This window comes from Streptomyces sp. T028, from assembly GCF_048159505.1.
GTDB lineage: Bacteria > Actinomycetota > Actinomycetes > Streptomycetales > Streptomycetaceae > Streptomyces.
In genome coordinates, this window is sequence record NZ_JBLRVZ010000049.1 from 1 (window position 1) to 54,604 (window position 54,604).

At 70.9% G+C, this 54,604-nt stretch carries 59 protein-coding genes (1 of these 59 cut by a window edge); 24 read left to right on the forward strand and 35 right to left on the reverse strand.

Translation table 11 applies throughout. The annotated features are described in order from the left end of the window. Positions 1-434 precede the first annotated feature (434 nt). Positions 435-1,577, forward strand: coding sequence for a GDSL-type esterase/lipase family protein (locus ACLZN2_RS38750; protein WP_416984293.1), 1,143 nt, complete (start codon positions 435-437; stop codon positions 1,575-1,577). Between the two features lie 44 nt (positions 1,578-1,621). Here ACLZN2_RS38750 and ACLZN2_RS38755 read toward each other — a convergent pair whose 3' ends face one another. The 3 genes from ACLZN2_RS38755 to ACLZN2_RS38765 are packed head-to-tail and all read right to left on the reverse strand — an operon-like array spanning position 1,622 to position 3,138. Next, complete coding sequence (locus ACLZN2_RS38755) at positions 1,622-2,287, reverse strand: dihydrofolate reductase family protein (RefSeq protein WP_416984294.1); 666 nt, start codon at positions 2,285-2,287, stop codon at positions 1,622-1,624. After that, entirely contained in the window at positions 2,287-2,793 is a 507-nt protein-coding gene (locus ACLZN2_RS38760; protein WP_416984295.1) for an SRPBCC family protein, read from the reverse strand. Before ACLZN2_RS38760 ends, ACLZN2_RS38755 begins: the two co-directional genes overlap by 1 nt. A gap of 3 nt (positions 2,794-2,796) precedes the next feature. Next, positions 2,797-3,138, reverse strand: a complete 342-nt coding sequence (locus ACLZN2_RS38765) for an ArsR/SmtB family transcription factor (protein WP_416984296.1) — start codon at positions 3,136-3,138, stop codon at positions 2,797-2,799. 134 nt (positions 3,139-3,272) lie between these two features. Between ACLZN2_RS38765 and ACLZN2_RS38770 the strand changes: the two genes are divergently transcribed. After that, complete coding sequence (locus ACLZN2_RS38770; protein ID WP_416984297.1) at positions 3,273-3,599, forward strand: hypothetical protein; 327 nt, start codon at positions 3,273-3,275, stop codon at positions 3,597-3,599. Positions 3,600-3,649: 50 nt separating this feature from the next. On the opposite strand, the gene ACLZN2_RS38775 is transcribed toward ACLZN2_RS38770, so the two are convergent. Next, positions 3,650-4,735: a hypothetical protein gene (locus ACLZN2_RS38775; RefSeq protein ID WP_416984298.1), complete on the reverse strand. Its 1,086-nt coding sequence runs from the start codon at positions 4,733-4,735 to the stop codon at positions 3,650-3,652. 222 nt (positions 4,736-4,957) lie between these two features. On the opposite strand from ACLZN2_RS38775, the gene ACLZN2_RS38780 reads away from it, so the two are divergent. From ACLZN2_RS38780 to ACLZN2_RS38790, 3 genes are read left to right on the forward strand one after another with little or no spacing between them, the layout of a single operon-like run. Continuing rightward, complete coding sequence (locus tag ACLZN2_RS38780) at positions 4,958-6,121, forward strand: sugar ABC transporter substrate-binding protein (RefSeq protein WP_416984299.1); 1,164 nt, start codon at positions 4,958-4,960, stop codon at positions 6,119-6,121. Positions 6,122-6,160: 39 nt separating this feature from the next. Further along, a complete protein-coding gene (locus ACLZN2_RS38785) occupies positions 6,161-6,940 on the forward strand; it encodes an ATP-binding cassette domain-containing protein (RefSeq protein WP_416984300.1) in 780 nt (259 codons plus the stop codon). Continuing rightward, positions 6,931-8,229, forward strand: coding sequence for a sugar ABC transporter permease (locus tag ACLZN2_RS38790; RefSeq protein WP_416984409.1), 1,299 nt, complete (start codon positions 6,931-6,933; stop codon positions 8,227-8,229). Before ACLZN2_RS38785 ends, ACLZN2_RS38790 begins: the two co-directional genes overlap by 10 nt. A gap of 3 nt (positions 8,230-8,232) precedes the next feature. Here ACLZN2_RS38790 and ACLZN2_RS38795 read toward each other — a convergent pair whose 3' ends face one another. Further along, on the reverse strand, positions 8,233-8,622 hold the full coding sequence (locus ACLZN2_RS38795) for a luciferase family protein (protein ID WP_416984301.1): 390 nt from the start codon (positions 8,620-8,622) through the stop codon (positions 8,233-8,235). Positions 8,623-8,823: 201 nt separating this feature from the next. Between ACLZN2_RS38795 and ACLZN2_RS38800 the strand changes: the two genes are divergently transcribed. From ACLZN2_RS38800 to ACLZN2_RS38810, 3 genes are all read left to right on the forward strand, one after another. Then, on the forward strand, positions 8,824-9,276 hold the full coding sequence (locus tag ACLZN2_RS38800) for a hypothetical protein (protein ID WP_416984302.1): 453 nt from the start codon (positions 8,824-8,826) through the stop codon (positions 9,274-9,276). A 151-nt stretch (positions 9,277-9,427) separates the two neighbouring features. Further along, positions 9,428-9,928 (forward strand): DUF6232 family protein, encoded by a 501-nt coding sequence (locus tag ACLZN2_RS38805; protein WP_416984303.1) that lies wholly within the window; start codon positions 9,428-9,430, stop codon positions 9,926-9,928. Further along, positions 9,925-10,266 carry a hypothetical protein gene (locus ACLZN2_RS38810; RefSeq protein WP_416984304.1) on the forward strand — a complete coding sequence of 114 codons (342 nt, stop codon included), beginning with the start codon at positions 9,925-9,927 and terminating at the stop codon, positions 10,264-10,266. The genes ACLZN2_RS38805 and ACLZN2_RS38810 overlap by 4 nt, the downstream gene beginning before the upstream one ends. A 52-nt stretch (positions 10,267-10,318) precedes the next feature. On the opposite strand, the gene ACLZN2_RS38815 is transcribed toward ACLZN2_RS38810, so the two are convergent. Together ACLZN2_RS38815 and ACLZN2_RS38820 are read right to left on the reverse strand one after the other, a co-directional pair. Next, entirely contained in the window at positions 10,319-11,071 is a 753-nt protein-coding gene (locus tag ACLZN2_RS38815) for a TIGR03943 family putative permease subunit (RefSeq protein ID WP_416984305.1), read from the reverse strand. Further along, positions 11,068-12,120 carry a permease gene (locus ACLZN2_RS38820; RefSeq protein ID WP_416984306.1) on the reverse strand — a complete coding sequence of 351 codons (1,053 nt, stop codon included), beginning with the start codon at positions 12,118-12,120 and terminating at the stop codon, positions 11,068-11,070. Before ACLZN2_RS38820 ends, ACLZN2_RS38815 begins: the two co-directional genes overlap by 4 nt. A gap of 276 nt (positions 12,121-12,396) precedes the next feature. Between ACLZN2_RS38820 and ACLZN2_RS38825 the strand changes: the two genes are divergently transcribed. Then, complete coding sequence (locus ACLZN2_RS38825; RefSeq protein WP_416984410.1) at positions 12,397-14,250, forward strand: NAD-binding protein; 1,854 nt, start codon at positions 12,397-12,399, stop codon at positions 14,248-14,250. Between the two features lie 309 nt (positions 14,251-14,559). Here ACLZN2_RS38825 and ACLZN2_RS38830 read toward each other — a convergent pair whose 3' ends face one another. Then, positions 14,560-16,374, reverse strand: a complete 1,815-nt coding sequence (locus ACLZN2_RS38830; protein WP_416984307.1) for a S9 family peptidase — start codon at positions 16,372-16,374, stop codon at positions 14,560-14,562. A gap of 183 nt (positions 16,375-16,557) precedes the next feature. On the opposite strand from ACLZN2_RS38830, the gene ACLZN2_RS38835 reads away from it, so the two are divergent. Beyond that, the gene (locus ACLZN2_RS38835; protein WP_416984308.1) at positions 16,558-17,367 is read left to right on the forward strand and encodes an SURF1 family protein; all 810 of its coding nucleotides are present in this window, start codon (positions 16,558-16,560) and stop codon (positions 17,365-17,367) included. Here ACLZN2_RS38835 and ACLZN2_RS38840 read toward each other — a convergent pair. The 4 genes from ACLZN2_RS38840 to ACLZN2_RS38855 form a co-directional block, all read right to left on the reverse strand. Beyond that, the gene (locus tag ACLZN2_RS38840) at positions 17,337-18,485 is read right to left on the reverse strand and encodes a hypothetical protein (protein WP_416984309.1); all 1,149 of its coding nucleotides are present in this window, start codon (positions 18,483-18,485) and stop codon (positions 17,337-17,339) included. The genes ACLZN2_RS38835 and ACLZN2_RS38840 overlap by 31 nt on opposite strands. Beyond that, entirely contained in the window at positions 18,482-19,075 is a 594-nt protein-coding gene (locus tag ACLZN2_RS38845; RefSeq protein ID WP_416984411.1) for a SigE family RNA polymerase sigma factor, read from the reverse strand. The genes ACLZN2_RS38840 and ACLZN2_RS38845 overlap by 4 nt, the downstream gene beginning before the upstream one ends. Positions 19,076-19,477: 402 nt before the next feature. Then, positions 19,478-20,548: an aspartate-semialdehyde dehydrogenase gene (locus tag ACLZN2_RS38850; protein ID WP_416984310.1), complete on the reverse strand. Its 1,071-nt coding sequence runs from the start codon at positions 20,546-20,548 to the stop codon at positions 19,478-19,480. Next, positions 20,548-21,825 (reverse strand): aspartate kinase, encoded by a 1,278-nt coding sequence (locus ACLZN2_RS38855; protein ID WP_416984311.1) that lies wholly within the window; start codon positions 21,823-21,825, stop codon positions 20,548-20,550. Before ACLZN2_RS38855 ends, ACLZN2_RS38850 begins: the two co-directional genes overlap by 1 nt. Positions 21,826-22,032: 207 nt before the next feature. Between ACLZN2_RS38855 and ACLZN2_RS38860 the strand changes: the two genes are divergently transcribed. Further along, a complete protein-coding gene (locus ACLZN2_RS38860) occupies positions 22,033-22,707 on the forward strand; it encodes a response regulator transcription factor (protein ID WP_416984312.1) in 675 nt (224 codons plus the stop codon). Continuing rightward, positions 22,704-24,056: a sensor histidine kinase gene (locus ACLZN2_RS38865; RefSeq protein ID WP_416984313.1), complete on the forward strand. Its 1,353-nt coding sequence runs from the start codon at positions 22,704-22,706 to the stop codon at positions 24,054-24,056. Before ACLZN2_RS38860 ends, ACLZN2_RS38865 begins: the two co-directional genes overlap by 4 nt. Here the strand turns inward: ACLZN2_RS38865 and ACLZN2_RS38870 are convergent, their stop codons facing one another. From ACLZN2_RS38870 to ACLZN2_RS38890, 5 genes are all read right to left on the reverse strand, one after another. Further along, entirely contained in the window at positions 24,057-24,554 is a 498-nt protein-coding gene (locus tag ACLZN2_RS38870; RefSeq protein WP_416984314.1) for an SgcJ/EcaC family oxidoreductase, read from the reverse strand. Between the two features lie 138 nt (positions 24,555-24,692). Continuing rightward, positions 24,693-24,875, reverse strand: a complete 183-nt coding sequence (locus tag ACLZN2_RS38875; protein WP_416984315.1) for a hypothetical protein — start codon at positions 24,873-24,875, stop codon at positions 24,693-24,695. A 151-nt stretch (positions 24,876-25,026) separates the two neighbouring features. Beyond that, positions 25,027-25,692 (reverse strand): DUF5063 domain-containing protein, encoded by a 666-nt coding sequence (locus ACLZN2_RS38880; RefSeq protein WP_416984316.1) that lies wholly within the window; start codon positions 25,690-25,692, stop codon positions 25,027-25,029. Beyond that, positions 25,685-26,284: a recombination mediator RecR gene (gene recR / locus ACLZN2_RS38885; RefSeq protein ID WP_133910782.1), complete on the reverse strand. Its 600-nt coding sequence runs from the start codon at positions 26,282-26,284 to the stop codon at positions 25,685-25,687. The genes ACLZN2_RS38880 and recR overlap by 8 nt, the downstream gene beginning before the upstream one ends. A 60-nt stretch (positions 26,285-26,344) precedes the next feature. After that, entirely contained in the window at positions 26,345-26,689 is a 345-nt protein-coding gene (locus tag ACLZN2_RS38890) for a YbaB/EbfC family nucleoid-associated protein (protein ID WP_359001575.1), read from the reverse strand. A gap of 231 nt (positions 26,690-26,920) precedes the next feature. Here ACLZN2_RS38890 and ACLZN2_RS38895 point away from each other — a divergent pair, with 231 nt between their 5' ends. Beyond that, on the forward strand, positions 26,921-27,667 hold the full coding sequence (locus ACLZN2_RS38895; protein ID WP_416984317.1) for an SLATT domain-containing protein: 747 nt from the start codon (positions 26,921-26,923) through the stop codon (positions 27,665-27,667). 129 nt (positions 27,668-27,796) lie between these two features. Here the strand turns inward: ACLZN2_RS38895 and ACLZN2_RS38900 are convergent, their stop codons facing one another. Then, entirely contained in the window at positions 27,797-29,326 is a 1,530-nt protein-coding gene (locus ACLZN2_RS38900; RefSeq protein ID WP_416984318.1) for a substrate-binding domain-containing protein, read from the reverse strand. A gap of 98 nt (positions 29,327-29,424) precedes the next feature. After that, the gene (locus ACLZN2_RS38905) at positions 29,425-31,254 is read right to left on the reverse strand and encodes a protein kinase domain-containing protein (protein ID WP_416984319.1); all 1,830 of its coding nucleotides are present in this window, start codon (positions 31,252-31,254) and stop codon (positions 29,425-29,427) included. Between the two features lie 203 nt (positions 31,255-31,457). Between ACLZN2_RS38905 and ACLZN2_RS38910 the strand changes: the two genes are divergently transcribed. The 4 genes from ACLZN2_RS38910 (at position 31,458) to ACLZN2_RS38925 (ending at position 36,740) form a co-directional block, all read left to right on the forward strand. Next, the gene (locus tag ACLZN2_RS38910; RefSeq protein WP_416984320.1) at positions 31,458-32,813 is read left to right on the forward strand and encodes an aspartate aminotransferase family protein; all 1,356 of its coding nucleotides are present in this window, start codon (positions 31,458-31,460) and stop codon (positions 32,811-32,813) included. Positions 32,814-32,949: 136 nt separating this feature from the next. Then, positions 32,950-33,654, forward strand: a complete 705-nt coding sequence (locus ACLZN2_RS38915) for a GntR family transcriptional regulator (protein ID WP_416984412.1) — start codon at positions 32,950-32,952, stop codon at positions 33,652-33,654. Then, complete coding sequence (locus ACLZN2_RS38920; RefSeq protein ID WP_416984321.1) at positions 33,651-36,071, forward strand: glycosyltransferase; 2,421 nt, start codon at positions 33,651-33,653, stop codon at positions 36,069-36,071. The genes ACLZN2_RS38915 and ACLZN2_RS38920 overlap by 4 nt, the downstream gene beginning before the upstream one ends. An 18-nt stretch (positions 36,072-36,089) precedes the next feature. Then, entirely contained in the window at positions 36,090-36,740 is a 651-nt protein-coding gene (locus ACLZN2_RS38925; RefSeq protein ID WP_416984322.1) for a hypothetical protein, read from the forward strand. A gap of 27 nt (positions 36,741-36,767) precedes the next feature. Here ACLZN2_RS38925 and ACLZN2_RS38930 read toward each other — a convergent pair whose 3' ends face one another. From ACLZN2_RS38930 to ACLZN2_RS38945, 4 genes are all read right to left on the reverse strand, one after another. Beyond that, on the reverse strand, positions 36,768-37,061 hold the full coding sequence (locus ACLZN2_RS38930) for a hypothetical protein (RefSeq protein ID WP_416984323.1): 294 nt from the start codon (positions 37,059-37,061) through the stop codon (positions 36,768-36,770). 101 nt (positions 37,062-37,162) lie between these two features. After that, positions 37,163-37,615, reverse strand: coding sequence for a hypothetical protein (locus ACLZN2_RS38935; protein WP_416984324.1), 453 nt, complete (start codon positions 37,613-37,615; stop codon positions 37,163-37,165). Next, positions 37,612-37,878, reverse strand: coding sequence for a hypothetical protein (locus ACLZN2_RS38940; protein ID WP_256251843.1), 267 nt, complete (start codon positions 37,876-37,878; stop codon positions 37,612-37,614). The genes ACLZN2_RS38935 and ACLZN2_RS38940 overlap by 4 nt, the downstream gene beginning before the upstream one ends. 115 nt (positions 37,879-37,993) lie before the next feature. Beyond that, entirely contained in the window at positions 37,994-38,695 is a 702-nt protein-coding gene (locus ACLZN2_RS38945) for a hypothetical protein (protein WP_416984325.1), read from the reverse strand. A 174-nt stretch (positions 38,696-38,869) separates the two neighbouring features. Here ACLZN2_RS38945 and ACLZN2_RS38950 point away from each other — a divergent pair, with 174 nt between their 5' ends. Beyond that, a complete protein-coding gene (locus tag ACLZN2_RS38950; protein WP_416984326.1) occupies positions 38,870-38,968 on the forward strand; it encodes a DUF397 domain-containing protein in 99 nt (32 codons plus the stop codon). Here ACLZN2_RS38950 and ACLZN2_RS38955 read toward each other — a convergent pair. Further along, on the reverse strand, positions 38,962-40,692 hold the full coding sequence (locus ACLZN2_RS38955; protein ID WP_416984327.1) for an SGNH/GDSL hydrolase family protein: 1,731 nt from the start codon (positions 40,690-40,692) through the stop codon (positions 38,962-38,964). The two genes, ACLZN2_RS38950 and ACLZN2_RS38955, sit on opposite strands and share 7 nt — an antisense overlap. 244 nt (positions 40,693-40,936) lie before the next feature. On the opposite strand from ACLZN2_RS38955, the gene ACLZN2_RS38960 reads away from it, so the two are divergent. Continuing rightward, positions 40,937-41,236, forward strand: a complete 300-nt coding sequence (locus tag ACLZN2_RS38960; protein ID WP_416984328.1) for an SCO4225 family membrane protein — start codon at positions 40,937-40,939, stop codon at positions 41,234-41,236. Between the two features lie 443 nt (positions 41,237-41,679). Here ACLZN2_RS38960 and ACLZN2_RS38965 read toward each other — a convergent pair whose 3' ends face one another. The 7 genes from ACLZN2_RS38965 to ACLZN2_RS38995 all read right to left on the reverse strand — a co-directional run bounded on the left by ACLZN2_RS38965 (position 41,680) and on the right by ACLZN2_RS38995 (position 46,064). Then, the gene (locus ACLZN2_RS38965; RefSeq protein ID WP_416984329.1) at positions 41,680-42,150 is read right to left on the reverse strand and encodes a hypothetical protein; all 471 of its coding nucleotides are present in this window, start codon (positions 42,148-42,150) and stop codon (positions 41,680-41,682) included. Continuing rightward, positions 42,147-42,446: a hypothetical protein gene (locus ACLZN2_RS38970; protein WP_416984330.1), complete on the reverse strand. Its 300-nt coding sequence runs from the start codon at positions 42,444-42,446 to the stop codon at positions 42,147-42,149. The genes ACLZN2_RS38965 and ACLZN2_RS38970 overlap by 4 nt, the downstream gene beginning before the upstream one ends. Positions 42,447-42,782: 336 nt before the next feature. Beyond that, entirely contained in the window at positions 42,783-43,052 is a 270-nt protein-coding gene (locus ACLZN2_RS38975) for a hypothetical protein (protein WP_416984331.1), read from the reverse strand. Further along, the gene (locus ACLZN2_RS38980; protein WP_416984332.1) at positions 43,052-43,429 is read right to left on the reverse strand and encodes a hypothetical protein; all 378 of its coding nucleotides are present in this window, start codon (positions 43,427-43,429) and stop codon (positions 43,052-43,054) included. The genes ACLZN2_RS38975 and ACLZN2_RS38980 overlap by 1 nt, the downstream gene beginning before the upstream one ends. Positions 43,430-43,617: 188 nt before the next feature. Further along, positions 43,618-43,806, reverse strand: a complete 189-nt coding sequence (locus tag ACLZN2_RS38985; protein WP_416984333.1) for a DUF397 domain-containing protein — start codon at positions 43,804-43,806, stop codon at positions 43,618-43,620. 13 nt (positions 43,807-43,819) lie between these two features. Continuing rightward, positions 43,820-44,680 carry a helix-turn-helix domain-containing protein gene (locus ACLZN2_RS38990; RefSeq protein WP_416984334.1) on the reverse strand — a complete coding sequence of 287 codons (861 nt, stop codon included), beginning with the start codon at positions 44,678-44,680 and terminating at the stop codon, positions 43,820-43,822. Between the two features lie 100 nt (positions 44,681-44,780). Continuing rightward, a complete protein-coding gene (locus ACLZN2_RS38995) occupies positions 44,781-46,064 on the reverse strand; it encodes an adenylosuccinate synthase (RefSeq protein WP_416984335.1) in 1,284 nt (427 codons plus the stop codon). A gap of 224 nt (positions 46,065-46,288) precedes the next feature. Here ACLZN2_RS38995 and ACLZN2_RS39000 point away from each other — a divergent pair, with 224 nt between their 5' ends. Then, complete coding sequence (locus tag ACLZN2_RS39000) at positions 46,289-47,140, forward strand: diacylglycerol kinase (protein ID WP_416984336.1); 852 nt, start codon at positions 46,289-46,291, stop codon at positions 47,138-47,140. Between the two features lie 11 nt (positions 47,141-47,151). Here ACLZN2_RS39000 and eutC read toward each other — a convergent pair whose 3' ends face one another. Both eutC and ACLZN2_RS39010 read right to left on the reverse strand, forming a co-directional pair. After that, positions 47,152-47,910, reverse strand: a complete 759-nt coding sequence (gene eutC, locus ACLZN2_RS39005) for an ethanolamine ammonia-lyase subunit EutC (protein WP_416984337.1) — start codon at positions 47,908-47,910, stop codon at positions 47,152-47,154. Further along, complete coding sequence (locus tag ACLZN2_RS39010) at positions 47,907-49,301, reverse strand: ethanolamine ammonia-lyase subunit EutB (RefSeq protein WP_416984338.1); 1,395 nt, start codon at positions 49,299-49,301, stop codon at positions 47,907-47,909. The genes eutC and ACLZN2_RS39010 overlap by 4 nt, the downstream gene beginning before the upstream one ends. A 150-nt stretch (positions 49,302-49,451) precedes the next feature. Between ACLZN2_RS39010 and ACLZN2_RS39015 the strand changes: the two genes are divergently transcribed. Further along, positions 49,452-50,960 carry an APC family permease gene (locus tag ACLZN2_RS39015; protein ID WP_416984339.1) on the forward strand — a complete coding sequence of 503 codons (1,509 nt, stop codon included), beginning with the start codon at positions 49,452-49,454 and terminating at the stop codon, positions 50,958-50,960. A gap of 145 nt (positions 50,961-51,105) precedes the next feature. Here the strand turns inward: ACLZN2_RS39015 and ACLZN2_RS39020 are convergent, their stop codons facing one another. Beyond that, on the reverse strand, positions 51,106-51,594 hold the full coding sequence (locus ACLZN2_RS39020; protein ID WP_416984340.1) for a GbsR/MarR family transcriptional regulator: 489 nt from the start codon (positions 51,592-51,594) through the stop codon (positions 51,106-51,108). Between the two features lie 81 nt (positions 51,595-51,675). Here ACLZN2_RS39020 and ACLZN2_RS39025 point away from each other — a divergent pair, with 81 nt between their 5' ends. The 3 genes from ACLZN2_RS39025 to ACLZN2_RS39035 all read left to right on the forward strand — a co-directional run bounded on the left by ACLZN2_RS39025 (position 51,676) and on the right by ACLZN2_RS39035 (position 54,467). Continuing rightward, positions 51,676-52,584: an ATP-binding cassette domain-containing protein gene (locus ACLZN2_RS39025; RefSeq protein ID WP_416984341.1), complete on the forward strand. Its 909-nt coding sequence runs from the start codon at positions 51,676-51,678 to the stop codon at positions 52,582-52,584. Further along, positions 52,581-54,149 (forward strand): ABC transporter permease, encoded by a 1,569-nt coding sequence (locus ACLZN2_RS39030; RefSeq protein ID WP_416984342.1) that lies wholly within the window; start codon positions 52,581-52,583, stop codon positions 54,147-54,149. Before ACLZN2_RS39025 ends, ACLZN2_RS39030 begins: the two co-directional genes overlap by 4 nt. 66 nt (positions 54,150-54,215) lie before the next feature. Beyond that, a complete protein-coding gene (locus tag ACLZN2_RS39035) occupies positions 54,216-54,467 on the forward strand; it encodes a hypothetical protein (RefSeq protein WP_416984343.1) in 252 nt (83 codons plus the stop codon). Here the strand turns inward: ACLZN2_RS39035 and ACLZN2_RS39040 are convergent. After that, on the reverse strand, positions 54,457-54,604 hold the 3' end of the coding sequence (locus tag ACLZN2_RS39040) for a cytochrome P450 (protein WP_416984344.1). The gene runs 1,070 nt beyond the window's last position; the window shows 148 of its 1,218 coding nt (coding positions 1,071-1,218); its start codon lies beyond the right edge, outside the window; the stop codon is at positions 54,457-54,459. The genes ACLZN2_RS39035 and ACLZN2_RS39040 overlap by 11 nt on opposite strands.

Consider the following 54,604-nt stretch of genomic DNA (forward strand, 5'->3'; position numbering starts at 1 on the left):
GCCACAGTCGTAGCCGCCTGGTCAGGCCACGACCAGCCCGACAGCCCCACCCGAAAGCCCGAAACGGGCATCACGTCACGTACTGCCCTCTGAGACCCGAGAGCGGCGGCGATGAACTCGCCATTGGTGGTGCAACGTCGAGGAGTAAACCCGCACATGGGGTCTCTGACGTGGCAACAAATATGCAACGCTCAGCAAGCGGACTACTCCGGCAAACGGCTTACCATCTTGACGAAGCGTCACCCTGCCGCCTTTAAAGGGGCGCACGGCAGCAGCCCAGGCCGCCTACTGCGCGCCGCTGCACCGCAGCCCTTTCACGGCATCCATTTCCGGGCTTCACCGGCGGGCGAAGAGCTCCCCTGAGAATGAAGAGAGACAACACCTAACCGATGAGCGTCATTCAGCGGTTTCTCCACTCGTACGGTGCCGAGTCCATGACGGCACACAAGGTTCCCCGGATCGCCGCCGCCGCGTTGGCCGTCGTGCTGAGCACGCCCGGCGTGGCCGCCGCCGCCGACTCCGCGGGCGACGAGGACACCACGTACTACATCTCGCTCGGTGACTCGCTGGCGTCCGGCTACCAGCCGGACGTCGACAAGGACACCTCCGTCGCCTACACCGACCAGCTCTACCAGCAGCTCAAGCAGCGTGAGCCCGGGCTCGAGCACATACGCCTCGGCTGCACCGGAGAGACCACCGAGTCGCTACTCAAGGGCGGCAAGTGCGAGTACTCCGGCGCCAAGTCCCAGCTGGACGCCGCGCTGAAGGCCATGGCCGAGCACAACGGCAAGGTCGCTTACGTGACCATCGACATCGGTGCCAACGACATACGGGCCTGCGTCGCCGCGACCGGTTCTGTCGACGAGGACTGTCTGAAGAAGGCCGGTCAGTCCATCGCCGGCAACCTGGCCCAGATCACGGGCGCACTGAGCAAGGCGGGCACGCAGGGCACCCAGTACGCGGGCGCGACGTACTACAACCCGGTCCTGGCGGCATGGCTGCTCGGTGATGCCGGGCAGAAGAGCGCCAAGGAGTCGGCTCCCCTTGTCAAGGCCGCGAACACGGCCATCTCGCAGGTGTACGCCACCACCGGCTTCAAGGCGGCGGATGTCGCCGGAGCCTTCTCCTCGGACGACTTCGACCAGCTCGTCACCTTGCCCGTCTTCGGCGAGGTGCCCGCGAACGTGGCCAAGATCTGCCAGCTGACCTGGACCTGCACGAAGCAGGATCCCCACCCGAACCCGGCCGGCCACAAGGTGATCGCAGGTGCCTTCGCGGCGGTCCTGCCGGCGAGCAGCACACAGCCGGGGGACAGCGCCAGCCCCGAGCCGACCGCCTCCGCTTCGCCGACCGCCTCGGCCGGCTCCGGCGAGGAGAGCGACGAGGCGAGCGACGAGGCGACGTCCGGCAGCAGCCAGGGCACCGGCGCGAACCAGCCGAAGGCGGACGGCGATCTGGCGGAGACCGGCTCGTCGAGCAGCACGCCCGTCATCGCGGGCACCGCTCTGGCAGCCATTGCCCTCGGTGCCACCGCGCTCTTCGTCGTACGTAAGCGCCGTACCACCGATCAGGTCTAGCCGGTCCAGCCGGCAGCAGCGAGTCGTTTGGAGTGGTGGCGCGGCTACCGGCGGTGCACGGCGTAGGTCAGGTGCGTCACCCGCCGCGTCGGCTCCGAACGGACCGGCTCCAGCGCGACCCTGGACGCGTCCACGCCGTCGAACAGGCGGGTGCCGGAGCCGAAAAGCACCGGTGCCAGCGTGATCGAGAACGCGTCGACCAGGCCGGCGTTCAGGTGCTCCAGGATCGTCGCGCCGCCGCCGGCGATGCGGACGTCCCGGTCGCCGGCGGCCTCGCGGGCCTGGTCGAGGGCGTGCTCGATGCCGTCGTTGACGAAGTGGAACGTGGTGCCGCCGGGCCGCTCCCACGGCTCACGCCTGGTGTGTGTCACGACGAAGACCGGGGTGTGGAAGGGCGCCTCCTGCGGCCATGCCGGCTCGCCGAGGTCGAACATGCGCTTGCCCATGACGCTCGCGCCGGTGCGCTCGAACGTCTCCCGCGCGATGTCGTTGTCGCGGCCCTCCTCGCCGCCCTCGCCGAGCTTCAGGTTCTCCCGGATGAACCGCAGCGGGAACAGCCACTGCTGCAGCTCCGTCCACTGGGCCAGCCAGCGCTGGACCCGCGGGTCGTCCTGGTTGTCGGGCGCGAAGAAGTCGTCGACGGGCACGGACTCGGGCGCGACGAAGCCGTCCAGCGACATCGTCACGCTGAAGAACACCTTCCCGGCCATCAGCTCTCCGCCCCCTTCCGCGCGAGGTCGGTGACGTAGGCCGCCAGGCTGCTCAGGGTCTGCCGGCCTCCCTCGATCGCGTGGTACTTCTCGACCGCCAAGTCGCGCAGTTCCCTGGTGGGGAACACCGTGCGCATCACGATCCGGGTCGCCGCGCCGTCCGGCGTGAAGGTCAGGACCGACTCGAAGGCGTTCGGGTCGTCGCGGGACTCGCCGTGCAGCAGCGCGATCCGCTCCGGCGGGGCGATCCGCAGCCAGCGGATCCACTCGGAGTAGTCGGTTCCGTCCGGCCCGTGCAGTACGAAGACCCACTCCCCGCCCTCGCGGAACTCGAAGGACCGCGTGGTGGTGGTGAACCCGTCCGGACCCCACCACCGCGACAGGTGCCGGACCTCGGTGAACGCCTCGAACACCAGCTCCCGCGGGGCGTCGATGACCCGGGAGATCACGATCTCCCGGTCGGCCGTCGCCGGCTCCGCCCACGTTTCGCGCCTTGCCGCTGCCATCGCTCAGTCCTCCTGCCGTGTCTGCTTGAGGTCCTGCACGTAGGTGTCCAGCCGGTCGAAACTCTCGTTCCAGAACCGCTCGAATCCGCCGACCCATTCGTGTATCGGCCGCAGCCCGCGGGCGTCCAGACCGTAGAGGCGCTGTTTGCCCGCCTCGCGGACCCGCACCAGCCCCACCTCCCGGAGCACCCGCAAGTGCTTGGACGCCCGTGGCTGGCTCATCCCCAGCTCCTGGGCCAGGTCGGTCACCGGCCGCTCACCTGCCCGCAGCAGCGCCAGGATGTCCCGGCGCTGCGGCTCGGCGATCGCGTTGAACGCGTCCGACGTCGTCGCTGCTCGTGCCATGGGAGCCATCATATTCCCATATCGGAATACATCAAGCTCGGTGCGGCCCGGGACGGTGGCTCTCGCCATGCGTTCCGGGCGCACCCTGGATATGTTGAGGAGCGGAGACAACATGCCACAACGCGTCGGAACGGATGGCGACGATCATGTCCGCATCGACTGTTCCCCCATCGGATGCGCGGCCCCTTCAGCAGGATGCCTCGGGCGCGGACGCGAAATCGGCCGGTGAGGCCGCCGCGCACGCTGTCACGAGCCACAGCGTGACGCTCGACGTTTTCGGCACGCGCATCGAACTGCTCCCTCCCGAGCAACTCGCCTTTCTCGCGGGCGTCGGCGTACTCGCCGCGTGCGAGATCCTCGAATGGCCGGTGGCGATGGTCCTCGCGGTCGGCCACCAGCTCGCCCACAGTCATCACGGCCGGATGCTGCGCGAGTTCGGTGAGGCCCTGGAAGAAGCCTGAGACCGCCGACTTCCGTCGCCTCCCGCCGCTCCCCGCCGCCTTCCGTCGCCTCAGCGGGGGGCCGCGTCCGGTTCGTCCGTTGCCGAGGGGTGGATGTATCTGCCTCGGGTGAACGGGGTGAACCAGTCGTCGAAGGCCACGGGGGCGACGTCGAGGGTCATGTCGTCGTAGTGCCGGTCGTGGTCCGGGTCCTCGTACAGGTGGTCGGCCAGCGTGTCGAGGGCGGCCGACACGTCGTCGTCGAGGAGGTCGTGCAGTTCCAGGATCATGGTCGTCTGGCCCAGGAGGAGTCTCAGGGCGAGTTCCTCGGCCACGCAGCCGAGCCGCTGGAAGCTTCCGTCGGTGAAGCGGGTGGTCAGGGCTATGACGGTGACCAGGAAGCGGCGGGCGAAGTGGGCGTCGTATTCGAGGGCGTACCGGTCCGGGAGGCGCTCCAGGTGCCACAGGGGGCCTTCGCACTCCGCGACGGTGGCGTCCTCCTGGGTCAGGACGTGGACGTCCTCGAAGAGCTCGTCCACGAGGACGTCGGTCGCGTGGACGAGCGCGCCGGCGGCGAGTCTGGCGCTCTCCGCGGGCACGGCGAAGCCGTCCTCGTCCTCGAAGACGCCGAACACGGCCGGGGCGAGGGAACGCAGTTCGTCCGCCAGCTCCAGCATCCGGCTCCGTACGGCCGCGGATCTCCGCTCGGCGTCGTCGCCCGCGTCGGTGACGTCGTCCGTCGGGCCCTCGGTGTGGCGGGCCTTGCGGGCGACGGGGTCGTCGGGCGGTGCGTCGGGGCCGTCGGCGGCTTCGAGGCTCGCCATGGCGAGGTCCTGGTGGAGTTCGACCTCGCAGCGATCGATCTCCCAGTCGGCCAACAGCTCGGTGCGTTCCAGGAGTTCGTCGACGAGCACGCGCACCGAGTCCTCGGCGAACTCCAGGGCCGGAGCGTCCACGACGACCTTCAGAAGGGCTCCGCCGGGGTGGACGGCCACGATGGTGTCGAGGATGTCCACCTCCAGTCCGTCAGGCCCTTCGACGGCCTTCACGGAGTCGAATCCGTCCTCGATGAGCGCCACCGCACCGGCGCGCTGAAGGGGGTCCATCTCCGGAGTGCCCTCCGGGATGCAGGTGTCCACGGTCACTACGTACGTCACGCGTCAGAGCCTTACAAAAGGAACCGCCTCGCGCGAGAGTGCGGACGCATCCGTGCAGTGAATTCGATCTGTCCGAGGTGAGGGGCGCCACCCCGAATACGTCCATGGCCGCGCCCGTGCCGTTGAACGCGGAACCGGCAGCTTGGCTACGCTTGACACCATGTACCCATTAAGGGCGATACGCGCATATTCGGGCACGAGTCCAAGAGGTCGGGGTTGAGGATGCCGGGGCGAGCCTCCCTGGCTCGCGCCTCCCTCGCGCGCGCCTCCTTGGCTCGCGTCTCCCTGGCCCGCGCCTCCCTCGCGCGCGCATCCCTGGCCGTCACCGTCGCCGTCGCCCTGACCCTCGTCGGGGCCTGCGGCGGGGGCGGAGGCAGCGGCGGGAACGGCAACGACGGCGACATCACCGTCGGGCTCCTGCTCCCGGGCGGTGGCGCCTCCCGGTTCGGGCAGTTCGACCGGCCCCTGATCGAGAAGAAGTTCAAGGAGCTGTGTCCGTCCTGCCCCGCCGTCAGGGTCGCCGCCACGCCCGATCCGGCGGTCCAGCGGCAGCAGCTGGAAGCCATGATCACCCGAGGGGTGGACGTGCTGATCGTGGCCGCCGTCGACCCCAAGCTGCTGCGGCCGTCGATCGTGGCCGCGGACCGGGCAGGCATCCCGGTGGTCGCCTACGACCGCCTCGCGCAGGGCCCGATCTCCGGTTACGTCACCTTCGACGGCGCCGAGGTCGGCCGGCTCCAGGGCGAGGGGCTGCTGGAGGCGATGGGCGCGGAGGCGGACGGCGGGCAGATCGTCATGATGAACGGAGCCACGACCGACCCGAACGCCGACTGGTTCAAGCAGGGCGCCCTCTCCGTCCTCAAGGGCAAGGTGAAGATCGGAAAGTCGTACGACACGGTCGGCTGGCGTCCGGAGAACGCCTTCGTCAACATGCGCGGCGCGATCGCCGACCTGGGTGCGGACGGCATCAACGGCGTCCTGGCCGCCAACGACAGTCTCGCCGGCGCCGTGATCTCCGCCCTCAACGCCACCGAGGTCAGGCCGCTGCCGCCGGTCACCGGGCAGGACGCCGACCTGGTGGCCGTACGGCGCATCGTCAAGGGCGACCAGTACATGACGGTGTACAAGCCCTACAAGTCCGCGGCCGACGCCGCCGTGGAGATGGCCGTGGCCCTGGGGCGCGGCGAGCCGGTCGAGTCCGTCGCCACCGCCACCGTGGACAACGCCACCACGAAGGACATCCCGGCGGTCCTGCTGCCGTCGGTGTCGGTGACCGTCGGCACCATCGAGGACACTCTGATAAAGGATGGTTTGTACACAGTCGAGCAGATCTGTACCCCTGAGCTCCGGGCCGCCTGCGCCAGGGCGGGACTCACCGGCGGGTGACCTTTCGGGCGCTTCCTCACAGGCGGAAGGAGGTGGGCAGTGCCGGTTCAGCCCCTGCTGGCGTTGCGCGGCGTCTCCAAGCGGTTCGCCGCCGTCCAGGCGCTGGTGGACGTCGAGCTGGAGATCGGGGTCGGGGAGGTGGTCGCGCTGATGGGCGACAACGCCGCCGGGAAGTCCACCCTGGTCAAGGTGATCTCGGGGGCCGGTCCCGCCGACAAGGGCGTCATCGAGTGGCAGGGCAGCGCCATCACCATCAGACGTCCCCAGGACGCCCAGCTCCTGGGGATCGCGACCGTCTACCAGGACCTCGCGATGTGCGACAACCTGGACGTCGTGGGCAATCTCTTCCTCGGCCGGGAGATCCACCGGCTGGGCATCCTGGACGAGGTCGAGATGGAGCGCCGCACCCGCGATCTGCTGCACACCCTGTCCATCCGCATCCCCGACGTACGGGTGCCGGTCGCCGCGCTGTCCGGCGGTCAGCGGCAGGTCGTCGCGATCACCCGTTCGCTCCTCGGCGCGCCCCGGCTGCTCCTGCTCGACGAGCCCACCGCCTCCCTGGGCGTCGAGCAGACCGGCCAGCTCCTCGACCTCATAGAGGAACTGCGCGAACGGGGCCTCGGAGTCCTGCTGATCAGCCACAACATGGGTGACATCAAGGCCGTCGCCGACCGGGTCGCCGTCCTGCGCCTCGGACGCAACAACGGCGTCTTCGACGTGGACACCGCCTCCCAGGAGCAGATCATCTCCTCCATCACCGGCGCGGCCGACAACGCCGCCGCACACCGCCCGACCCGCACCGAGGAGGCCTGGCCGTGAGGGAGCCCACCCCGGGAGGCGGCGGCGACACGTCGAACGGCGGCGCTTCGAGCGGCGGCCCATCCGACGGCCACGACAGCCACGACGGCCACGGCCGGTACGCCGCCCAGCTCACGGCGTACGCCCGGGCCGTACGCCACCGGCTGCGCGAGCGCGACCTCGGCCCCGCCCCCGTCCTCCTCGCCCTCGCGCTGACCTGGATCGTGTTCCAGGCGCTCGACCCCAACTTCCTCTCGCCGCGCAATCTGTCCATCCTCAGCGTGGACATCGTCGGGACGGGCATGGTCGCCGTCGGCATCGTCTTCGTGCTGCTGATCGGCGAGATCGATCTGTCGGTGGGCTCGCTCGCGGGCCTCGCCGGAGCCGTGTTCGCGGCGCTGAACGTGACCCTCGGGATGCCGGAGTGGCTCGCCGTGATCGTCGCGGTGGTCTGCGGTACGGCCGCCGGGGCCCTGCACGGGTTCTCCTTCGCCAGGATCGGCGTACCGGCGTTCGTCGTCACCCTCGCGGGCCTGCTGGCCTGGAACGGCCTGATGCTCTACCTGCTGGGCACGGAGACCTCCATCAACTTCAGCGACGAGGGGCTGGTCGCCCAGCTGACCAGCCGCTACTTCAGCACCGCCGCCGTCGGCTACGGACTGGCGGCGCTCGCCACGGCCGCGTACCTCGTCCTCTGCCTCCACGACCGAAGACGCCGCGGCGCCGCCGGGATGCCGTACCGGCCGGTGGTCGACATCTGGATCCGTACGGCCCTGCTCGCGGCGGTCACCTTCACGTCCGTCCATGTCCTGAACCGGTTCGAGGGCCTGCCGCTGGCGTTGCTGATCTTCCTCGCGGTGGTCGTCGTCTCGGACGTGTTCCTGCGCCGTACCCCGTACGGCCGCAAGATCCTCGCCCTCGGCGGCGGGGTGGAGGCGGCGCGGCGGGCCGGGGTCGACGTGACGCGCGTAAGGATCGCCGTGTTCATGGTGTCGGGGACGCTGGCGGCGGTGGGCGGTCTGTTCGTCGCCTCGCGGCTCACCTCGGCGAGCCAGGTCCCTGGCTCCGGGATGCTGCTGATCAACGCGATCGCCGCCGCCGTCATCGGCGGCACCAGCCTGTTCGGCGGACGGGGCTCGGCCTGGTCCGCGCTGCTGGGCGTGCTGATCATCCAGTCGATCGCCTCGGGCATGGCCCTGCTGGGGGTGGGCTCACCGGTGCAGTTCATGATCACCGGCGGGGTGCTGTACACGGCGGTGGTCCTCGACGCCCTGACCCGGCACTCGGCGGAGACGCATGGGCGGGCGTGAGCGCTACAGGGCGTCGCGGTGGGTGAGGGCCGCCTCCAGGCGGTCGTTGCAGCGGGCGGCGGAGGCGGCGAGGGTGTCCGGCTGCTCCTGGTGGGCCCGCAGGGCGGCGCTCATCAGGGTCATCACCAGGCTCACGTCCGCCTCGCACTCCACGCGGACGGTCACCCAGTGCGAACCGGGGACCAGCCGGATCGCGGTGGAGCGCCGCAGGTCAGGCCCGTAGCGGCGGATCGCGCCGGCCGTGAGGTGCAGGTCGACACCGTGGTCGGAGTGGAAGTGGGCGATCTCGCCGCCGGCCGAGCCGAGCGCCCGGCCGGTGCCGCAACTGGACCGGACCTCTGTGAGGTCCGGCCAACTCACCAGCTGTGCCAGGGCGTGCCAGGCCGTCGTCATGGGCCCATCATGGGGTGCTCACCGCACGGACACCAGGGTTTGAGGGAGACGTAACCGGGACGTAGCGTCCCGCCGCCGGCGCGAGGGCGGGGGCGAGGGCGGGGGCGAGGGCGGGGGCGAGGGCGAGCGAGGGTGTGTGAACACCCGGGCGCCGCCCCCCGTACCCCTGAGGGACCGATCTCCGCCCCGCAGGGAGTCCCGATGTACCGTCCCGTCCGTCGTCTGCTCGGTGTTCCGGTGTGCGCGCTCACCGCGGCGCTGCTGCTCGCCGGGTGCGGTGGCGGCTCCGGGGACGGGGGTGAGGAGCGGGCGGCCGCCTCGAAGAATGCGGTGCCGACCGCCCGTCCGATGACCCTGGAGGCGCTGGGCAAGGCCGTCGGCTGCACGACGGCGCCCGAGGAGGCGGGCAAGACGCTCGACTTCCGGCAGGGTGTGTGCGAGTCGGCGGACGCCGAGTTCGTGCTGCTGACCTTCGACGCGGCCGAGGGCCAGCGCGGCTGGCTCGACACGGCGATGATCTACGGTGGTGTCTATCTCGTCGGCAACCGCTGGGTGCTCTCGGCCGATCCGCGTTCGGAGATGGAGAGGCTGCGCGGGGAACTCGGCGGCGAGATCGAGGAGTCACCGTACGGCGCGAGTCCTTCGGCCTCCTGAAGCCACCGACTCGGTCAACTCTGTCATCGGCGTCCCCCGAGATGCCCGAATGAATCAGTTTGAGTGAATAACTGGCAAATGCCGTAGGTCGGTTGCGTCCGCCCCTACTGTCCATCCAGTCGCCGCCATCACCGAACAGAGGAGGCCGGCTGTGGTGCAAGTACGGGTCAACGAAGGTGTGCTGTGGGTGGAGGGAGAGGCCTACCCCCTGCGCAACATCTCCCATGTCGGCCAACGGGTGCTGGTGGTCGACCGACGCGCGGCCTGGAAGCGGTTCATCCAGCGCTCCGTCGTCTGCTTCTTCGTCGGCGGGCTCGTCGGGGCCGGGGCCGGCACCCCCGGCCTGATCATCTGGCTCGCCGTGCAGGGTCTCCTGATCTGGCAGCTCGTCAAGGTCCTCAGCAAGCCGACCCTGTACGGCCTCGTCCTCAACACCTCCGGCACCCAGCGCGACGCCGTGTGGTCCACGGAGAAGGACGAGATCACGTACCTGGTCGGCGAGATCACCAAGGCGATCGGCCACCCGGACGTCGCGCAGATCACCTACAACGTGCAGCACGCCGTGAACGGCGACGTCATCAACCAGTACGGCGACAACAACGTCGGCAAGAACCAGCACAGCGGTTCCGGGAACATCGTGGGGTCGCGATGAACGGCGACCACATCCAGCAGTACGGCTCCGGGAACTTCGGCAAGGTCGTCCACAGCGGTTCCGGCGACATCGTGGCCGGCGGGAAGTACACGGGCGGCGGCCCGGACGCACGGGCGGCGGCCCTCGACACCCTGCTCACGGAACTCCAGGCGTTGCGGCAGCACCTGGACGCCGGCCGCCGCGCGGAGGTCGACGCGGCGGTGAGGGAGATCGGCGCCCATCCGTCCGGCGAGGGGTTCCGCAGAGTCCTGGAGCGGATCGCCGGGATCGCCGCCGTCCTGGGCGCCGTGGGAACTCCGGTCGTCACCGCGGTCATGGCCCTGATGGGCACCTCGTGACCATGTGGCCTCGTGACCATGTGGCCTCGTGGCCTCGTGACGGGAAACCGGGTCAGTTGTTGTACGACTCGTCGTACGGGTCCCTGGGTTCGGGTGTCGGCTTCGCCGCCGTGACCTCGAGGTAGGGGATGGGGCCGTTGTTGACGGGGTCGCGGGCCTGGCGGGGGGTGTAGGTGCCGGTGACGGTCAGCCAGGCGTCGGGCTGCAGGACCGGCGGGATGGCGCCGGTCAGGGCGACCTTGACCGGCTGGGCGTCCGCCGCACAGCAGTTGAGGGCCATGCGGACGAGGTAGGGGGTGCCGTCGCGGTCCAGGGCGATGAATCCGGTGAGCCGGACGCGGCGGCCTTCGAGGGTGCGACCGTGGTCGTACACCGCGCGGCCCGCATAGTCGACGATGCCGAGGGGCAGCGGGTCGGTGGCCGGGAGGGCCGGGTAGGCGAGGGGTTCCTGCAGGGCCGTACCGGTACGGGTCGCGCTGTAGGAGCCCAGGGCCGGCGGGGCGACCAGGATCAGGGCGAGGAGGGGAAGGACGAGCAGCCAGGAGATACGGGGTTCGGGGTGGGTGTGCCCGTGGTCGTGCTCGCGTTCGGGCCCGCCATCGTGCCCGTGGTCGTGCTCCTCCTTCGCCCTCCGCCGCTCGTACCACGCCGTCGCCAGCGCCGTGACGATCAGGATCGCGCCGGACGCCAGCAGCAGGGGCCGTAGACCCGCCTTGACGTAGCGGAGGTAGAGGTCGGTGGTGCCGGCGTGCAGGAGGGCCGTGCCGAGGAGGAAGAGGACGGCCGCCTGGGACTGTCGGTTCACAGCAGGACCGCTCCTGTCAGTACGGCCGACGCGATGGCCAGGGCGAAGGTCATGGGGGCGAAGCGCAGGGCGAAGCCACGGCCGAAGGTGCCCGCCTGCATCGCGAACAGCTTGAGGTCGATCATCGGGCCGACGACCAGGAACGCGAGCCGGGCCGTCAGGGAGAACTGGGTCAGGGACGCGGCCACGAAGGCGTCCGCCTCCGAGCAGATCGACAGGATCACCGCGAGCAGGGCGAGGGCCAGGACCGCGACGAACGGGTTGCCCGCGGCCGTACGCAGCCAGCTCTCCGGCGCGACCGCCTTCAGCGTGGCCGCCGCCATCGCACCCACCACCAGGAAGCCGCCCGCGTGCGTCACGTCGTGCCGCACCGAGTCCCAGAACGCGGCGCCCCTGGTCTGCCCTTCGTGATGCGCGTGCGCCGGGGGCCGCATCCAGTCCGTGCGGCCCACCCGCTGCCACAGCCAGCCCATCGCACACGCCACGAGCAGGCTCGCCACGAACCGGGCCAGGACCATCTCCGGGTTCCGGGGGAAGGCCACGGCCGTCGCGGTCAGCACGATCGGGTTGATGGCGGGGGCGGAGAGGAGGAAGGCGAGGGCGGCGGCCGGGGTCACGCCCCGGCGCACCAGCGCCCCCGCGACCGGCACCGAGGCGCACTCGCAGCCCGGCAGGACCGCCCCCGCCATTCCGGCGACCGGCACGGCCAGCGCCGGGCGGGAGGGCAGGGCGCGGGCGAAGAACGAGGGCGGCACGTACACCGCGATCGCCGCCGACAGCAGCACGCCCAGCACCAGGAACGGCAGGGCCTGGATCACGACCGCCACGAACACCGTCGTCCAGCTCTGCATCACCGGCGCGGACAGGGCCCGGCGGATGGGGCTCTGCAGCAGCACCAGGAGGAGCAGGAGAAGGGTCAGGGCGAGGGGGGAGGTCAGCCGCCGGGGCTCCTCGGCCGGCGCGGGGGCGGCGGGGGCGGCTGCAGGCGCGGGCGCGGGGGCGTCCGGGCGGGTGTCCCCGTCCTGCGGGGCCGCCTTGGTGATGGCCACAGGTCTGGCACCTCCGCGTTCCGTGCTGCTGGCAGGGTGCCGCTGCGCCCATCCTCCCCCACTCTCGGCTTCGCTCGAGCGGGGGGACCCCCATCGCCCCAGCGGCACGACTGCCCGCAGCTACGCCTCGCATTCCCTCCTTTCTACGGCGCCGGGGTGCCCGGTGTTCACAGCAGGGGCCCGCCCCGTGGAACCTCCCGTCCCGGTGAGGCAGTCTTCTCCCTCGTGGGGAGCGTTCCGAATCAGGGCAGGGCGCCGGGTGTCACCGGCGCGCACATGGTGGTGTGCGGCGACGACGGGCTCGCGCACCGGCTCGCGGCCGAACTGCGGGGTGTCTACGACGAGCAGGTCACGCTCGTCGTACCGCCCGCCGAGCGCTCGGTGCGGCCGCCGGTCGTCGGGCGCGCCCGCGCGGTGTCGGCGGCGCTGCTCGACCGGTGGGTGAGCGCGGCGGTCAGCCGGGCGGCCGGCAACGGCACCGCCCCCACTCCCGGTGAACCCGCCGACGGACAGCGCACGTTGGAGGCCGTCGAGCCCACCGAGGCCGTGCTCGCCGAGGCGGGCGTGGAGCGGGCCGCCGCGCTGGCGCTCGTGTACGAGGACGACGAGACCAACATCCGCGCGGCCCTGACCGCCCGTCGGCTCAACCCGCACCTGCGGCTCGTCCTGCGCCTGTACAACCGCCGGTTGGGCCTGCACATCGAGGAACTCCTCGACCAGGCCGCCGCGTTGGCCTCCGGCGGCGGTACGGCGGCCGGGGGCGACGCCTCGACCACCGTGCTGTCCGACGCCGACACCGCCGCGCCCGCGCTGGCCGCGTCCGCCGTCGCCGGCACCACCAAGGTCGTCCAGACGGACGGGCTGATGCTGCGCGCGGTCGAACGCCCACCGGGTGAGCCCGCCGGTGGCCGCCCCACCCTCGCGCTGCTGTCCGCGAACGCGGGCGACCCGGCCTTCGCGGACGGTTCGGAGAACAGCGGGGATCAGGGGCCGCTGCTGCTGCCGGACGCGGACGCGGTGCGGGAGGCGGCCGGGCGGCGCGGGTCGGTGGAGCTGGAGCAGGTGTCGTACGCGGCCCGCCCCGCCCCGCAGACGGGCCGGGGCGTCGGGGTCGTGGCGCCGGTCGCCGCCCTCTTCTCCCGGCGGCTGCGGTGGTCGCTGGTCGGCCTGGTGGGGTGTGTGTTCGCGCTGGCGGTGGCGTTGTGGGTGGTGACGCGGATCCATCCGCTGGGCGCGCTGTATCTGACCCTGCTGGACCTGTTCGCGATCAACGATCCGGCGATCGGGGCGAGTACGTCCCGTCAGGTGCTGCAACTGCTGTCCGGGCTGATGGGGTTGCTGCTGCTGCCGGTGCTGTTGGCGGCGGTGTTGGAGGCGCTCGGCACGTTCCGGGGGGCGGGGGCGCTGCGGCGGCCGCCGCGTGGGCTGGGCGGGCATGTCGTGCTGCTCGGGCTGGGGAAGATCGGCACCCGGGTGCTGACCCGGCTGCGGGAGCTGAACATCCCCGTGGTGTGCGTGGAGGCGGGGCCCGAGGCGCGCGGGCTCGCGGTGGCGCGGCGGCTGCGGGTGCCGGTGGTGCTGGGGGACGTCACCCAGGAGGGGGTGCTGGAGGCGGCGAAGATCCACCGGGCGCACGCGCTGCTCGCGGTGACCAGCTCCGACACGACGAACCTGGAGGCCGCGCTGTACGCCCGTACGCTCCGGCCCGATCTGCGGGTGGTGCTGCGGCTGTACGACGACGACTTCGCGACCGCCGTGTACCGGACCCTGCGGGCCGCGCATCCGCAGGCGCTGACCCGGAGCCGGAGTGTGTCGCATCTGTCGGCGCCGTCGTTCGCGGGGGCGATGATGGGGCGGCAGATCCTGGGGGCGATTCCTGTGGAGCGGCGGGTGTTGCTGTTCGCCGCGCTGGAGGTCGGGGGGTGTGCGCGGTTGGCGGGGCGGACGGTGGGGGAGGCGTTTCGGGCGGGGAGGTGGCGGGTGTTGGCGCTGGACACGGGTGAGGGTGGGGACGGGTTGGTGTGGGACCTGCCTGACACGTATGTGCTGCGGGACGAGGATCGGGTGGTGCTGGCGGCGACTCGGAGGGGGCTGGCGGAGCTGCTGGGGCGGCGGAGGCGGGGCGCGTAGCCGCCGGAGTCGATGCGGGCCGGGGGTGGGTCCCGCTCCCCCGCGCCGGCGGGGTGCCGCCGCGCCCACCCGTGCCGCCTGGGGGCACCTCCCAGGCCCTTAAGGCACTGGGGGAGGCACGACTGCCCGCGGCTGCGCGGCTGCGCGGGAACACCAACCGCTGCTGGGGTGGGCGCCTCCCCAGCGGCACGACTGCCCGCGGCTGCGCAAGCTGAAAGGGGCGCGGGGAACTGCGCGACCAGCCCCCACGCACCCGCACCCGGCCGCCCGCACCCGGCCGCCCGCACCCGGCCCCCGGCCCCCGGCCCCCTACTTCAAATGCCTCTCGGCGAACTCCAGTTCCAGTCTTACCTGTTTGATGCGTTCGTCTACGACCAGTGAGCCGTGGCCCGCGTCGTAGCGGTACACCTCGTGCACCGCCCCCCGGGCCTCAAGCCGCTTCACGTAGTTGTCGATCTGGCGGATCGGGCAGCGTGGGTCGTTGACGCCCGCCGAGATGTACACCGGGGCCTTGACGTCGTCGACGTACGTCAAGGGCGACGAGGCGTCGAAGCGGTCGGGGACCTCCTCCGGGGTGCCGCCGAGGAGCGTGCGGTCCATCGCCTTCAGCGCCTCCATCTCGTCGTGGTACGCCGTGACGTAGTCCGCGACCGGCACCGCGGCGATCCCCAGCGTCCACGCGTCCGGCTGGGTGCCGAGGCCGAGGAGGGTGAGGTAGCCGCCCCAGGAGCCGCCGGTGAGGATCAGCCGGGCGGGGTCGGCGAGTCCCGAGCCCACCGCCCACTGCCGTACCGCCTCGATGTCCTCCAGCTCGATCAGCCCGACCCGCACCTTCAGCGCGTCCGTCCAGGCACGCCCGTACCCCGTCGAGCCCCGGTAGTTGACGCGGATCACCGCGTACCCGTGGTCGACCCAGGCCGCCGGGGCCGCCGCGAAGGCGTCGCTGTCGTGCCAGGTGGGGCCGCCGTGGATGTCGAAGACGGTCGGCAGGGGCCCGCTCGCACCCGCGGGCTTCTGGACCAGGGCGTGGATCCGGCCGCCGGGGCCCTCCACCCACACGTCCTGCACGGCGACCGAGCCCGGGGACTTCATGCCGGGCGGGTCGAGGACGACCTGTCCGGTCGTCGAGCGGACCACAGGCGGCTCGGCGGCGGAGGACCACAGGTACTCCACGCTGCCGTCCGGCCGGGCCGTGGCCCCGGAGACCGTGCCGCGCGGGGTCGGCACCCGCTCGAGACCGCCGCCGGCGAGGTCGTACCGGAACAGCTCGCTGCGCGCCTCGAAGCTGTGTGCGATGAGCAGCCCGGAGCCGTCCGGGTACCACTCGGCGCTGACGTCGCCCGGCAGGTCCAGCGCCAGGTCGGTCTCCTCGCCCGTGGCCACGTCCCACACCAGCGGCTCCCAGCGGCCGCGCCGCTGGTGCCCGATCAGCAGCCGGGTGTCCCCGTCCACCGGGGCGAAGCCCAGGACCTCCAGGCCCAGTTCCTCCTTGCCGCCGTCGGTGTCGTCCAGCTCGGCGACGGTCGTGCCGTCCGGGCGGACCACCCGCAGCGCGGAGTGCATCGCGTCGCCGTGCTCGGTGTGCTCGATCGCGATCAGCGTGCCGTCGTGGGAGAGGTCCCCGACGCCCGCCGACTCACGGTGGCGGTACAGCGCGAAGGGGGGCTCCCCGAGCCGCGCCACATGGATCGTCGTCCCCTCCTCGTCGGTCGAACGGCCCACCACCGCCGTCCGCCCGTCGCGGCCGAGTGCGAGGCCCGCCGGGTACGACGGGTCGAGGCCCGGCGTCGCCAGCTCGTCCTCGCCGCCCTCGAAGGGCTGTCGGCGCCAGACGCCGAACTCGTCGCCGTCCTTGTCGTCGAACCACCAGATCCACGCGCCGTCCGGGGAGAGCACGCCGTCCGTCGTGCCGTTCGCCCGTTTCGTCACCTGCCGCTGCTCGCCGGTGGCCCGGTCCCAGGCGTACAGCTCATACGTACCCGTCGCATTGGAGACGAACAGGGAACGGTCAGGCGTGTCCTCCGCCCAGTCCGGCAACGACACCCTGGGCGCCCTGAAGCGCTTCTCCCAGTCCGGCATCTCCTCGTACCGCCCCGGCGCGGCGGACCCGTAGCTCTCAGTCATGGACCCATACTGCCCGCCCTCGGCGACAAACGACCGCCGAGGAGCCCGCCCTGTGGATAACCTTTACATCCGCGCAGGTCAGACGATTTTCGATGGCGACTGCAACGACTGCGGCCCGACCGGTCGCCGAAGGCTCGCGACCCCGCGCCCGGGCGCCGGAACCGTGCCACGTACCGTGGTGGCGTGTACCGGTTCCTGCTGACGCCCCGCTGGTGGGGGATCAATGTCTTCGTGCTGCTGGCCATCCCCTTCTGTGTGTTCATGGGGTCCTGGCAGCTGAGCCGGTTCGAGGCGCGGGTCGACGACCACCGGGCGGCGAAGGCGCAGGCCGAGACCAACCGCACGGAGGCCGCGCGCCCGCTCGGCGAGATGCTGCCCGTGGACAAGGCGACCTCCGGCAAGCAGGTCACCGCCACCGGCCGGTACGGCAGACAGCTGCTGGTGCCGGGCCGCGAGCTCGACGGGAAGAACGGCTACTACGTCCTGACCCTGCTGCGCACGGACGACGGCAGGGCGCTGCCCGTCGTACGCGGCTGGCTGGCCGGCACGGCGGACGCCGCGAAGGCCCCCGCGCCGCCCTCCGGCGAGGTCACGGTGACCGGCGCGCTGCAGGCCTCCGAGCAGCCCGGGAACAACGGCGTGAGCGCCCAGGGCGGACTGCCGTCCGGGCAGACCGCGGCGATCAGCGCCGCCTCCCTGATCAACCTCGTGCCGTACGACGTCTACGACGCCTGGATCACCCTCGACACCGCCGACGGCGGGATGACGACGGTGCCGGTGAGCGCGACGCCCGGCACGGGGCTGGATCTGAAGGCGTTCCAGAACCTGGGCTACACCGGCGAGTGGTTCGTCTTCGCCGGGTTCGTGGTGTTCATGTGGTTCCGGCTGCTGCGCCGCGAGGTGGAGTTCGCACGGGACGCGGCCCTCGGGATCGCCCCCGAGGGCGCCGAAGCGGCGGTGGCTCAGGAGGGCGCCAGCACGCCCGTCCGGTAGATCGTGCCCGCGCAGGCGTTCGGCACGGTCGCCGATACCGCCGTGGAACCGTCGTCCGCGGTGTAGGTCACGACCACACTGCCGTCGGCGGTGCCGTCCTCGGTGAACAGCTGGGTGGTGACGCCCGAGGAGGTGTCACCGGTGGCGCCGGTCTGCTCGGTCGGTGTCGGGGAGGGCGAGGACTCGCCTCCGGTGTTGCCGCCGCTGCCGTTCGTGGTGGGACAGGCCTCGGTCGGCTGCCAGGCGAACTTCACCTCGTAGGCGGACCCCGGCGCGAGGACGTACTGGGTGACGTAGAGGGAGGGGTCGGGCAGGGCGGCCGCCGCGTCGCCGGAGGCGTGCTGCACCACGGTGATCTTCGTGGCGTCGGCCGCGCCCTGGGCGCCCGGGGTGAGGGTGACGGCGCCGGCGACGGTACAGGCCGTACCGGAGACGTTGGCGACGCGGAAGGTGCCGTAGACGATCCCGGCGGAGTCGGCGACGGCGACGTTCGCGGAGGTGGAGCCGAGCTGGGACGCGGTGCAGGCGGGGGCGGCCTCGCTCGCGGTGGAGGAGGAGGCGTCGCCGCTGGAGGAACCGGCGGCGCCCGTGCCCTTGCTCTCACCGGAGTCGGTGCTGCCGCCGGTGCCCTGCTCGTCGGTCTTGCCGGAGGAGTCGCCGGCCTTGCCGGTGGAGGCGCTGTCGGGGCCCTTGCCCTGGCTGCCGCCACCCTCGGTCTGGGAGGCCTGGCCCGCCATGGCGGCGGGGTTGGTGTCGGAGCCGCCCGAGGCGGAGACGTGCAGGACGGCGGGGACGGCGGTGCCGACGAAGAGCGCCGCGGCGGCCATGCCGACGGCGGCCTGCCGCTTGCGGGCCCGGCGGGCGGGGACGGCCCGGCGCAGGTGGTCCAGCGTCCCGTCGCGCGGTTCCATCTCCTGGACGGCCTGGTGGAGCATCCGGCGCAGTGCCAGCTCGTCCGAGTCGAGCCCGTCCTGGCCCTGGTCGTCGAGGTGGTGGTTCACGGTTGAGTTCCCAGCGTGCGATTGCTTCGGATCGTCTGTGCCCGGCCGCATCGGCTCGTGCCACGCGTACGGCTCGTGGCGCTCGTGCGAGTCGCGGCCCTCGGCTCCGTCGTTCACGCCGCGGCCTCCATCGCGATGCGCAGGGCGGCGATACCGCGCGAGCCGTACGCCTTGACCGAGCCGAGGGAGATGCCGAGGGTCTCGGCGACCTGCGCCTCGGTCATGTCGGCGAAGTAGCGCAGGACGAGGACCTCGCGCTGGCGGCGCTGCAGGCCCTTCATCGCCTTGATGAGCGAGTCGCGCTCCAGCTGGTCGTAGGCGCCCTCCTCCGCGCTGGCCATGTCCGGCATCGGCTTGGACAGCAGCTTGAGTCCGAGGATGCGGCGGCGCAGGGCGGAGCGGGACAGGTTGACGACGGTCTGGCGCAGATAGGCGAGGGTCTTCTCCGGGTCGCGGACGCGTTTGCGCGCCGAGTGGACGCGGATGAAGGCCTCCTGGACGACGTCCTCGCAGGAGGCGGTGTCGTCGAGGAGGAGGGCCGCGAGACCGAGCAGCGAGCGGTAGTGGGCCCGGTAGGTCTCGGTGAGGTGGTCGACGGTGGTACCGGCGGCCACGGCGTTCTCGGCGGAGGCGGGCTGACCGGCGCCGTCACGCTGGCTGGGGACGCGGGTGGGCCGCGTTGCGGGCATGGGCGCGATCACCGGCATGCCGCCGGGCGCCCCGGCGACCCGGGGTCGGAGGACGGCACGTGTCCTGGGGAGTTCGAGTACCTCTGCCACGCCAGTTGGACACACGTCCCCCCGTGGAGGTTGTACGTGCCGGGCGTCACTTTTCCGTCGGACGAGGCCACGCCTACCCGTCTCATGTGTCCCGCTCTTCCCTTGTATCCCATATGAACGGGCGTCCCCACGCCCGGATCACGGCGTCCCCACGCCGGGACCGCAAAGACGCTCCCCGCCCTGTGCGCGGTTGCACAGAACGGGGAGGAAGTCTGGAAGCAATCTTCAGACGACAACGGTGTCCGAAACAAGTGGTCCGAACCATCTACCGGCTCACACTTTGCCCACGGCCCTGGCCAGGGCTTTTGCCGACCGCTCCTGACCCGTGGGTCAGTTGCGCTCGGCCGCCACCAGCTCCGCGATCTGCGCGGCGTTCAGGGCCGCCCCTTTGCGTAGATTGTCCCCGCACACGAAGAGTTCCAGGGCCGTCGGGTCGTCCAGGGCCCGCCGGACCCGGCCCACCCAGGTCGGGTCGGTGCCGACGACGTCGGCCGGTGTGGGGAACTCCCCCGCCTCCGGGTTGTCGAACAGGACGACCCCGGGCGCGGTGGCGATGATCTCGCGGGCGCCGTCCACGGTGACCGTGTCCTGGAAGCGGGCGTGGACGGTGAGGGAGTGCGTGGTGACGACCGGCACCCGGACACAGGTCACGGCCACCGGCAGCTTCGGCAGTCCGAGGATCTTGCGGGACTCGTCCCGCACCTTCATCTCCTCCGACGACCAGCCGTCCTCGCGCGGCGTTCCGGCCCACGGTACGACGTTCAGCGCGACCGGCTCCGGGAACGGCCCCGTGTTCTCCCCGACGGCCCGGCGTACGTCACCGGGACAGGTCCCGAGCTCGGTGCCGGCGACCAGCGACATCTGTTGCCGGAGCGTCTCCACGCCGGCCCGCCCGGCCCCGCTGACCGCCTGGTACGAGGACACCACCAGCTCGCGCAGCCCGTACGCGGCGTGCAGCGCGCCGAGGGCGACGATCATCGACAGGGTGGTGCAGTTGGGGTTGGCGACGATCCCGCGCGGCCGGATGTGCACGGCGTGCGGATTGACCTCGGGCACGACCAGCGGCACGTCCGGGTCCATCCGGAAGGCGGCGGAGTTGTCCACGACGACCACGCCCTTGGCGGCGGCGACCGGCGCCCACTGCGCGGCGACCTCGTCCGGTACGTCGAACAGGGCGATGTCGACCCCGTCGAAGGCCTCCTCCGACAGGGCCACGACCGCGACCTGCTCGCCGCGCACGGCCAGCTTGCGGCCGGCCGAGCGCGGTGAGGCGACAAGACGGATCTCGCCCCAGATGTCCGCCCGCTGGGACAGGATCTGGAGCATGACGGTGCCGACGGCCCCGGTCGCCCCCACGACCGCGAGCGTCGGCCGGCGGGCCCCCGTGATCGGCGGGGTCATCAGCGCCCGGTGCCTCCGTAGACGACGGCCTCGTCACTGTCGGAGTCGAGCCCGAAGGCGGTGTGCACGGCGCGCACGGCCTCGTTCACGTCGTCCTGGCGGGTGACGACCGAGATGCGGATCTCGGAGGTCGAGATGAGTTCGATGTTCACGCCCGCGTCGGACAGTGCGGTGAAGAAGTCGGCGGTGACCCCGGGGTTGGTCTTCATACCCGCGCCGACCAGCGAGATCTTGCCGATCTGGTCGTCGTAGCGCAGCGAGTCGAAGCCGATGCCCTCCTTGTTCTTCTCCAGCGCGTCGATGGCCTTGCGGCCCTCGGCCTTGGGAAGCGTGAAGGAGATGTCGGTCAGCCCGGTCGACGCGGCCGACACGTTCTGCACGATCATGTCGATGTTGATCTCGGCGTTCGAGATCGTCCGGAAGATCGCGGCGGCCTCGCCCGGCTTGTCCGGCACACCGACGACCGTGATCTTGGCCTCGGAGGTGTCGTGCGCGACACCGGAGATGATGGCCTGCTCCACCTTCTGGTCCCCTTGCTCGATCGGCTCACTGCTGACCCAGGTGCCCTGAAGTCCGCTGAAGCTGGACCGGACGTGGATCGGGATGTTGTAGCGGCGGGCGTACTCCACACAGCGGTGGAGCAGCACCTTGGAGCCGGAGGCCGCGAGCTCCAGCATGTCCTCGAAGGCGATCCAGTCGATCTTCCGGGCCTTCTTCACCACGCGCGGGTCGGCGGTGAACACACCGTCGACGTCGGTGTAGATCTCGCAGACCTCGGCGTCGAGCGCGGCGGCGAGGGCGACGGCGGTCGTGTCGGAGCCGCCACGGCCCAGGGTCGTGATGTCCTTCTTGTCCTGGCTGACACCCTGGAACCCGGCGACGATGGCGATGTTGCCCTTGTCGAGGGATTCCCGGATGCGGCCCGGCGTGACATCGATGATCCGGGCTTTGTTGTGGACCGAGTCGGTGATGACGCCTGCCTGGCTGCCGGTGAAGCTCTGGGCCTCGTGGCCCAGGTTTTTGATCGCCATCGCCAGCAGGGCCATGGAGATCCGCTCTCCGGCGGTCAGCAGCATGTCGAACTCACGTCCGGCAGGCATCGGTGACACCTGCTCGGCGAGATCGATCAGCTCGTCCGTCGTGTCGCCCATCGCGGAAACGACGACGACCACCTGGTGGCCGTTCTTCTTCGCTTCCACGATCCGCTTGGCGACGCGCTTGATGCCCTCGGCATCGGCTACGGAGGAGCCTCCGTACTTCTGCACGACAAGGCCCACGTGCGCTCCTCGCTCAGTTTGTCTTCTTTCCGCACATACGCCCTTGTACTGCGGTCGGCTCAGTCTAACGAGCGCCCGAAATTCACCCCCCGAGTACCGCATCGTGAGATGTGCCGGACGCCCGTCCGCACACTTCCCTTCCCCCCTGAAACGGAAGTGATAGCTGTTGATTAAGTTTCAAGCAGTTCAACGCACTATCGTGCGGCTGTGCACGTACTCCTGGTGGAAGACGACGAGCCGGTCGCCGAGTCGCTCGGGCGCGGACTGAGGCGCTACGGCTTCGAGGTCGACTGGGTCACCACGGGCGCCGCCGCCCTCGCCCACGCCGGCCCCTACGACGTCGTCCTTCTGGACCTGGGCCTGCCGGACACCGACGGCCTCGACGTCTGCAAGGCGCTGCGCGAGCGCGGGGACGTGCCGATCATCGTGATCAGCGCGCGCAGCGACGAGACGGACCGGGTGGTCGGCCTGGAGCTGGGCGCCGACGACTACGTCTCCAAGCCCTTCGGGGTCCGGGAGGTCATCGCGCGGATACGGGCCGTGATGCGGCGCGTGCAGCCCCGTACGACCGGGGAGGCCGCAGCCGGTCCGGACCGGTACGGCTCCCGGCTGACCGTCGACCGCAAGGCGGCCCGGGTGCACGTGGACGGCGCGGAGGTCGCCCTCGCGCCGAAGGAGTACGACCTGCTGGCCTTCCTCACCGAGGAGCCGGGGGCGCTGATGTCCCGCGAGCAGATCATGGAAGCGGTCTGGGACGCGAACTGGTTCGGCCCGACCAAGACGCTCGACGTGCATGTGGCGGCGCTGCGGCGCAAGCTCGCGGGGATCGTCACCATCGAGGCGGTCCGCGGGGTCGGTTTCCGGCTTGAGATCGCGACATGAACCGCCAGCTCATCCGCAGCTACATCCTGCTCGTCGCGGTCGCCATCCTGCTGTTCACGGTGCCGGTCGCCTTCACGCTCACCAAGCAGCTGCGCGACGACACCGAACTGTCCGTCCTGCGCGAGGCCAACACCATGGCGCTGCTGCTGGGCAACGGCGACAGCATCTCGTGCGAGGCCCTGACCAAGGTGGCCGCGGCGTACAGCCGCAAGACCCCCGGCGAGGTCCAGGTCACACCCACCGGCACCTGTACCCCGGGCCTGCCGAAGCCGGCGGCGGACGCGGCGCTGACCCGGGCCGTGGAGCGGAACGGGCAGACCACCGACTGGGGTTCGGACTTCATCTGGGGCAGTCGGCTGACGGTCACCGTCCCCGCCGAGGGCGACGCGGCCGTACGGATCGTCTACTCGACCTCGGACATGACCGGGCGCCTGTGGTCGATCTGGGGCTTCCGGGCCGGGCTCGCCGTGTTCGTCCTGGCGGCGGCCGCCGCGATCGGCGCGTACGCGGCCCGCCGGATCACCCGCCCTCTGCGTGAACTCAACTCCATGGCGAGCAAGTTCAGCGACGGCGACCTGACCGCGCGCTCCCCCGTGACGGGCCCGGCCGAGACCCAGACCCTCGCCCGCACCCTGAACCAGGGCGCCGAACGCCTGGACACCCTGGTCGCGTCGCAGCGCATCTTCGTCGCCGACGCCTCCCACCAACTCCGCACCCCGCTCACCGCGTTGCGGCTGTCGCTGGACAACATCGCGGACGGGGTGGACGACGAATTCGTACGGGAGGACGTGGAGCAGGCGACGGCGGAAGTCGTCCGGATGAGCCGGCTGGTGAACGGGCTGCTGGTGCTGGCGCGGGCCGAGGCGAAGGTGACGGCGGCGGAGCCGCTGCCGCTCATGGACATCGTGGACGAACGCCTGACGGTGTGGCGACCGGCCGCCGACGAGCGCGGAGTCACCATCGCGCTCATGGGGGGTGGTGTCGACGGCCGGCCGTCTGTGCTGGCCAGCCCCGGTCATCTGGACCAGGTGCTGGACAACGTGCTCTCCAATGCCCTTGAGGTCTCACCGGACGGCGCGACGATCACCGTCCGGATGGAATCCGTTGGGCAGGAATTGGTCCTGTCCGTCGCGGACGAGGGACCCGGCATGTCCGACGCGGAGAAGTCCCGCGCCTTCGACCGCTTCTGGCGCGGTCAGGGCCTGACCGGACGCTCCGGTTCGGGGCTCGGCCTGGCCGTCGTCAAGCAGCTGGTGACGGACGACGGCGGGACGGTGAGCCTGATGGACGCTCCAGGAGGCGGCCTGTGCGTACGCATCACCCTGCGGGCGGCGCTGCGGACCGGCTGATCAGCCTTCGGGCATCGCGGAGGAGTGGTGGTTCACGATGAGCCACTTGCCGCCGCGCTTCTCGTACTCGTAGGTGTAACGGGCCTCCACGACACGCTTCTTGCCGGTGGCGTGGTCGGTGAGCGTGAACTGGTACACGCCGGAGTCGAGGGCGGAGTTGCCGTCGAGGACGTTGACGTGCGTCTCGATCTTCTTGCCGACCGGCTTGTTCTCGAGGAAGTGCTCCATGTAGTCGACGATGCCGGCGCGGTCCGTGCGGACCTTGTTGGAGAGGGTGGGCAGCAGGACCGCGTCCTTGGCGTAGCGGTCCGCGACCTTCTCCGGGTCGCCCGTCCGCAACGCGGCGTTCCAGCCGTCGAAGAGGGCGGCGATCTGCTTCTTGCTCGGCTTGTGGGCCTTCTCGGACCCGGCCGCACTGACTCCCGCCGTCACCGTGGCGGCGGTGACGAGGGCGGTGGCGGTGACGAGGGCGGCGCGTATGCGGGTCTTTCGGGTCATCGCAACTCCTGTGCGGGGTGTGCCTGTTGGGATGACCCAAGCCTCGCGTCCGGCCGGTTAGGGCCCGTGCAGCGGTCGTACAGCGGACGTCCAGGACGCCGCCAATTTCTCCGGCTTTCTCAGGCGTTCCCAGCCTTCTCAGGCAACGGCCCGCTTGCCGCGCAGAAGGCTGACCCCGGCCCCGAGCGACACGACCCCCATGCCCACGGCGGTCATCACACCCTGCGATCCGTCCACGACGAAGGGTGCGGCGACGGCGACGACGAGGTTGAACAGGAAGAGGAACCACAGGACGGGACGGGAGGAGAGGAGCGACTTCATGGCGGGAGTCCTTGGAGATTCGGTGATCGGTGGCTTCTGCTGACGAGAACCACGATCCCGTCTCCGACCTGCGCGAAGGAGAGAGCGCACCCCCGAACCGATGGTGTAGCCAGGTACACCACGCCCCGCCGTACAGGTCCCAGGACAGGTGCTAGTGGGCCGGGCGGCCGCCCAGGCCCAGTTGTTCGGCGATCTCCTCCTCCATCACCTTGCCCGCCTCGAACTCCAGGGTGTCGTCGCCCACGCCCTGGTCGGTGTCCAGGCCGTCGAGTTCGTCGAGGGGCTGGTCGAGACGGATGTGGGCGAGGACGGAGTGGAGGGCGCGCAGGGTGGCGGAGGCGGTGGAGCCCCAGTTGGAGAAGTAGGAGAACTGCCACCACCACAGGGCCTCCGTGGTGCGGCCGGCACGGTAGTGGGCCATGCCGTGGCGGAGGTCGGTGATGACGTCGGCGAGGTCGTCGGAGATACGGGCCGGGACGGGCGCCTTGCGCGGCTCGTAGGGGTCGAAGACCTCGGAGTAGATGTCGACCGGGTCCAGGAGCCGGGCGAGGTTCTCGCGGAGTCCGTCCACGTCGACGTCCGGGCCCGTGTCGGGCTCGTAGCGCTCGTCGGGGACGATGTCCTCGTGCGCGCCGAGACGGCCGCCCGCGAGGAGCAGCTGCGAGACCTCCAGGAGGAGGAAGGGGACGGCTGAGCCCGGCTCGTCGCCCTTGGCCACCTCCGTGACGGCCACCAGGAAGCTCTCCACCTGGTCCGCGATCTGGACCGCGAAGTCGTCCGGGTTCTGGTCGGTCGCGTGCAGCGTGGCGTCAGACATCTAGGAGTCGTCTCCCCTCGAAGGCGCGGCCGAGGGTGACCTCGTCCGCGTATTCCAGGTCGCCACCCACCGGGAGGCCGCTGGCCAGGCGGGTGACCTTCAGGCCCATGGGCTTGATCATGCGGGCGAGGTACGTGGCCGTCGCCTCGCCCTCCAGGTTGGGGTCCGTGGCGAGGATCAGTTCCGTGACCGTGCCGTCCGCGAGGCGGGCCAGCAGTTCCCTGATGCGCAGGTCGTCGGGGCCGACGCCCTCGATCGGACTGATCGCTCCGCCCAGGACGTGGTAGCGGCCCCGGAACTCACGGGTCCGCTCGATCGCCACCACGTCCTTCGGCTCCTCCACGACACAGATGACGGTCGGGTCGCGGCGGGCGTCGCGGCAGATGCCGCACAGCTCCTCCTGCGCCACGTTCCCGCAGGTCGCGCAGAAGCGGACCTTCGCCTTGACCTCCATCAGGGCCTGGGCGAGCCGCCGTACGTCCGTCGGTTCCGCCTGGAGGATGTGGAAGGCGATCCGCTGCGCGCTCTTGGGACCGACGCCGGGCAGCCGCCCCAGCTCGTCGATGAGGTCCTGGACCACGCCTTCGTACAACGGACTGCCGTCCTTCCTGGGGTTCCTTGCAGTACGTACGGTAGTTGGCCGGGGCCCGTCTTAGAAAGGCAGGCCGGGAATACCGCTGCCGCCGCCGAGACCCTGGGCCAGCGGGCCGAGCTTCTGCTGCTGGAGCGTCTGCGCGTTCTGGTTGGCCGCCTGGACGGCCGCGACGATCAGGTCGGCGAGGGTCTCGGTGTCCTCGGGGTCCACGGCCTTCGGGTCGATCCTCAACGCGCGAAGTTCACCGGAGCCCGTTACCGTCGCCCTCACCAGACCGCCGCCCGCCTGCCCGTCGACCTCCGTGTTCGCGAGCTCCTCCTGGGCACGGGCCAGGTCCTGCTGCATCTTCTGGGCCTGCTGGAGCAGCTGCTGCATATTGGGCTGGCCACCACCGGGAATCACGATCAGCTCCTGTCTGCGTTTTCCTGTCTGGCACGAGCCTACGTGCTCGATGGGCCCATCGCCCCGCCACTCTTTCGAGTGAGTTTGCCCAGCGGCGTATACCTGATCAAGGCCCACTTCCGGGCGGAAAAGCGACCAAAGCGTCCCCTTCGCCACCCATTGGGAGGTAGGAAGGGTCCGGCACATCAGCATCAGACGTTACGCGGAGTCACTGAGTCATAAGGGAGTGCCGTGGGTCAGCCGGAGATGCAGCCCGAGGGTCCGCCTCAGGACGGGCGGGGCGAGGGTGCGGCCGGGCTGCGGCCGGGCGATCTGACCGGGCGGGCGTTTCCGCTCGGCGACTGGGGCGAACCGGCGGAGCGGCTGGAGGAGCTGTACCGGTGGGTGGAGCGGGGGGCGCTGCAGACGGCGGCCTGGTATCTCGCGGACCGGGTGTGGAAGCGGCGGGGGGCGCGGGTGCTGCGGGGCGGGGCGGCGACGGGGGCGGTCGCCGGGGCGGGGCTGCCGCTGCTCGATCTCACCGGGGTGATCGGCGGGGTGGCGCCGTGGGGGTATCTGGCGCTGCTGCTCGCGGTGGCGTGTGTGGTGGTGGACCGGTTCTTCGGGGTGACGTCCGGGTGGATAAGGGACGTGGCCACGGCGCAGGCGGTGCAGCGGCGGCTTCAGGTGCTGCAGTTCGACTGGGCGAGCGAGAGTGTGCGGGAGGTGTTGGGGCCGGCGGAGGGGACGGCGAGTGAGGCCGCGGAGCGGTGTCTGGCTGTGCTGCGGCGGTTCTCGGAGGATGTGATGGAGTTGGTGCGGGCGGAGACCGCGGACTGGATGGTGGAGTTTCGGACCGGGTCGGCGCCGTTGGGGATTCAGTCGGCGGTGGCTTCTGGGGGGCGGGTCGATACGGGGGTGCAGGGGCGGTTTCCGATGCCGCCGGGGGCGAACTCGCGGCCGAACATGCCTCGGCAGCGGCCCCCTGAGCCTCGGTGAGGGTTCGTTTGTGCTGGGCGGGGGTGGGGCCGGGCGCTGCCCGCTGGGGGGGGGTGCCGCTGCGCCCACCCGTGCCGCCCCAGCGGCACGATTGCCCGCAGCTGCAGCGGCGATGGCGGCTGCCCGCAGCTACGTCTGACACAATCGCAAGCCCTCTGGGGACCAGCAGGGGAGGTGGCCGTGGGTGCGGGTGACGTCCTGGCCGTTTCCTCTGGTCAGGTAGGTGAGGAAGCTGGAGGCGAGGGAGTCGGCCGGGGGGCGGCCGTAGGTGTAGGCGTATTCGATCTCGCGGTACGGGTAGTCGCTGGTGCCGTGTTCGATGGCGTCGACGGAGGGCGGCTCGCCGTCGAGGTCGAGAGGGTGGAGCCCCTTCGCGCGGTCGGCGAGGTTGAGCTCGCTGTAGCCGATGGCGCCCGGGGTGGCGGCCACGGTGTTCAGCACCTGCTGGGTGGAGTCGAGTTCGCAGCGCACCACGGGGGATGACGGGTAGTCCTTGTGCGCGCAGTCGGCGGAGGAGTTCTCGATCTCGCCCCGGCCGAGCACGCGCCGCTGGAACACCTGCCGGGTCCCGGAGTTGGCGTCACGGCTGACGAGGATGACCGGGAGGTCGGGGCCGCCGAGCTGCGTCCAGTTGGTGATCTCACCCCGGTAGAGGCGGCGTACGGCGGTCGTGGAGAGGTTCTTGAGGTGGATGTCGTCGTTGACGACGACGGCGAACACCGACACCGCGACCCGGTTCTCGCGCAGTTCCTCCAGTCCGGCCGGTTTGGGACCGTCGGAGAGGGCGATCAGCGGCGGGGAGCCTTTCTTGGCGTCGGCGCCCTCCGCCGTCAGCTCGCGGATGCCCGCCGTGGAGCCGTGGGCATCGACGGTGATGGCGGCGCCCTCGCAGTCCTCCGCGTAGGCGCGGGCCACCTCGCGGACGACGGGGGCGAACGCGGTCGAGCCGGTCACGGTGAGCGTGCCGCGCTCGCAGCCGATCGGGGGCGGGGTGTCGTCGCGGACGACGACGATCGTCGCGAGGGTCACCACGGAGATCGTGAGCATGATGGAGATCAGCCGGGCGGCCCGGCTGAACAGCGGCGGGGTGTCGTCGGGGGTCGCGCTGCGGTTGGGGTGGACCTCGCCGTCGCGCAGCCCGCCGTAGAGCCGGATGCCGTGGCCGACGTCGCCGCCGGAGAGCAGGACGAGCAGCTTGAAGTGGTCGCCGCGGTTGAGGGGGACACGCGGGATGCGCAGGGTGTTGCCGTCGTAGCCGAAGCCCCGGTCCGCGGTGAAGTGGTCCATGAGGTGGTCGGTGTCGGTCGGCTGGGTGACCGACACCCCACGGATGACGCGGTCGGTGAAGACGGCGGTCAGGCCGTGGCGTTCGGGCCCGGTGTAGTCGTCGCGGGCGATGCCCTGCGAGCCGTCGTTCTCGATGCGGAGCAGGACCAGGGTGGCGTCGACCATGTTCGGGGTCTCTTCGAACAGCCCGAGGCGGCGGTTGGCACGGCCGGATCTGACGTCGTCGCCGATCGGGTTGTCCATCTGCACCCGGTAGCCGATGCGTTTGCGGCGCGGCACCCGGCGCTCGTACCAGACCATGACACCGGACGCGACGATGCCGATCACCGCCGTTCCGACGGCGACGACGTTCTCCGCGTTCAGCCAGTCCACTGTGGGTGCCCCCGCAACTCCCGACAGCCGCTTGTGAGTTCACCGTACGGCCGTGCGGGGGCGCATTCCGGACACGTCGATGGACGTTCGCCGGACGTTCACCGGCGGCTGTACGTCAGCTTCTCCCCGGTGTCGGAGTTGACGCGTCGCAGCCTGCCGTCGGACAGGAGCGTGACCTCGGTGGCCTCGCCCGGGGTGCAGGACGAACGCGGCCGCCCCGAGGTGACGGTGGACGGTCCTATCGCCAACGGTCCGTCGCTGTCGGGGCGTTCGGCAAGCTCTGCGGTGAACTCGCAGTGGTACCCGTCGCCGTCGGCGACGAGCGAGAGCACCACGTCCCCGACCTTGCCCTGCTTGATGGTCAGCCGGCGCGTGTTCTCGCCGGTCTCGTTGTCGATCGTGGTGGTCCAGGTGCCGAGGTAGTCGGCGGGGATCGCGCCGGCGCCCGTCGCGGAGGCGGACGGCGACGGGGAGGACGACGACTCGTCCCCGGAGGGAGCGGGGTCGGACGACCCGGAGTCCGCCGTACGGCTCGGCGACGGGCCCGCCTTCGCGTCGGAGGAGGAGCCGTCACCGTTCATGAACGCGTACACCGACCCCCCGGCCGCGAGCGCGACGACCAGCGCGATCACCACCAGCAGCGCGGTCGTACGGCCACTGCGGCGGGACGGCTCCGGCTCGTCGTCGTAGGAGGGATCGTGGGTGGGGGCGGAGGAAGGGGCGTACGAGGGGTCGTACGGCGGGGTCGGGCCCCCGGACGGCGGTCCCCCGTACGGCGAGGTGCCGTAACCGGTGGTGCCGTAGCCGGAGGCGTCCCCCGCGTACGGGTTCTGCGGCGCCTGCTGGGGATAGCCGTAGCCGGCTGCCTGCGGGTGCTGCTGGGTGTGGCCGTACGCCGGGTGCGGTACGGCGGCCGGGGCGATCGGCGTCCGCAGTACGGCGGCCCCCGGCGTCGACGCTCCCCGTCCGTCGCCGTAGCCCTGCCGCCCGCTGTGTTCCGGGGCGCCCTCCGGGTCCTCCGTCTCCAGCAGCCGTACGGCGTGCTGCCCGAGCTGGGCGACCAGCGCGCTCGGCAGCCAGGGCTCGCGGGAGTGGCCGTCGACGAGGGTGCCGCCGGTGCCGGTTCGCTCCAGGATCCAGGGCAGGGAGGGACGGGCGGCGGGGTCCTTGCGCAGACAGGCGCGGACCAGGTCGGCGATGCCCTCGGGGACGCCCGAGAGGTCGGGTTCCTCCTCGGCGATGCGGAACATCAGGGCGTGCTCCCCGCCCTCGGCACCTCCGAAGGGGAGGGTGCCGGTGGCCGCGTAGGCGAGGACGGAGCCGAGGCAGAAGACATCGCTGGCCGGGGTGATCGGCTCGCCGCGCACCTGCTCGGGGGCCATGAAACCGGGCGAGCCGACGACCGCGCCGGTCCGGGTGAGGCCGCTGTCGCTCACCGACTCCAGGGCTCGCGCGACCCCGAAGTCGATCACGCGGGGGCCTTCGATGGTGACCATCACGTTGGACGGCTTGAGGTCGCGGTGGACGATCCCGGCGGCGTGGATGTTGGTGAGCGCGTGCGCGAGACCGGCGGCGAGGATGCGGACCGAGCGTTCGGGCAGGGGGCCGTGGTCGTGGCCGACGACCCGCTGGAGGCTGGGGCCCGCGACATAGCCGGTGGCGACCCAGGGCACGGCGGCCTCGGTGTCGGCGTCGAGGACGGGCGCGGTCCAGAAGCCGCCGACCCGCTGCGCGTTGCGCACCTCCTGCCGGAAGCGGGCGCGGAACTCCTCGCGCGCGGCCAGTTCCGGCTTGACCAGCTTGACCGCGACGGTCCGCCCGCGGTCGGAACGGGCCAGGTAGACCTGCCCCATACCCCCTGCTCCCAGCCGCGCGAGCAGCCGGTAGCCGCCGATGCGCTGCGGGTCCTTCGGGCCCAGTTTCTCCATGGCAGCGCCGCCTTTCCTCCCCATGTGTGATCGAGCCGAGAATAGACCGGCCGTTCAGGGAGTCGCGTGGCGCGATGTCTACGGTTCCGTAACGGGCTGTTCCGCATCGTCCGGTACACGCGACAACCTGTCGCGGAATCCCCCCGCCCACGGAACAAACCGCCGATACCGCCGCCCCGCACCCCGCTCCTACGCTCCCCGCCATGACCCCTCAGACCGACTCCCGGGCCGGCGCCGCCGTGAAGGCCGCGGACCGTGCGCATGTCTTCCACTCCTGGTCAGCGCAGGAGCTCATCGACCCGCTCGCCGTGGCAGGCGCGGAGGGGTCGTACTTCTGGGACCACGACGGCAGGCGGTACCTCGACCTCACCAGCGGGCTCGTCTACGCCAACATCGGCTACCAGCATCCGAAGGTCGTCGCCGCGATCCAGGAGCAGGCCGCGCGGATGACCACCTTCGCGCCCGCCTTCGCCGTCGAGGCACGCTCGGAGGCGGCCCGGCTGATCGCCGAGCGCACCCCGGGCGACCTGGACAAGATCTTCTTCACCAACGGCGGCGCGGACGCCGTCGAACACGCCGTGCGCATGGCGCGGCTGCACACCGGCCGGGCGAAGGTCCTCTCCGCCTACCGCTCCTACCACGGCGGCACCCAGCAGGCGATCAACGTCACCGGCGACCCGCGCCGCTGGGCCTCCGACACCGCCTCCGCCGGGGTCGTGCACTTCTGGGCACCCTTCCTGTACCGCTCCCGCTTCTACTCCGAGACCGAGGAGCAGGAGTGCGCGCGGGCGCTGGAGCACCTGGAGACGACGATCGCCTTCGAGGGGCCCGCGACCATCGCCGCGATCGTCCTGGAGACCGTCCCCGGCACGGCCGGGATCATGGTGCCGCCGCCCGGCTATCTCGCCGGGGTCCGTGAGATCTGCGACAAGTACGGGATCGTGTTCGTCCTGGACGAGGTGATGGCCGGGTTCGGCCGCACCGGTGAGTGGTTCGCCGCCGACCTGTTCGGGGTCGTACCCGATCTGATGACCTTCGCCAAGGGCGTGAACAGCGGCTATGTGCCGCTCGGCGGGGTGGCGATCTCCGGCGCGATCGCGGAGACGTTCGGCAAGCGGGCGTACCCGGGCGGGCTGACGTACTCCGGGCATCCGCTGGCCTGCGCCGCCGCCGTCGCCACGATCAACGCGATGGCGGAGGAGGGGATCGTCGAGAACGCGCGGAACCTGGGCGCGTCCGTCGTCGAGCCGGGGCTGCGGGCGCTGGCCGAGCGGCACCCGAGCGTCGGCGACGTTCGCGGGGTCGGCATGTTCTGGGCGATCGAGCTGGTGAAGGACCGCGAGACGCGGGAACCGCTCGTCCCCTACAACGCGGCCGGTGAGGCGAACGCGGCGATGGCGGCCTTCGGCGTGGCCGCGAAGAAGGCCGGGGTGTGGCCTTTCGTCCACATGAACCGGACGCATTTCGTGCCCCCGCTGAATGTCTCGGAGTCCGAGGTGAAGGAGGGCCTCGCGGCCCTTGACCAGGCCCTTTCGGTCGCCGACGAGTACACCGGGTAGGCACAGAACGGGGACAGCGGACGCACGCTACGCGTGTAGGGGCTTGAAATCTCCGAACGCGTAAGGTGGCGTGCTCGTACATAACGACGAGCACGCCACTTTCCGTCCGTACGGCCCCGAGGGAGACGCCCCGAAGATGCACGGCAGCAGCGGCACCGGCGCCGTGACGCGCAGCACCCTGCGGCAGCAGATCGCCGACGCGCTCCGCGACGAGGTGCTGGGAGGCCGTCTGCAGCCCGGGCAGGAGTTCACGGTCAAGGAGATCGCCGAGCAGTACGGCGTCTCGGCGACCCCGGTCCGCGAGGCGCTGGTGGATCTCTCGGCGCAGGGGCTGCTGGAGGCCGACCAGCACCGGGGGTTCCGGGTCCACGAGTACTCCGTGGAGGACTACCGGGGCATGATCGAGGCGCGCTCGCTGATCATCGAGGGGATGTTCCTGCGGTTGGAGGGGGGACGGGGGTCCCGCCGCGATTCGGACGACCCGGTGGAGGTCGCCGCCGCCATCAACGGGGTGCGGCGGCGCGGCGAGGAGGCCCAGCGGGCCGCCGCCGCCGGTGACCTCACCGTCCTCATCGGCTACGACCTGCGTTTCTGGCGTGAGCTCAGCGACTTCTTCGGCAACCCGTATCTCGTCGACTTCCTGCACCGGCTGCGGGTGCAGACCTGGGTGTGCACGGTCCAGCATGTGCGCCGGCTGACCGATCTGCGCGGGCAGCTGTGGTCCGGCCACAGCGAACTCGTCGACGCCCTGTACGAGCGCGACACCGTCACGGCCCGCAGGATGCTCGCCGAGTACAACGCCGACTCCATCGCGCTGATCGAGCGGCTGGCGGCGGAGTGACGGCGACGGCCACCGACCGGAAGACCGACCGGGAGACCGGGGAGACCGTCGAGCTGTCCGTGGTCGTTCCGGCCCGGGACGAGGAGCTGCGGCTGAGCCCCACGCTCGACGCCCTGGTGGACCATCTCGAACAGACCGGGGCGGGCTGGGAGATCGTCGTCGTCGACGACGGTTCCACGGACGCCACCGGTGACCTCGTCGCCGCCCGCCGGGACCCGCGTATCCGGGCCGTCACCGGTGAGGGCAGGGGCAAGGGCCACGCCCTCAGGCTGGGCGTCGCCGCCACACGGGGCCGCCGGATCCTCGTCACCGACGCCGATCTCGCGACCCCCGTGACCGAACTGGACCGGCTGGAGCACGCGCTCACCGAGGGCCACGCGGCGGCCGTCGGCTCGCGCGCCGTGCCCGGCGCCACCCTGGGCGACCGCCAGCACCGCGCCCGCGAACTCCTCGGCAAGGCCGGGAACCTCGTCATACGCGCGACCGCCGTACGCGGGATCCGCGACACCCAGTGCGGGTTCAAGCTGTTCGACGGCGACAAGGCGCGCGCCGCGTTCGCCGCCTCCCGGGTCGACGGCTGGGCCATCGACGTGGAGGTGCTGCGGCACTTCCAGCGGGCGGACTGGCCGGTGGCCGAGGTGCCGGTGCACTGGTCGCACCGGCCCGGCTCGAAGGTGCGCCCGCCGGACTACCTCCGCTTCCTGCGCGATCTGGCCCGCCTGCGCCGCACCGACCTCCTGGCCGTGCTCCTCTTCCTGGCCTTCTCCGTCGCCCTCTACTCCGGCCGCGTCCTCGACCCGGCGCACCGCTATCTCACCGACTCGCTCCAGGACCAGAACCAGTGGGAGTGGTTCTTCGCGGTGACGGCGGACAACGTCGCCCATCTTCGAAACCCCCTCTTCAGCGACCTCCAGGGCTTCCCCGACGGGGTGAACCTGATGGCCAACACGGCCATGCCGGGCCTCTCCGTGCCGCTGACCCCGGTGACGCTGCTGTTCGGGCCGGCGGTCACGCTCAGCCTGGTGATGACACTGGGCCTGGCCGCGACCGCCGCCGCCTGGTACTGGCTGATCGCGAAACGCCTCACCCCGCACCGGGGCGCGGCCTTCGCCGGAGCCACCCTGGCCGCCTTCGCCCCGCCGTTCGTCAGCCACGCCAACGCCCACCCCAACTTCGTCGTCCTCTTCATGATCCCGCTGATCGTCGACCGGGCCCTGCGCCTGTGTGCGGGCACCCGGGTCACGCGGGACGCGGTGATCCTGGGCCTGATGGCGGCGTACCAGGTCTTCCTCGGCGAGGAAGCGCTGCTGCTGGCGGCGATCGGCATGCTCCTGTTCGCGCTCGCCCACACAGCCGTACGCCCGAAGGAGGCGGCGGCAGCCGTACGCCCCCTGCTGCGCGGTCTGGCGATCGGGGCGGCCGTCTGCCTCCCGCTCGCCCTCTACCCCCTGGCCTGGCAGTTCTCCGGCCCGCAGTCCTACGACGGCATCGACCACGGCACGGCCCCCGGCACCGCCAACTCCCTGCGCGCGCTGCTCACCTTCGCCGAACGCTCACTGCTCGCGGGCGACGCCGAGGCCACCCGGGCCCTCACCCTCAACCCCACCGAGCAGAACGCCTTCTACGGCTGGCCCCTCGCCCTGCTGGCCCTGGCGATCACCGTGCTGCTGTGGCGCCGGCGCCCGGTCGTACGGGCACTGTCGGCGACGGTCCTCGTGGCGGCCCTGCTCTCCATGGGCCCCCGCGTCGGCGGTGTCCCGGGCCCCTGGGCGCTCCTCGACGAACTCCCCCTCTTCGAGTCGGTGATCGAGAGCCGGGTGGCGATGATCTGCGGGCCGGTGCTGGGGATGCTGGTGGCGCTTGCAGTGGCGGAACGGACGGCGGCCGGGGTGACACGAACGGTCCGCCACGCCGGACTGGCAGCCGTGGGCCTCGCCCTGCTTCCCCTCGTCCCCGCCCCGCTGCGGTCGGAGCCGCGCGCCGAGGTGCCCGCGTTCTACACGGACGGGACCTGGAAGTCGTACGTCCAGGACGGCGAGACGCTCGTCCCCGTGCCGCTCGCCGAGCCCGGCGCCGCCGAGGCCCTGCACTGGCAGACGGCCGCCGGACTGGGCTTCCGGATGCCCGGCGGCTACTTCAACGGGCCGTACGGCGACGGCGACCGCACCGGCGTGTACGGGGTGCCGCTCCGCTTCACGGCGAGCCTGCTGCAGGACGCCCAGGTCACGGGCGTCGTACCCGTGATCGACACGGCGGCGCGGGAGGCGACCGCGGCGGACCTCGCGTACTGGCGGGCGGGGGTGCTGGTGCTGACCCCGCAGCCCCATGCGGACGTCCTGCGTGAGACTGTGGACAAACTGGTGGGCCGACCCGGTAGGCGGGTGGACGGTGTGTGGGTATGGGACCTGCACGACTAACGACCGGAGGAGCTCTCTTTGGCCTGTGACCTGTGGCTGGTACCGCTCGTCGACGTGTTGTGCCACACCCCCGACAACCCGTTCGCCGACGAACTCGCGCAGTACAACAAGGTGCTGGCGGAGGCGGGGCTGCCGCCGGTGCCGGTGTACCAGTACATGCCGGGGCTGTCCGGAGAGGTCGCCCCGGTCGCCGGTTTCGACTATGACGCGCTGCATTTCCTGCGCCGGGCGTATCTGCTGCAGGTGTGCGGGCTGCCGGTGACCCCGGTCGACGAACTGGGCGGCGACTACGAGCAGCTGTTGGAGATGTTCGAGTCCACCGCCCAGCAGTCGCACCTGGTCTGGCACTACGACCACGCGGGCGCGTACGTCCCCGTCGACTTCCCGCACCCGCTGTCGAACGACGATCTCCTCGCCGGAGGCGGCCCCCTGGGCTCCTCCCAGTCCCTGCTCCGGGAGCTGGAGTTCGTCGCCCCGTCGATCGGCATCGACCCGTCGAACCCGCCGGGTCCGCCCCAGGCCCCCACCGCACCCACGGAGTTGGAGGAGCCGGCCGTGGCCGCGCCGTACGATCCCAGCCCCTTCGCCCGCGAACGGCACGTCTGGCTGGGGCTGCACGCGGCGGCGACGCGGAGTCTGGCGCAGGGGTCGATGATCGTGTTCAGCTGAAGCCCGGGAGCCGGCTCAGCGTCAACGTCAACGGCCGAGCCTGGAGAGTCCCTTCTGGACGTCTTCCCTGTTCATCACGGGTGTGTAGCTGATGTCCGCACCCAGTTCGAGGAAGAACGGCTCGCTGATCACCGGCATGTCGGACGGGTCCGCCATGTCGAAGAATATGTAGGCGGTCCGCCGGCCGGCGTCCGCCGTGAAGTAGGCCGCCTCGGGCTTGATCTGCTCCAGCGACTCCTGGATCAGCTTCCCGAGAGTCCCGTTCCGGATGAGGTCGTTGGCCTTCTCCGTGTTCATGGACGCCTTCAGCATCATGCGCATCGCGGTCACCTTCTTCTGGGTCTTGGGTGGGCGCGCGCGGATGGCGATTTCAGGATATGCCCGGACAGATGGGGGCGCCCCCGGTCGAGGGCGCCCCTGGTTCACGACTGTTCGACGATGCGGATGGTCCGGATACCGGTTCCCCGGTAGCGCGTCGGCGTCCTGGTCAGAACGGGACGGCCGTGCGGCCACTCGACGGTCGGCAGCGCGAGGTGCAGCACGTGGGCGCCACTCCAGTCGTCCTCGGCCTTGCCGTCCAGGTCCTCGCCCTCGGCCGCCGCCGTCCGCAGCCGTTTGCCGACGGAGGTGGCCGCCGCGAAGTCGAGGGCCTCGATGTTCACGGACGGCAACGCGCCCACGTGTTCGGCGACTCCGGCACGCTCACGCTCGGCTGCGGCGAGGCTCAGCGCGGGGATGTACACGCGCAGCGCCGGATCCTTCTCGGCTCCGACGACCAGCCGCGAAGCCATGCTGTTTCCCGCCCCCAGGGCGAGCGCGGCGGTGTCGTCGAAGATGACCGCACGCGGCAGCGGGTATCGCTTCTCCCCCGTCACTGGACCTCCCCGATTCGCCCGGCCTCGAGGTCGGCCCACAGCTTCTCACCGGCCTTCTCGTCCTCCTCGGTGTAGGGCCTGCCGAGGAAGTGCTCCTCCACGTACGCCTTGGTCTCCTCGTACTGCTTCCGCAGCTCTTCCTTGGTCGGAGTGGCCCCGGCCAGCTGAGCGACGAGGTCACGCATGCTCATCCCGCGCTCCCGGGCGAGCTCCTGGAGGCGGTCACGGACAGCGGGGTCGACCTTGATCGTGGTGTCAGCCATGAGCACAGTATACCGACGGTATACCACCTCAGGGCGTTCGAGTGCGATGGTCATCGACACTCCGTTTCTTTCGAAGGGCCCGACAGGCCATTACCGGCCGGGAGTCTGTGTGCGCCTACGCGGGCGCGGGCCCACCTCGCAGCAGCGCGCGGGCCAGCGCACCGCCCCGCTGCGCGGCCTCCCGGAAGACTGCGGCACCGGGCTTGCGGAGTTCGACCTCAACGGTCCTGACCGGCCCGGCCGTTGGCGCGCTGGGGCGTTTGCGCTGCAGGCGGTTCTCCACGATCGCGCCCGCCGAGTACACGCGAGCGGGCAAGCCGCTCGCCAGAGCCGCGCGCACCTGGGCGCTGGAAGCGCCCGCCTCCCACCACTCCTCCACCAGCGGCGCGACCGGCGGCGGGGAGGGAGGTTCTTTCCCTCCGGTGTTTTCCCCCGAAGGGGACGGGCCCGAGGGCTCGCCGTCCGACTCACCGGAGTCCCGGTTCTGAACTTTTTCAGGTTCACCCGTGGGGGGCTCGTCCTCGTACGGAGTATCGAACACCTCGTAGACGGTGGAGAACTGACGCGTCTCGGGATCCTGCCGCACCACCCGCCGCAGATACCGGGAATCCTCCAGCTCACGCAGGGCGGAGGCGATCCGCGACCGCCCCTCCTTGCGCTGCTCGGAGAGGGTTCGGATCGTCGCCCGAGCGCCGTCCGGGAGGCTCAGGAGGTACGTCAGTACGCCTACCGCGCACCAGGAAAGGCTCCGGTCGCGGAGGAGAGTGTTGGAGAAGACTGAAAAGGCGCGCGTGGGCGTCGTACGATGAATCCGCATCGGGAGTGTGGCTCCTGGTGTCGAGCCCCCGGGTGTTGTCGCACCGCGGGGGCGTTTCCGTTGCCGTGACTCTACGACCACGCAAAGCGACGAACGCAAGCCAGAACTGGGTTTTCCCAGGCGGAAGTTCCCGCTTTTCACTCGCCGGAGTGAAGCGCGCCGCGGAGCAGCAGCGTGTGGATCCGCGACTCCAAGAACAACCCCGGCGGCCCCGTCCTCAGCGTCTCCGCCGAGTCCTGGGCCGCCTTCGTACAGCAGGTACGCGCTCAGTAGGTGAGGTAGCAGCTCTTGAGGACGCCGTAGAGCGGGTCGACGCCGAACACGGCCGCCTTGCAGGTGGTGCCGCCGGAGAGGGTCTTGTAGACGAAGCGGCCCTTCGCGCCGTAGGCGACGGTCCGCTTCCCGGTGAACGCGCAGGTGCCGCCCTGGGAGGCGCAGGCGGTCGCCTTGTAGCCGGCCGGGGCGGCGGGGCCGGTGTAGCAGGACTTGGTCTCGTTGCCGATCGGGTCACCCCCGAAGGACGCGCTGGTGCAGGCGGTGTTGCCCGCGGCGACGGCGGTGTTGAACGAGCCGTACGCGCCGTACATCACGGGCTGTCCGGCGACGGCCGCGCAGGTGCCGCCCTCGGCGGAGCACTTGGTCCAGCCGGCCGGGGCGCCGCTCGGCGCGATGTAGCAGGACTTGACGACGTTCGCCGCCGGGTCGCCGCCGAACTTGGCGCTGGTGCAGGCGATGCTGCCGCTGGTGACCAGGTGCTTGAAGTTGCCGTTGGTGCCGAAGACGACGTCACGGTTGTAGCCGGGGACCTTGCAGGTGCCGCCCTCGGCCGCGCACTTGGTGTACCCGTAGGGGCCGCCCGCGATGGCGATGTAGCAGGTCTTGATGGTGTCGGCCGCCGGGTCGCCGCCGAAGGAGGCGCTGGTGCAGGGGATGCTGCCGGTCGCCGTCTTGTAGGCGTATGTCCCGGAGCCGAAGGCCACCGCGCGGGTGCCGCTGAAGGTGCAGGTGCCGCCCTCGCTCGCGCACCGGGTGTAGCCGGCGGGCAGCGGGCTGCTGGTGGCCATCGCGAACTTCACCAACGAGGCCACGGCCTTCATACCGGCCTCGTTGGGGTGGTACGTGGCCCGGCCCGACGCCGGCTTGTACTTCTCCACCCACGGGCTGGACGAGCACGCGTTGTGGCCCTTGCTCGCGGCGGCGACGTTGACCAGGGTCGCCCCGGTGACGGTGGCGGCGGCGGAGGTCGCGTCGGCGAGACGGGAGGCGACGGTGCGCTCGTACGCCAGCTGGCTCGCGGTGAGCGGAACACCGGTGCAGGCGGCGCCGTCGGGCACGACGGACATGTAGTTGACGAGGAACACCCGCGCCCGCGGGGAGATCTTGTGAACGGCCTTCACGACGTTCTGGATCCGCCCCCTCACCGCGCCGAGGGCCGTGTCGATCGCGGACGTGCTGACGGTCCCGCAGTTGGTCCCGCCGCTGTTCTGGCAGGAGTACGAGACGACGCTGCCCAGGTAGTTGACGTCGTTGCCGCCGATGGTGACCGTGACCAGGCGGGTCGTGCTCTTCACGGCATTGATCTGCGCCCCCTGCCCGGCCTGGCTCGCGGTGAGGATGTTCGCCGTGGTGGCACCACTGCACGTGACGTCCGTCAGCTTCGCCCCGGTGTCACGGGCCACGATGCTGGCGTAGTTGTTGTTCGACCGCATGCACGCGGCCGCCACGCTGCCCTCCTTCACCGGCGGAATGCTCGGCCCCGCGGCGAACGAGCTGCCCATCGCGACGTACTCCATGCCGGCCGCCGAGGCGGCGGTGACGGAGGAGGACGCGGCGGCGGACGAGGCGGCGGAGAGCGACTCCTTGGCCCCCGCGTCCACGGGCGCGGGGTCCGCGGCGGGGCTCCCGCCGAGGCCCGCGCACCCGGTCGCGAACCCCAGGGACAGGACAAGACCGAGCATGCCCGTCCGCCAGCGGTGCCGCCGTTTCATGTTCGCCATGCGTGGTTCCTCCATGGTGCAGTGTCGACACTCGGCCCCGTCAACGCGAGGGGATGCCTTATAGAACGGAGGAGTTGGCCGCGCGGTTGCAGCAATGATCGACAATGTGTCGACAACAATGGGACAACGCATGGGTACGCGCGAAGCTTGAAATAAGTAGCGCTACTCAGGCGGCCGTTGATCGGTGAACGGCATCGTGGAGATCACACGGAGGAACCCGATCCGATCTCCCCGGAGGCACCCCATGAACCGCTCCTCGCTCGTCTCGGCCCTGCGCACCCCCGTCGCCCTCGGCTACCTGCTGATCGTCGCCGCCCTCGGCGTGTGGGTCGCGGTGGACACGCTGTTCCTGACGCACGCGGACACCAGCTTCGCCGGGGTGTGGCTCTTCCTCGCGACCGCGCCGGTGTCGCTGCTGTTCGCCTGGGCGCCCGACCAGCTCGCGTTGATCGGCATCCCGGTCGCGGCGGTGGTCCAGGCGGCCCTGCTCGGCACCGCGTACCGGGGACTCACCCGGACCCGCCGCCTGGGCACCAGCGGCTGACAGCGATGCGCCACCGCGAACAGGCCATGGGCCGGTCATGGATGTCTGTCCATGACCGGCCCAAGTCAGTCTGCTGTCACATGACTTGCATGACTTGCTCCAGCAGCGCCCGCTCCGCCTCGACCCGCTCGGTCGACCCCCTGACCACTCCGGCAGCCATGCGCCCGCGCCCTCCCCCTGCGTCACGGTGAACGTGTGGCGTCCATCGTGGTCCACGGGTGAGTACTCTTGGGGCAAGCTTCGTACACCACGTCCGTGGACGTGGCCCCCGAATGCCGGTGCGGCCCGCGCGTAGTGCCCCTCTCCTCGGCCGCGGCAAGGATGCGGCTGGGCTCGGCCGTGGCGGCGCGGTCCTCGGAGGTGGCGACGGTCCGTTCGCACTCGGCCATACGGGCCGCCACAAGGGAGAGTTGCCCGGATTCGCGCGGCCACGAGGCCGTGAGTCAAACGGCCACGGCCGAGACGTTGCCGCCGGACAGTGTGGCGGCGTACGCGTCGATGTCGTCGCGGTCGGAGGTGAGAACGCTGCCTCCGCCGTGACTGGCCGCGATGAAGACGGCCAGGGCGTCCACCGGATCGGGGCGCTTCTTCGGCGGTAGCGCGGCAGAACCGATCATGTCGCCGAGTGTCTTCCAGCCCTCGATGTTCACTCCTCCCGCACAGGGGAGACAGCGCGGCGGAAGACCGTCGGCGTACGGGGCCCTGTCAACGGGGTACACGAAGACATCGGCAAGGAGACGCTTCCAGGCGTAGGCCGTTTTGGGGCTTGTCCGCCATGCCTGCGACAGGGCGGGACCAGGGACGATCGGCTTGTGTCCGCCGACCGTGACGAACCCCTTGTGCAGGATGTGCGCCCGACGGTCCTGACCGACCAGCGCCATCAGCATGCCCGTGTCGTACACGACCACGTTCACGCGGCGGCCTCACCGCGCGGTGTACGGCCGAGAATCGCGTCGACCTCCGCCTGTTCCCCCTCTGTCGGCTCGATGTCGTCGCCTGCCCAGACACCCGAACCAGCCTGCTCCTCGGCCTCCGTGCGCGCCTTCTGGAAGGGCTCGAAGATCTCCCTGACCCGATCCTGCTGGTCCATCTGCGCCTGGGCGGCGATCGTCAGGAACGTGGAAACATCGAGTCCGGCGTCCGCGGCGTGCTCCCTTATCCGGTCACGCACCTCAGCCGGCATGCTGATCGAGAAACGTACAATCGCCATACCGATACCGTAACACCAAGTGTTACGCGGCTAGGAGCCCACTCCTCCGCCCTCAACGGCGACCTCCTCACCGTCACCAGTGGTCCGGCAATCACGGCACTGGCGCTGCGGCGCGAGGGACTGGAGCTGCTGAGCGCTGGTGGTCGCGTCGACAAGATCGCGGACGAACATGGTTGTTCGGGGGTCGTCTCTGGTCCCTCCGGTGACCCAACGAAGGAACTGCTGCCCCCATCCCGGCAGGCGCGCGCCGTCTCCAGAGGGAGTGACGGACGATCCCGGGACGGGGGCCCTCAGTGTTGCAGTGTCCTGCGATGCCGTGTCAGGGCAGTTGGCTGATCAGCACTGCGAGGGGCGGCTGGCGAGGATCCCCTTACGGCAGTCGGGGAGTTTCGACACCGGCGTGATCACCGAGGCGGTCGAGTCGTCCAGCGCATAGCAGAGCTGGGCGTGCAGGACCTCCGCCTCGGCACCGGTCAGGCGCAGCGGGATGTCCGACTCGAACCCGCCGTCCTTGGTCAGCCAGAGGTCGATGGTGAGCGTGCCGTCCTCGTCCCTCCGCACGGGCTTGCTGGGCACGCGGCTGATCTGCATCCGGGATGCGCTCATCAGGCCGCCACCCCCACGGGCGTGCCGACACGGTGCCCGTGGATCACCCAGGGCCCGATGTCGATCCCGTCGAGCGCGAGGACCAACGCCCGCCGCCGCATGCGCTGTTCGTGCGCGACGAGGTAGGGACGGATACGGGAGGCGGGCCGGGCCGCTGCCGCACCGGCCGGCCCGCCGGACCGCCGTCGCCTCAGGAGGTACGGCGGCAGTACGGGGATCTCGGCACCGGCGACGAGAATCCGGAACCCGGGCGGACGCCGGACGGCATCCGACACGGGCACGGGTGCGGGGAGGAGTGCGCGCACCAGGCACACGAGGACGAGGGCGGCCGCCTGCACGAGTGTTCGCGCGAGGCCGGGCCGGATACGGTGGAACATGCTGACGCTCCTACAGGGCGTTGGCCACGCCCCGGGGTGCCCTAACACCGCCGGGGCGCTTGGCGTCCAGACAGTGACCGCCTGATCACTGCCTGACACCAAGGTAGCCACAACTCTGCTTGCTCATCAACATTGATACGGAAGCGGGGTGACTTGGCATATGCCTGTACGGAGAGGGCGGGCGGCCCTCACACGAGGTCGTCGAACTCTCCGGCCTTGGCTCCAGCCAGGAACGCCGCAAGCTTGGCCCGGCTCGTGCTGACGATCACGCTGGGCTCATCGCTCTCCCTGACCAGCACTCCCCCGTCGACCACCGCCAGTTCCAGGCAGTTGCCCGACTGGTCGGAGTACGACGACTTACGCCACTGAATCCCCAACGCCCTCATGTCCCTACAGCTCGTGCAGCACCTTGCGGATGAAGTCACGCGAGCCTCCCGATTCCAGGGACCGCTGCTCCATACGGTCGAATACAACATGGTAGTTAGCAAGGTGGGTCTCGGAATCCAGGAAGGTGATCGCGTTCGGGGCATCGATCTGTACGGTGTCCAGCTGACGGACCGGCCCGCTCGCGTACATCGTCGAACTGCCCGCATTCGGGAACCCACCCGCAGCGAACGGGATCACCCGAAGGTTTACCGACTGCCGCTCGGACTGCTTCAGCAGCTCCTCCAACTGCCGCCGCACAACGGCACGGTCGCCGAACAGCATCCGCAGCGCCGCCTCGTGAACGAGGAACGAACAGTGCGGCGGATCGGCGCGGTCGAGCAGCGCCCTGCGCCGCAGCCGGAACTCGACTTGAAGATCGAAGGCTCGCGGCGCGAGAGGCGGGATAGCCTCCCTGAAAACGGCTCTGGCGTAGTCCTCGTGCTGTAACAGCCCTGGAAGATGAGTGATCTGCACATGCCGGAGCCTGACGGCGTGATACTCCAGCTCGGCCAAGTCCAGCATGAACGAGGCCATGGAGTCCCGGTACGGGTCCCACCAGTTGTCACGGGCACCGGCCCGCTCCCTGGCCATGTCCGCGAGCGCATCGATATAAGCCTGGTCAGGGCACGAGTAGTTGGCGGCCCACACACGCACCCGGTCGGCGCTCACCCCGAACCGCGCCGACTCGGTGTTGCTGATCGCGGTCTTGTCCACCCGATGCAACGCGGCGGCCTCGGTCACGGACAGCCCCACCTGCTCACGCATCCGTCGCAGTTCAGCCCCGAGCCGCCGCTGCCGCCCGGTGGGTGGCTTTCGGACAGGCATGATGCACCTTTCCGCTAGAACACAGACGGCCGATCGTGGCCGGTGCGCGACAACCGCGCACGCCCGGCGACGCGGTGCGCCGCCGGGCTCAGCCATACCCCTACAGGAACGAGTTGATCTCGATCGTCTCGTCGCGGCCCGGGCCCACGCCGATCGCGGAGATCGGGGCGCCGGACATCTCCTCCAGGGCCTTGACGTAGTTCTGCGCGTTCTTCGGGAGGTCGGAGAACGACTTGGCCTTGGTGATGTCCTCGGACCAGCCCGGGAGGGTCTCGTAGACCGGCTTCGCGTGGTGGAAGTCCGACTGGGAGTACGGGAGTTCCTCGACGCGCTTGCCGTCGATCTCGTACGCCACGCAGACCGGGATCTGCTCCCAGCCGGTCAGCACGTCGAGCTTCGTCAGGAAGAAGTCCGTCAGGCCGTTGACCCTCGTCGCGTAGCGCGCGATCACCGCGTCGAACCAGCCGCAGCGGCGGTCACGGCCGGTGGTGACGCCCCGCTCGCCGCCGATGCGGCGCAGCGCCTCGCCGTCCTCGTCGAACAGCTCGGTCGGGAACGGGCCGGCGCCGACGCGGGTCGTGTACGCCTTGAGGATGCCGATCACGCGGCTGATCTTCGTCGGACCCACGCCCGCTCCCGTGCAGGCGCCGCCCGCGGTCGGGTTGGAGGAGGTGACGAAGGGGTACGTGCCGTGGTCGATGTCGAGGAGCGTGCCCTGGCCGCCCTCGAAGAGGACGACCTTGTCTTCCTCCAGGGCCTGGTTGAGGACCAGGACCGTGTCGGCGACGTACGGCTTCAGCTTCTCCGCGTACTCCAGCAGCTCGGCCACGACCTGGTCGACGGCGATCGCGCGGCGGTTGTACAGCTTGGTCAGCAGCTGGTTCTTGACGTCGAGGGCCGCCTCGACCTTCTGCGTGAGGATCGACTCGTCGTAGAGGTCCTGGACCCGGATGCCCACCCGGTTGATCTTGTCCGCATATGTCGGACCGATCCCGCGCCCGGTGGTGCCGATCTTGCGCTTTCCGAGGAAGCGTTCCGTCACCTTGTCGACAGTGACGTTGTACGGGGTGATGATGTGCGCGTTGCCGCTGATCAGGAGCTTCGACGTGTCGACGCCGCGCTCGTTCAGACCGCTCAGCTCGGAGAGCAGGACCGACGGGTCGACGACGACGCCGTTTCCGATGACCGGCGTACAACCGGGCGACAGGATTCCGGAAGGAAGGAGGTGGAGTGCGTACTTCTGGTCACCCACGACGACCGTGTGGCCGGCGTTGTTGCCGCCCTGGTAGCGCACTACGTAGTCCACCGAGCCACCGAGTAGGTCGGTGGCCTTTCCCTTGCCTTCGTCACCCCACTGAGCACCGAGCAGCACAAGTGCGGGCACGCGCGTACACCCCTTCCGGGTGGGGCATGTCCAAGGTCAGGGGCGTGCGCGGAGGCTCAGTTCACCACCGCGTGCACCGCGACCGTCGTTGGCCGCAGTTCCGCGACCGTCGTCGGTCGCACACCGTCGGACCCGGATGCCCCGGAATAGACGAAGCCCCTGGCGCAATAGCGCAAGGGGCTCTTGCACAAAGATGCTACCCGAGGAAGCGAGGCAGGACCGAGGTGGCGACTTTCGCGACGCCGGACCAGCTGCTGGTGATCATCGATCCGATTGCCCGGAGGGCCGACGGGGAGTCCGTACGGATCGCGAAAGACGTGCTCAGCGCGGGTGCGGCGAGTACGAAGGTGTGTCTTCCCGAGGGCCCGGAGGAATTCGCCCGGGTGCTGGCCCGGCGGGGTTCGCGGCGGCCGGTTGTGATCGGTGACGACCGTGCGCTGACCCGGACGGTGTCGCTGCTGCACCGGCAGCGGGAGCTGGCCGGATGTGTGCTGTCGATGGTGCCGGTGGGGACCGTACTGGGCGTGGCGCACGCCCTGGGGATCCCCACGGGGGCCGTGGCGGCGGCACGGGCCGTCCTCGACGGCTCGGAGCGGCGGCTGGACCTGCTGGTGGACGACAGCGACGGGGTGGTGGTGGGGGCGCTGAGGATTCCGCCGGTGCACGTGCCGGTGATCGGAGAGGCGTCCGACGCGGAGACGCCGGGGCGGCCCTGGCTGCAGTCCCTCGTCCGCACGCTCGTCCCCCCGCGTCCGCCGCGCCCCACCGCCGTCCCTCCCCCGCCGGGCCCGGCCCGGCTGCGGGTCGAGGTCGACGGGGTGACCCTGGTCGATCTGGACCAGCCGGTGGAGGCGGTGTCGGTGACCCCGGGAGCGTCCGGGGAGGCGATGGTGGTCGTACGGCCCGTGTCGGTGGGCGCGGAGGCGGCGCCGCTTCAGGCCCGGGGGCGGGTCGTGACGGTGTCGGGCGCGGACTTCCGCTACCGGGCGGACGCGGCGGTGGCGGGGCCGGTGCGCAGGCGGACGTGGACGGTGCGGGAGGGGGCGTTGGGGTTGGTGTTGCCGACGGCGGGGTGAGTCACCACAACTCAGGGTAGCGACCCGACTGCGCTCCCCGGGCCGGTCTCGTCCTTCAGCCCCACCCCCGTGGCCCCCAGCGCACGGGCCCTCCCCATCAACCCCGCCAGCTTCCCCGCCGCCACCTCGTAGTCGAGGCCCAGCGGCGGCCGGATGTTGGACAGGCAGTTGCGGTCGGCGTCGGTCGTCACGCCGGGCACGGGGCGGTACGTGAGGTACGCGCCCAGGGAGTCCGCCGCCGACATGCCCGGGCGCTCGCCGACCAGGACCACGACCGTCTCCGCCCCCATCGCCGCCGCCACGTCGTCGCCGAGGGCCACGCGGGCCTGTTCGGCGAGGACGACGGGAGCCACGTTCCAGCCGGGCAGGCGTTCCGTCGTCGCCCGCACCATCGCCGCCGCGTGCTCGTGCACCGCCCGGCTGGAGAGCCCGTCGGCGACGACGAAGACGACGTCCCACTCGCCGGCCGGGAGATGCGCGCGGTCCACGGCGTCCAGTCGGCGGCCCAGGTCGGGGCGCTGGAGGTAGGTGAGCCGGTCGGGGGCGGCGCTGCGGACCCGTACCGTCGGCATGCCGGGCAGCGCCGCCGCGATCCGGTCCGGGGCGAACGGCGAGTGCACCGCGTCCCGGGCGGCGGCGTGCGCGGCCTGGAGCTCCAGCCGGTGGCGGGTGGGCAGCGCGCTGCCGGCCCGGCCGAGACCGATGCGGGCCTGGGTGCGGCGGCGCAGGGCCGGCCACAGATCGTCGTTCAGCAGAGATACGTCCGTCATGCCGCGAGCTCCCGTCCGATCGCCGTGAGGGGGTGAGCCGTACCTGAGATCTCGCGGAGGCCGCCGCGTTCGTCCAGGAGCCCGACCGAGCCCAGCCACGCCTCGAACTCGGGCGCCGGGCGCAGGCCGAGCACCTCGCGCAGGTAGAGCGCGTCGTGGTACGAGGCCGACTGGTAGTTGAGCATGATGTCGTCGCCGCCCGGGGTGCAGATCACGAAGGACGCCCCGGCCACGCCGAGCATGGTCAGCATGGTGGCGATGTCGTCGTCATCGGCGTCGGCGTGGTTGGTGTAGCAGATGTCCAGGCCCATGGGCAGGCCGAGCAGCTTGCCGCAGAAGTGGTCCTCCAGGGCGGCGCGCAGGATCTGCCGGCCGTCGTAGAGGTACTCCGGGCCGATGAAGCCGACGACCGTGTTGACCAGCAGCGGCTCGTAGCGGCGGGCGACCGCGTACGCCCGTGCCTCCACCGTCTGCTGGTCCACCCCGTGGTGCGCGTCGGCGGACAGGGCGCTGCCCTGGCCGGTCTCGAAGTACATGACGTTGCGACCGACCGTGCCCCGGCCCAGGGCGAGGGCGGCCTCGTAGGCCTCGTCGAGCAGGCCGAGGGTCACCCCGAAGGAGGCGTTCGCGGCCTGGGTGCCCGCGATGGACTGGAAGACGAGGTCGACGGGGGCGTCCTTCGCCATCAGGTCGACGGCCGTCGTGACATGGCACAGGACGCAGGACTGGGTGGGGATGGAGTAGCGGCCGATCACGCCGTCGAGCAGTTCCAGCAGGTCCCGTACGGCCTTCGGGCTGTCGGTGGCCGGGTTGATGCCGATCACCGCGTCGCCGGAGCCCAGCAGCAGCCCGTCCAGCAGGGCGGCCGCCACGCCGGCCGGGTCGTCGGTGGGGTGGTTGGGCTGGAGCCGGGTGGCGAGGCGGCCGGGCAGGCCGATCGTCGAGCGGAACGCCGTGACCACGGAGACCTTGCGGGCCACGGCCACCAGGTCCGCGTTGCCCATCAGCTTCGACACCGCCGCGACCATCTCCGGGGTGAGGCCCGGCGCCAGCGCGGTCAGCGCGGCCGTGTCCGCCGCCTCGGACAGCAGCCACTCCCGCAGTTCCCCGACCGTCATCGACGCGACCGGCGCGAAGGCGGCCCGCTGGTGGGTGTCGAGGATGAGCCGGGTGACGTCGTCGTCCTCGTACGGGATGAGGGGCCGGGTGAGGAAGTCGGTCAGGGGGACGTCCGCGAGCGCCCAGCGCGCCGCGACCCGCTCCCGGGCCGTGCGGGCCGCGAGGCCGGCCAGGCGGTCGCCGGAGCGTTCGGGGCTCGCGGCGGCGAGGAGGCGGGCGAGGGAGCCGAAACGGTGCCGTTCGCCGCCGAGGGTGGACGTGTAGACGCTCATGGCGGCGACCGTACGAGCCCGGTGTTTCCCTGACATTTCTAAAGGTCTGGTTGACAAACATTTAACGCCCCGAGACCCTTGCTCGACTCATTCGGGATAGAGAGTTCCGGTCCAGCACGGAAGTGGACGGACAAGGAGAGGGGCCACCCGATGGCAGTGGACGAGGGCGTCGCCCCGGCGGCGCGGACAACCGACGTAGGCACAGTTCACCGGCTCAAGCCCAACGCCGTGGGCCTGCTGGGCGTGGTCTTCATGGCCGTCGCGACGGCCGCGCCGATCACCGCGATGACGGGCAACGTGCCCTTCATGGTGTCGGCCGGAAACGGCATCGGCGCCCCGGCGAGCTATCTCGTCGCAATGGTCGTCCTGGCGATCTTTTCCGTCGGCTTCACGTCGATGGCGAAGCACATCACCTCCACTGGCGCCTTCTACGGCTTCATCTCCTACGGCCTCGGCCGCTCGGTCGGGCTCGCCTCGGGACTGCTCGCGACCTTCGCGTACGTCGTGTTCGAGCCGGCGCTGATCGGCATCTTCTCGACCTTCGCCACCACGACGCTGAAGGACCAGACGGGGCTGGACGTCCCGTGGTGGGCGTTCGCGGTGCTGATGCTGGCGATCAACGCGACCGGCACCTGGTTCGGTGTCTCGGTCGCCGAGAAGCTGCTGGTCGTACTGCTGGCCACCGAGGTGACGATCCTCGCCGCGATGGCGGTCTCGGTCGCCTTCCACGGCGGCGGCCCCGACGGCTTCAGCATCGACCCGGTCAACCCGGTGAACGCCTTCAAGGGCACCTCGGCCGGCCTCGGGCTGTTCTTCGCCTTCTGGTCGTGGGTCGGCTTCGAGTCGACGGCGATGTACGGCGAGGAGTCCCGCAACCCCAAAAAGATCATCCCCAAGGCGACGATGATCTCCGTGCTCGGCGTGGGCGTCTTCTACGTCTTCGTCTCCTGGATGGCGATCACCGGCACGGGCACGTCCGACGCCGTGAAGGTCGCCGCCGAGGACCCGCTGGGCCTCTTCTTCAACCCCACCGAGCAGTACGTCGGCCACTGGGCGGTCGTCGTGATGCAGTGGCTGATGATCACCGGCTCGCTGGCCTGCGGCATGGCCTTCCACAACTGCGCCGCCCGCTACATGTACGCCCTGGGCCGCGAGGGCGTCCTGCCGTCACTCCAGCGCACGGTGGGCCGCACGCACGCCCGGCACGGCTCCCCGCACGTCGCGGGTCTCGTCCAGACGCTCGTCTCGGCCGTGCTGATCGGCGCGTTCTGGGCCGCGGGCAAGGACCCGTACACCGGTACGTACGTGCTGCTCGCGATCCTCGGCACCATGGCGATCCTGGTCGTGCAGGCGGTGTGCTCGTTCGCGGTGCTGGTGTACTTCCGCTCCCACCACCCCGAGAGCCGGCACTGGTTCAGGACCTTCGCCGCGCCGCTGACCGGCGGGATCGCGATGCTCGCGGTGGTGGCGCTGCTGGTGTCCAACATGGGCGTCGCGGCCGGACCGGAGTCGGGCTCGCTGGTCCTGAAGGCGACCCCGTGGCTCGTCGCCCTGATCGCGGCGGCGGGCATCGGCTACGCCCAGTACCTCAAGCGGCGGTCGCCCGAGCGGTATCAGCTGCTGGGGCGGACGGTCCTGGAGGAGACCCGGGAGCGCTGAGCGCTCCGCTGGAAGTCCAGTGCGTTGTCTGCGGGTCCGTCGTGGCTGGTCGCGCCCACGCGGCGGAGCCGCATGTCGCTGCAGCCCCGCGCCCCTTTGGGGCGCGGGCGCACCGGAGCGGACTTCGCCCGACCTGCTGAGGACTTCAGGACTCCCCGAAGAGTCTCTCGCGGTGGACCCGCCAGCGCTCCATCATGGCCGCGACCTCGCCTTCGACGAACTCGAAGAAGGCGAGCGTCTCGGCCATCCGGCGTCCCGCGGGCGTGTCCGCGCCGAGGCTGGAGACGCCTTCCCGCAGCGCGGCCTCCCACCGCTTCATGACGGCGTCCCGGTTGGCCAGCGCCTCGTACCACTGGTCGCCGTGCACCCGGTAGCGCTCCCGGCGCGAGCCGGGCTCCCGCTCGCGCGAGACCATGTGCACCTGGGCCAGATAGCGCACCGCCCCGGAGACGGCGGCCGGGCTGATCCGCAGCTGCTCCCCCAGCTCGGTGGAGGTCATCACCCCCTCGTCGGAGGAGAGGAGCGCGGCGAACACCCGGGCCGCCATGCGCTGCATCCCGGCCTCCACGAGCTGCGCCGCGAAGGACTCGACGAACCGCGACACGGCCTCCGGATCCCGGGCTGTTTCGCTCATGCGCTCCATCGCTCCATCGTAGCGTCGCTTCACACCCTTCCTTAACTTCACAAATTTCTGAATGAAGCGTACGTTCGGAGCATGACGAAGGCCATCACGGTGTCCGGACTCCACAAGTCCTTCGGCCGTACCCACGCCCTGGACGGTCTCGACCTGGAGGTCGAGCAGGGCGAGGTGCACGGCTTCCTCGGCCCCAACGGCGCCGGCAAGTCCACCGCCATCCGTGTTCTGCTCGGCCTGCTGCGCGCCGACTCCGGCACCGCGCGGATCCTCGGCCGCGACCCGTGGTCGGACGCCGTCGAGGTGCACCGCCGGATCGCGTACGTCCCCGGCGACGTCACCCTCTGGCGCAACCTCTCCGGCGGCGAGGTCATCGACCTCTACGGCAGGCTGCGCGGGGGCCTGGACGCCGGGCGCCGCGCCGACCTGATCGACCGCTTCGAACTGGACCCGACCAAAAAGGGCCGGACGTACTCCAAGGGCAACCGGCAGAAGGTCGCCCTGGTCGCCGCGTTCGCCTCGGACGTCGACCTGCTCATCCTGGACGAACCGACCTCCGGCCTGGACCCGCTCATGGAGGAGGTCTTCCAGCGCTGCGTGGAGGAGGAACGGGACCGGGGGCGCACGATCCTGCTGTCCTCCCACATCCTCAGCGAGGTCGAGGAGCTGTGCGACCGGGTCAGCATCATCCGCAAGGGCCGCACGGTCGAGACCGGTTCGCTCGCCGACCTGCGCCATCTGACCCGGACCAGCGTCACGGCCGAACTCGCCGGGCCGCCCAACGGCCTCGCCCACCTCCCCGGCGTCCACGACCTCGACGTACAGGGACAGCGGGTACGCCTTCAGGTCGACACGGACAAACTCGACGCCGTCCTGCGGTCGTTGACCGACTCGGGCGTACGGTCGCTGACGTCGACGCCGCCGACCCTGGAGGAACTCTTCCTGCGCCACTACCAGGAGAACACCACAGGTGAGGTGGCGGCCCGATGACCACGCTCACCGGCACCGGCGTCCTGGTCCGCTTCGCCCTTCGCCGCGACCGGGTGCTGATCCCCGTCTGGGTGGCCGTGAACACCCTGATGGTCCTGTCCATGCCGAACACGCTGAAGGGCCTGTACAGCACCCCCGCCGAACGCGCCGACCTGCTCCGCCAGATGGACACCAACGCCTCCTTCCGCGCGCTCATCGGCCCGGTCTTCGACGACTCGCTCGGCGCCCTCACCGCCTGGCGCGTCGGCGTCTTCGCGGCCGGGCTCGCCGCCGTCACCGGCCTGCTGATCGTCGTACGGCACACCCGGGACGAGGAGGAGAGCGGCCGGCACGAGCTGATCGCGTCCGGTGCGGTGGGCCGGCGCGCCTCGCTGACGGCGGCGCTGCTCACGGCGGGGGTCGCGAACGCCGTACTCGCCCTGCTGGTGACGGCGGGCCTGGCCGGGCAGGGCGCGGCGGGGGCCGTCGCGTTCGGCCTCGGGCTGGCCGGGGTCGGGATGGTGTTCGCCACCATGGCGGCGATCGTCGCGCAGCTCACCGAGAGCGCGCGGCTGGCCCGGGGGCTGACGGCGGCGGCGCTGGGCGCGGCGTTCGTCCTGCGGGCGGCGGGCGACTCGGCCACTGACGACGGCTCCTCCGTACTGACCTGGCTGTCCCCGCTGGGCTGGCTGGAGAACCTTCGGCCGTTCGCGGACGAACGGTGGTGGGTGCTGGGCCTGCTCGCGGCGGCGGTCGCGATCCAGGCCGCCGTGGCCTACCGGCTGGCTGGCCGCCGGGACGTCGGGATGAGCTTCCTGCCGACCCGGCCGGGACCCCCCACCGGACGGCTGGCCTCGGCGGGCGCGCTGGCCCGGCGGTTGCAGCGGGGCGGGGTGCTGGGCTGGAGCATCGGCTTCTTCCTCGCCGGGGTCGTCTACGGCGGCCTCACGGAGGGCGCGGCCGACCTCGTCGCCGACAACGACAAGGCACGCGAGATCTTCGAACGCATGGGCGGCCAGTCGGGACTGACCGACGCCTTCCTGGCGGCCATGGTCGGCATGCTGGGCCTGATCGCCTCCCTGTACGTGGTCGCCTCGGTACTGCGGCTGCACGGCGAGGAGACCTCGGGCCGGGCGGAGCCGGTCCTGGCGAACGCGGTGGGCCGGCTGCGCTGGGCCGGCGGCCATCTGCTGATCGCCTTCGGCGGCTCGGCCCTGATCATGCTGCTCGCCGGCCTCGGTTTCATCGCCGGTCACGGCAGGGAGGCGGGCCCCATCCTGGCCGCCTGCCTGGTGCAGCTCCCGGCGGTGTGGGTGGTCGGCGGCCTTGCGGTCCTGCTGTACGGCATGGCACCCCGGCTGGCGCCCGCCGCATGGGGTGTGGCGGTCGCGGTCCTGCTCATCGGCTGGATCGGCCCGGCCCTGGACGCCCCGCAGCTCGTCCTCGACCTCTCCCCCTTCGGCCACCTGCCCAAGCTGCCCGGCGGGGACATGAGCTGGGGGCCGGTGGGGGTGCTGGTGCTCCTGGCGGGGGTGCTGGTGGCCGGGGGGCTGGCGGGGCTGCGGCAGCGGGACATGATCACCTGAGGGCGGCCGGGGAACCCGGCGGCGGTCCGGGAACCCGGCGGCCGTCCGCGGACGTCCCTTGCGGTCATGGGACAACGTACGCAGGCGGCCGCCGGATGTCTGACCGCGGCCCTCGGGGCGGGGGCGGGCCTCGCGGTGTGGTCGATCGACGTCCGCTCCCGCCTCTGGCGCTTCGAGCAGGCCCCCGACCTGAGCGTCCTCTACGTGGAACTGCCGCTCGCGCTGCTGGCCGGAACGACGGCGGGGCTGGTCCTGTGGGCGGTGACCAGCCGCCTCACAGGGCGCCTCAGGGGCAGGTCGGAGAAGGTCAGAGGGTGACGTCCAGGCCCTCCAGCCCCCGGATCACGAAGTTCGGCTTCCGCTTCGGCTCCTCGGCGAGGGCCAGGGTCGGGGCCTTCTCCAGGAGGGCCGTCATCGAGGCCGCCAGTTCGATACGGGCCAGGGGTGCGCCGATG

Coding starts and splice junctions, on each gene's coding strand:
- ACLZN2_RS38940 (WP_256251843.1), bottom strand. CDS start 37,878: ATGGCTGACACCACGATCAAGGTCGACCCCGCTGTCCGTGACCGCCTC.
- ACLZN2_RS38915 (WP_416984412.1), top strand. CDS start 32,950: ATGCACGGCAGCAGCGGCACCGGCGCCGTGACGCGCAGCACCCTGCGG.
- ACLZN2_RS38795 (WP_416984301.1), bottom strand. CDS start 8,622: ATGACGACGGCCTGGCACGCCCTGGCACAGCTGGTGAGTTGGCCGGAC.
- ACLZN2_RS39020 (WP_416984340.1), bottom strand. CDS start 51,594: ATGAGCGAAACAGCCCGGGATCCGGAGGCCGTGTCGCGGTTCGTCGAG.
- ACLZN2_RS38880 (WP_416984316.1), bottom strand. CDS start 25,692: ATGTCTGACGCCACGCTGCACGCGACCGACCAGAACCCGGACGACTTC.
- ACLZN2_RS38830 (WP_416984307.1), bottom strand. CDS start 16,374: ATGACTGAGAGCTACGGGTCCGCCGCGCCGGGGCGGTACGAGGAGATG.
- eutC (WP_416984337.1), bottom strand. CDS start 47,910: ATGACGGACGTATCTCTGCTGAACGACGATCTGTGGCCGGCCCTGCGC.
- ACLZN2_RS39030 (WP_416984342.1), top strand. CDS start 52,581: ATGACCACGCTCACCGGCACCGGCGTCCTGGTCCGCTTCGCCCTTCGC.
- ACLZN2_RS38750 (WP_416984293.1), top strand. CDS start 435: ATGACGGCACACAAGGTTCCCCGGATCGCCGCCGCCGCGTTGGCCGTC.
- ACLZN2_RS39025 (WP_416984341.1), top strand. CDS start 51,676: ATGACGAAGGCCATCACGGTGTCCGGACTCCACAAGTCCTTCGGCCGT.
- ACLZN2_RS38780 (WP_416984299.1), top strand. CDS start 4,958: ATGCCGGGGCGAGCCTCCCTGGCTCGCGCCTCCCTCGCGCGCGCCTCC.
- ACLZN2_RS38975 (WP_416984331.1), bottom strand. CDS start 43,052: ATGAGCGCATCCCGGATGCAGATCAGCCGCGTGCCCAGCAAGCCCGTG.
- ACLZN2_RS38955 (WP_416984327.1), bottom strand. CDS start 40,692: ATGGCGAACATGAAACGGCGGCACCGCTGGCGGACGGGCATGCTCGGT.
- ACLZN2_RS38905 (WP_416984319.1), bottom strand. CDS start 31,254: ATGGAGAAACTGGGCCCGAAGGACCCGCAGCGCATCGGCGGCTACCGG.
- ACLZN2_RS38930 (WP_416984323.1), bottom strand. CDS start 37,061: ATGCGCATGATGCTGAAGGCGTCCATGAACACGGAGAAGGCCAACGAC.
- ACLZN2_RS38810 (WP_416984304.1), top strand. CDS start 9,925: ATGAACGGCGACCACATCCAGCAGTACGGCTCCGGGAACTTCGGCAAG.
- ACLZN2_RS38755 (WP_416984294.1), bottom strand. CDS start 2,287: ATGGCCGGGAAGGTGTTCTTCAGCGTGACGATGTCGCTGGACGGCTTC.
- ACLZN2_RS38945 (WP_416984325.1), bottom strand. CDS start 38,695: ATGCGGATTCATCGTACGACGCCCACGCGCGCCTTTTCAGTCTTCTCC.
- ACLZN2_RS38825 (WP_416984410.1), top strand. CDS start 12,397: ATGGTGGTGTGCGGCGACGACGGGCTCGCGCACCGGCTCGCGGCCGAA.
- ACLZN2_RS39035 (WP_416984343.1), top strand. CDS start 54,216: ATGGGACAACGTACGCAGGCGGCCGCCGGATGTCTGACCGCGGCCCTC.
- ACLZN2_RS38800 (WP_416984302.1), top strand. CDS start 8,824: ATGTACCGTCCCGTCCGTCGTCTGCTCGGTGTTCCGGTGTGCGCGCTC.
- ACLZN2_RS38760 (WP_416984295.1), bottom strand. CDS start 2,793: ATGGCAGCGGCAAGGCGCGAAACGTGGGCGGAGCCGGCGACGGCCGAC.
- ACLZN2_RS38910 (WP_416984320.1), top strand. CDS start 31,458: ATGACCCCTCAGACCGACTCCCGGGCCGGCGCCGCCGTGAAGGCCGCG.
- ACLZN2_RS39010 (WP_416984338.1), bottom strand. CDS start 49,301: ATGAGCGTCTACACGTCCACCCTCGGCGGCGAACGGCACCGTTTCGGC.
- ACLZN2_RS38850 (WP_416984310.1), bottom strand. CDS start 20,548: ATGACCCCGCCGATCACGGGGGCCCGCCGGCCGACGCTCGCGGTCGTG.
- ACLZN2_RS38980 (WP_416984332.1), bottom strand. CDS start 43,429: ATGTTCCACCGTATCCGGCCCGGCCTCGCGCGAACACTCGTGCAGGCG.
- ACLZN2_RS38990 (WP_416984334.1), bottom strand. CDS start 44,680: ATGCCTGTCCGAAAGCCACCCACCGGGCGGCAGCGGCGGCTCGGGGCT.
- ACLZN2_RS38770 (WP_416984297.1), top strand. CDS start 3,273: ATGGCGACGATCATGTCCGCATCGACTGTTCCCCCATCGGATGCGCGG.
- ACLZN2_RS38875 (WP_416984315.1), bottom strand. CDS start 24,875: ATGAAGTCGCTCCTCTCCTCCCGTCCCGTCCTGTGGTTCCTCTTCCTG.
- ACLZN2_RS38865 (WP_416984313.1), top strand. CDS start 22,704: ATGAACCGCCAGCTCATCCGCAGCTACATCCTGCTCGTCGCGGTCGCC.
- ACLZN2_RS39015 (WP_416984339.1), top strand. CDS start 49,452: ATGGCAGTGGACGAGGGCGTCGCCCCGGCGGCGCGGACAACCGACGTA.
- ACLZN2_RS38765 (WP_416984296.1), bottom strand. CDS start 3,138: ATGGCACGAGCAGCGACGACGTCGGACGCGTTCAACGCGATCGCCGAG.
- ACLZN2_RS38960 (WP_416984328.1), top strand. CDS start 40,937: ATGAACCGCTCCTCGCTCGTCTCGGCCCTGCGCACCCCCGTCGCCCTC.
- ACLZN2_RS38845 (WP_416984411.1), bottom strand. CDS start 19,075: ATGCCGGTGATCGCGCCCATGCCCGCAACGCGGCCCACCCGCGTCCCC.
- ACLZN2_RS38870 (WP_416984314.1), bottom strand. CDS start 24,554: ATGACCCGAAAGACCCGCATACGCGCCGCCCTCGTCACCGCCACCGCC.
- ACLZN2_RS38970 (WP_416984330.1), bottom strand. CDS start 42,446: ATGGCGATTGTACGTTTCTCGATCAGCATGCCGGCTGAGGTGCGTGAC.